At 50.0% G+C, this 57,058-nt stretch carries 57 protein-coding genes (1 of these 57 only partly in view); 29 read left to right on the forward strand and 28 right to left on the reverse strand.

What is annotated here, in order from left to right; translation table 11 throughout:
* Window positions 1-165: 165 nt before the first annotated feature.
* The 7 genes from ACLPHM_RS05250 to ACLPHM_RS05280 all read right to left on the reverse strand — a co-directional run bounded on the left by ACLPHM_RS05250 (window position 166) and on the right by ACLPHM_RS05280 (window position 6,812).
* Window positions 166-1,710 carry a multicopper oxidase family protein gene (locus tag ACLPHM_RS05250; protein ID WP_430220206.1) on the reverse strand — a complete coding sequence of 515 codons (1,545 nt, stop codon included), beginning with the start codon at window positions 1,708-1,710 and terminating at the stop codon, window positions 166-168.
* A gap of 77 nt (window positions 1,711-1,787) precedes the next feature.
* On the reverse strand, window positions 1,788-2,087 hold the full coding sequence (locus tag ACLPHM_RS05255; RefSeq protein WP_430220207.1) for a hypothetical protein: 300 nt from the start codon (window positions 2,085-2,087) through the stop codon (window positions 1,788-1,790).
* A gap of 178 nt (window positions 2,088-2,265) precedes the next feature.
* On the reverse strand, window positions 2,266-2,430 hold the full coding sequence (locus tag ACLPHM_RS05260) for a hypothetical protein (protein ID WP_430220208.1): 165 nt from the start codon (window positions 2,428-2,430) through the stop codon (window positions 2,266-2,268).
* A 479-nt stretch (window positions 2,431-2,909) separates the two neighbouring features.
* Entirely contained in the window at window positions 2,910-3,341 is a 432-nt protein-coding gene (locus ACLPHM_RS05265; RefSeq protein WP_430220209.1) for a TOBE domain-containing protein, read from the reverse strand.
* A 99-nt stretch (window positions 3,342-3,440) separates the two neighbouring features.
* Window positions 3,441-5,717 (reverse strand): FdhF/YdeP family oxidoreductase, encoded by a 2,277-nt coding sequence (locus ACLPHM_RS05270; protein WP_430220210.1) that lies wholly within the window; start codon window positions 5,715-5,717, stop codon window positions 3,441-3,443.
* 236 nt (window positions 5,718-5,953) lie between these two features.
* Window positions 5,954-6,388: an LptA/OstA family protein gene (locus tag ACLPHM_RS05275; RefSeq protein WP_430220211.1), complete on the reverse strand. Its 435-nt coding sequence runs from the start codon at window positions 6,386-6,388 to the stop codon at window positions 5,954-5,956.
* 124 nt (window positions 6,389-6,512) lie between these two features.
* Window positions 6,513-6,812 (reverse strand): I78 family peptidase inhibitor, encoded by a 300-nt coding sequence (locus ACLPHM_RS05280; RefSeq protein ID WP_430220212.1) that lies wholly within the window; start codon window positions 6,810-6,812, stop codon window positions 6,513-6,515.
* Between the two features lie 140 nt (window positions 6,813-6,952).
* Between ACLPHM_RS05280 and ACLPHM_RS05285 the strand changes: the two genes are divergently transcribed.
* Window positions 6,953-7,237: a hypothetical protein gene (locus tag ACLPHM_RS05285; RefSeq protein WP_430220213.1), complete on the forward strand. Its 285-nt coding sequence runs from the start codon at window positions 6,953-6,955 to the stop codon at window positions 7,235-7,237.
* A gap of 51 nt (window positions 7,238-7,288) precedes the next feature.
* Here ACLPHM_RS05285 and ACLPHM_RS05290 read toward each other — a convergent pair whose 3' ends face one another.
* From ACLPHM_RS05290 to ACLPHM_RS05305, 4 genes are all read right to left on the reverse strand, one after another.
* A complete protein-coding gene (locus ACLPHM_RS05290) occupies window positions 7,289-7,708 on the reverse strand; it encodes a DUF1090 domain-containing protein (protein WP_430220214.1) in 420 nt (139 codons plus the stop codon).
* Window positions 7,709-7,811: 103 nt separating this feature from the next.
* Complete coding sequence (locus tag ACLPHM_RS05295; RefSeq protein ID WP_430220215.1) at window positions 7,812-8,747, reverse strand: DNA/RNA non-specific endonuclease; 936 nt, start codon at window positions 8,745-8,747, stop codon at window positions 7,812-7,814.
* Between the two features lie 47 nt (window positions 8,748-8,794).
* Complete coding sequence (locus tag ACLPHM_RS05300; protein ID WP_430220216.1) at window positions 8,795-9,118, reverse strand: tetratricopeptide repeat protein; 324 nt, start codon at window positions 9,116-9,118, stop codon at window positions 8,795-8,797.
* Window positions 9,119-9,250: 132 nt separating this feature from the next.
* Entirely contained in the window at window positions 9,251-9,904 is a 654-nt protein-coding gene (locus tag ACLPHM_RS05305; protein ID WP_430220217.1) for a pyridoxine/pyridoxamine 5'-phosphate oxidase, read from the reverse strand.
* A 175-nt stretch (window positions 9,905-10,079) separates the two neighbouring features.
* Between ACLPHM_RS05305 and ACLPHM_RS05310 the strand changes: the two genes are divergently transcribed.
* The 3 genes from ACLPHM_RS05310 (at window position 10,080) to ACLPHM_RS05320 (ending at window position 13,558) form a co-directional block, all read left to right on the forward strand.
* Window positions 10,080-10,619, forward strand: a complete 540-nt coding sequence (locus ACLPHM_RS05310; RefSeq protein ID WP_430220218.1) for a phosphatase PAP2 family protein — start codon at window positions 10,080-10,082, stop codon at window positions 10,617-10,619.
* Window positions 10,620-10,685: 66 nt separating this feature from the next.
* Window positions 10,686-11,633: a 50S ribosomal protein L3 N(5)-glutamine methyltransferase gene (prmB, locus tag ACLPHM_RS05315; protein ID WP_430220219.1), complete on the forward strand. Its 948-nt coding sequence runs from the start codon at window positions 10,686-10,688 to the stop codon at window positions 11,631-11,633.
* Entirely contained in the window at window positions 11,630-13,558 is a 1,929-nt protein-coding gene (locus ACLPHM_RS05320; RefSeq protein WP_430220220.1) for an ABC-F family ATP-binding cassette domain-containing protein, read from the forward strand. Before prmB ends, ACLPHM_RS05320 begins: the two co-directional genes overlap by 4 nt.
* A gap of 196 nt (window positions 13,559-13,754) precedes the next feature.
* Here ACLPHM_RS05320 and ACLPHM_RS05325 read toward each other — a convergent pair whose 3' ends face one another.
* The 4 genes from ACLPHM_RS05325 to purN all read right to left on the reverse strand — a co-directional run bounded on the left by ACLPHM_RS05325 (window position 13,755) and on the right by purN (window position 19,336).
* A complete protein-coding gene (locus ACLPHM_RS05325) occupies window positions 13,755-16,049 on the reverse strand; it encodes a UvrD-helicase domain-containing protein (protein WP_430220221.1) in 2,295 nt (764 codons plus the stop codon).
* Window positions 16,046-17,266, reverse strand: a complete 1,221-nt coding sequence (locus tag ACLPHM_RS05330) for a DesA family fatty acid desaturase (protein ID WP_430220222.1) — start codon at window positions 17,264-17,266, stop codon at window positions 16,046-16,048. The genes ACLPHM_RS05325 and ACLPHM_RS05330 overlap by 4 nt, the downstream gene beginning before the upstream one ends.
* A 98-nt stretch (window positions 17,267-17,364) precedes the next feature.
* Window positions 17,365-18,660, reverse strand: a complete 1,296-nt coding sequence (locus ACLPHM_RS05335; protein WP_430220223.1) for an RsmB/NOP family class I SAM-dependent RNA methyltransferase — start codon at window positions 18,658-18,660, stop codon at window positions 17,365-17,367.
* A gap of 28 nt (window positions 18,661-18,688) precedes the next feature.
* A complete protein-coding gene (gene purN / locus ACLPHM_RS05340; RefSeq protein WP_430220224.1) occupies window positions 18,689-19,336 on the reverse strand; it encodes a phosphoribosylglycinamide formyltransferase in 648 nt (215 codons plus the stop codon).
* A 41-nt stretch (window positions 19,337-19,377) separates the two neighbouring features.
* Between purN and ACLPHM_RS05345 the strand changes: the two genes are divergently transcribed.
* Genes ACLPHM_RS05345 through dut form a run of 5 tightly spaced genes read left to right on the forward strand, consistent with a single transcriptional unit; the run spans window position 19,378 to window position 25,383 of the window.
* Window positions 19,378-20,343 carry a bifunctional riboflavin kinase/FAD synthetase gene (locus ACLPHM_RS05345; protein WP_430220225.1) on the forward strand — a complete coding sequence of 322 codons (966 nt, stop codon included), beginning with the start codon at window positions 19,378-19,380 and terminating at the stop codon, window positions 20,341-20,343.
* Complete coding sequence (ileS, locus tag ACLPHM_RS05350; RefSeq protein WP_430220226.1) at window positions 20,333-23,176, forward strand: isoleucine--tRNA ligase; 2,844 nt, start codon at window positions 20,333-20,335, stop codon at window positions 23,174-23,176. The genes ACLPHM_RS05345 and ileS overlap by 11 nt, the downstream gene beginning before the upstream one ends.
* Complete coding sequence (gene lspA, locus ACLPHM_RS05355; protein WP_430220227.1) at window positions 23,169-23,708, forward strand: signal peptidase II; 540 nt, start codon at window positions 23,169-23,171, stop codon at window positions 23,706-23,708. The genes ileS and lspA overlap by 8 nt, the downstream gene beginning before the upstream one ends.
* 19 nt (window positions 23,709-23,727) lie before the next feature.
* Window positions 23,728-24,924 carry a bifunctional phosphopantothenoylcysteine decarboxylase/phosphopantothenate--cysteine ligase CoaBC gene (gene coaBC, locus ACLPHM_RS05360; protein WP_430220228.1) on the forward strand — a complete coding sequence of 399 codons (1,197 nt, stop codon included), beginning with the start codon at window positions 23,728-23,730 and terminating at the stop codon, window positions 24,922-24,924.
* 9 nt (window positions 24,925-24,933) lie between these two features.
* Window positions 24,934-25,383, forward strand: a complete 450-nt coding sequence (dut, locus tag ACLPHM_RS05365; RefSeq protein WP_430220229.1) for a dUTP diphosphatase — start codon at window positions 24,934-24,936, stop codon at window positions 25,381-25,383.
* Here dut and ACLPHM_RS05370 read toward each other — a convergent pair whose 3' ends face one another.
* The 5 genes from ACLPHM_RS05370 to clpS all read right to left on the reverse strand — a co-directional run bounded on the left by ACLPHM_RS05370 (window position 25,384) and on the right by clpS (window position 31,702).
* Complete coding sequence (locus ACLPHM_RS05370) at window positions 25,384-26,004, reverse strand: PqiC family protein (RefSeq protein WP_430220230.1); 621 nt, start codon at window positions 26,002-26,004, stop codon at window positions 25,384-25,386. It lies immediately after the preceding gene.
* The gene (locus ACLPHM_RS05375) at window positions 26,004-27,674 is read right to left on the reverse strand and encodes a PqiB family protein (RefSeq protein ID WP_430220231.1); all 1,671 of its coding nucleotides are present in this window, start codon (window positions 27,672-27,674) and stop codon (window positions 26,004-26,006) included. The genes ACLPHM_RS05370 and ACLPHM_RS05375 overlap by 1 nt, the downstream gene beginning before the upstream one ends.
* A 2-nt stretch (window positions 27,675-27,676) precedes the next feature.
* The gene (locus ACLPHM_RS05380; RefSeq protein WP_430220232.1) at window positions 27,677-28,942 is read right to left on the reverse strand and encodes a paraquat-inducible protein A; all 1,266 of its coding nucleotides are present in this window, start codon (window positions 28,940-28,942) and stop codon (window positions 27,677-27,679) included.
* A gap of 12 nt (window positions 28,943-28,954) precedes the next feature.
* On the reverse strand, window positions 28,955-31,258 hold the full coding sequence (clpA, locus tag ACLPHM_RS05385; protein WP_430220233.1) for an ATP-dependent Clp protease ATP-binding subunit ClpA: 2,304 nt from the start codon (window positions 31,256-31,258) through the stop codon (window positions 28,955-28,957).
* 120 nt (window positions 31,259-31,378) lie between these two features.
* Window positions 31,379-31,702: an ATP-dependent Clp protease adapter ClpS gene (gene clpS, locus ACLPHM_RS05390; RefSeq protein ID WP_135862345.1), complete on the reverse strand. Its 324-nt coding sequence runs from the start codon at window positions 31,700-31,702 to the stop codon at window positions 31,379-31,381.
* A 157-nt stretch (window positions 31,703-31,859) separates the two neighbouring features.
* On the opposite strand from clpS, the gene ACLPHM_RS05395 reads away from it, so the two are divergent.
* On the forward strand, window positions 31,860-32,102 hold the full coding sequence (locus ACLPHM_RS05395) for a cold-shock protein (protein ID WP_430220234.1): 243 nt from the start codon (window positions 31,860-31,862) through the stop codon (window positions 32,100-32,102).
* 30 nt (window positions 32,103-32,132) lie between these two features.
* A complete protein-coding gene (locus ACLPHM_RS05400; RefSeq protein WP_430220235.1) occupies window positions 32,133-32,597 on the forward strand; it encodes a DUF192 domain-containing protein in 465 nt (154 codons plus the stop codon).
* Between the two features lie 109 nt (window positions 32,598-32,706).
* On the opposite strand, the gene sodB is transcribed toward ACLPHM_RS05400, so the two are convergent.
* Together sodB and xseA are read right to left on the reverse strand one after the other, a co-directional pair.
* Window positions 32,707-33,288, reverse strand: a complete 582-nt coding sequence (gene sodB, locus ACLPHM_RS05405; RefSeq protein WP_135865501.1) for a superoxide dismutase [Fe] — start codon at window positions 33,286-33,288, stop codon at window positions 32,707-32,709.
* Window positions 33,289-33,347: 59 nt separating this feature from the next.
* Window positions 33,348-34,670 carry an exodeoxyribonuclease VII large subunit gene (gene xseA, locus ACLPHM_RS05410; protein WP_430220236.1) on the reverse strand — a complete coding sequence of 441 codons (1,323 nt, stop codon included), beginning with the start codon at window positions 34,668-34,670 and terminating at the stop codon, window positions 33,348-33,350.
* A 401-nt stretch (window positions 34,671-35,071) separates the two neighbouring features.
* Here xseA and ACLPHM_RS05415 point away from each other — a divergent pair, with 401 nt between their 5' ends.
* The 9 genes from ACLPHM_RS05415 to rpsT all read left to right on the forward strand — a co-directional run bounded on the left by ACLPHM_RS05415 (window position 35,072) and on the right by rpsT (window position 41,581).
* Window positions 35,072-35,677: a MotA/TolQ/ExbB proton channel family protein gene (locus ACLPHM_RS05415; RefSeq protein WP_430220237.1), complete on the forward strand. Its 606-nt coding sequence runs from the start codon at window positions 35,072-35,074 to the stop codon at window positions 35,675-35,677.
* Window positions 35,674-36,081 (forward strand): ExbD/TolR family protein, encoded by a 408-nt coding sequence (locus tag ACLPHM_RS05420; protein WP_430220238.1) that lies wholly within the window; start codon window positions 35,674-35,676, stop codon window positions 36,079-36,081. Before ACLPHM_RS05415 ends, ACLPHM_RS05420 begins: the two co-directional genes overlap by 4 nt.
* Window positions 36,078-37,121 (forward strand): tetraacyldisaccharide 4'-kinase, encoded by a 1,044-nt coding sequence (lpxK, locus tag ACLPHM_RS05425; protein ID WP_430220239.1) that lies wholly within the window; start codon window positions 36,078-36,080, stop codon window positions 37,119-37,121. The genes ACLPHM_RS05420 and lpxK overlap by 4 nt, the downstream gene beginning before the upstream one ends.
* Before the next feature lie 70 nt (window positions 37,122-37,191).
* A complete protein-coding gene (locus ACLPHM_RS05430) occupies window positions 37,192-37,374 on the forward strand; it encodes a Trm112 family protein (protein ID WP_430220240.1) in 183 nt (60 codons plus the stop codon).
* The gene (gene kdsB / locus ACLPHM_RS05435; RefSeq protein ID WP_430220241.1) at window positions 37,371-38,135 is read left to right on the forward strand and encodes a 3-deoxy-manno-octulosonate cytidylyltransferase; all 765 of its coding nucleotides are present in this window, start codon (window positions 37,371-37,373) and stop codon (window positions 38,133-38,135) included. The genes ACLPHM_RS05430 and kdsB overlap by 4 nt, the downstream gene beginning before the upstream one ends.
* Window positions 38,136-38,222: 87 nt before the next feature.
* Window positions 38,223-38,879, forward strand: coding sequence for an adenylate kinase (gene adk / locus ACLPHM_RS05440; RefSeq protein ID WP_430220242.1), 657 nt, complete (start codon window positions 38,223-38,225; stop codon window positions 38,877-38,879).
* Between the two features lie 71 nt (window positions 38,880-38,950).
* On the forward strand, window positions 38,951-39,709 hold the full coding sequence (locus ACLPHM_RS05445; protein ID WP_430220243.1) for a 3-hydroxyacyl-CoA dehydrogenase: 759 nt from the start codon (window positions 38,951-38,953) through the stop codon (window positions 39,707-39,709).
* Window positions 39,709-41,262, forward strand: a complete 1,554-nt coding sequence (murJ, locus tag ACLPHM_RS05450; protein ID WP_430220244.1) for a murein biosynthesis integral membrane protein MurJ — start codon at window positions 39,709-39,711, stop codon at window positions 41,260-41,262. Before ACLPHM_RS05445 ends, murJ begins: the two co-directional genes overlap by 1 nt.
* 52 nt (window positions 41,263-41,314) lie before the next feature.
* Window positions 41,315-41,581 carry a 30S ribosomal protein S20 gene (gene rpsT / locus ACLPHM_RS05455; protein ID WP_166407616.1) on the forward strand — a complete coding sequence of 89 codons (267 nt, stop codon included), beginning with the start codon at window positions 41,315-41,317 and terminating at the stop codon, window positions 41,579-41,581.
* 169 nt (window positions 41,582-41,750) lie between these two features.
* On the opposite strand, the gene ACLPHM_RS05460 is transcribed toward rpsT, so the two are convergent.
* A complete protein-coding gene (locus ACLPHM_RS05460; RefSeq protein WP_430220245.1) occupies window positions 41,751-42,041 on the reverse strand; it encodes a DUF3579 domain-containing protein in 291 nt (96 codons plus the stop codon).
* Between the two features lie 196 nt (window positions 42,042-42,237).
* On the opposite strand from ACLPHM_RS05460, the gene argF reads away from it, so the two are divergent.
* Window positions 42,238-43,179, forward strand: a complete 942-nt coding sequence (argF, locus tag ACLPHM_RS05465; RefSeq protein WP_430220246.1) for an ornithine carbamoyltransferase — start codon at window positions 42,238-42,240, stop codon at window positions 43,177-43,179.
* Window positions 43,180-43,275: 96 nt separating this feature from the next.
* On the opposite strand, the gene argG is transcribed toward argF, so the two are convergent.
* Window positions 43,276-44,607, reverse strand: a complete 1,332-nt coding sequence (gene argG / locus ACLPHM_RS05470; RefSeq protein WP_430220247.1) for an argininosuccinate synthase — start codon at window positions 44,605-44,607, stop codon at window positions 43,276-43,278.
* Between the two features lie 150 nt (window positions 44,608-44,757).
* Between argG and ACLPHM_RS05475 the strand changes: the two genes are divergently transcribed.
* Entirely contained in the window at window positions 44,758-45,255 is a 498-nt protein-coding gene (locus ACLPHM_RS05475) for a hypothetical protein (protein WP_430220248.1), read from the forward strand.
* 4 nt (window positions 45,256-45,259) lie between these two features.
* Here ACLPHM_RS05475 and ACLPHM_RS05480 read toward each other — a convergent pair whose 3' ends face one another.
* Together ACLPHM_RS05480 and hemN are read right to left on the reverse strand one after the other, a co-directional pair.
* On the reverse strand, window positions 45,260-46,426 hold the full coding sequence (locus tag ACLPHM_RS05480; protein WP_430220249.1) for an NAD(P)H-dependent flavin oxidoreductase: 1,167 nt from the start codon (window positions 46,424-46,426) through the stop codon (window positions 45,260-45,262).
* A gap of 24 nt (window positions 46,427-46,450) precedes the next feature.
* Complete coding sequence (gene hemN / locus ACLPHM_RS05485) at window positions 46,451-47,881, reverse strand: oxygen-independent coproporphyrinogen III oxidase (protein WP_430220250.1); 1,431 nt, start codon at window positions 47,879-47,881, stop codon at window positions 46,451-46,453.
* A gap of 205 nt (window positions 47,882-48,086) precedes the next feature.
* Between hemN and ACLPHM_RS05490 the strand changes: the two genes are divergently transcribed.
* The 7 genes from ACLPHM_RS05490 to ACLPHM_RS05520 are packed head-to-tail and all read left to right on the forward strand — an operon-like array spanning window position 48,087 to window position 55,828.
* Window positions 48,087-51,038: a monovalent cation/H+ antiporter subunit A gene (locus ACLPHM_RS05490; protein WP_430220251.1), complete on the forward strand. Its 2,952-nt coding sequence runs from the start codon at window positions 48,087-48,089 to the stop codon at window positions 51,036-51,038.
* Window positions 51,038-51,385 (forward strand): Na+/H+ antiporter subunit C, encoded by a 348-nt coding sequence (locus ACLPHM_RS05495; protein ID WP_430220252.1) that lies wholly within the window; start codon window positions 51,038-51,040, stop codon window positions 51,383-51,385. Before ACLPHM_RS05490 ends, ACLPHM_RS05495 begins: the two co-directional genes overlap by 1 nt.
* Complete coding sequence (locus ACLPHM_RS05500) at window positions 51,385-53,016, forward strand: monovalent cation/H+ antiporter subunit D (RefSeq protein ID WP_430220253.1); 1,632 nt, start codon at window positions 51,385-51,387, stop codon at window positions 53,014-53,016. The genes ACLPHM_RS05495 and ACLPHM_RS05500 overlap by 1 nt, the downstream gene beginning before the upstream one ends.
* Window positions 53,013-53,501, forward strand: a complete 489-nt coding sequence (locus ACLPHM_RS05505; RefSeq protein ID WP_430220254.1) for a Na+/H+ antiporter subunit E — start codon at window positions 53,013-53,015, stop codon at window positions 53,499-53,501. The genes ACLPHM_RS05500 and ACLPHM_RS05505 overlap by 4 nt, the downstream gene beginning before the upstream one ends.
* On the forward strand, window positions 53,498-53,779 hold the full coding sequence (locus ACLPHM_RS05510; protein WP_135866849.1) for a K+/H+ antiporter subunit F: 282 nt from the start codon (window positions 53,498-53,500) through the stop codon (window positions 53,777-53,779). The genes ACLPHM_RS05505 and ACLPHM_RS05510 overlap by 4 nt, the downstream gene beginning before the upstream one ends.
* Window positions 53,776-54,177 (forward strand): monovalent cation/H(+) antiporter subunit G, encoded by a 402-nt coding sequence (gene mnhG, locus ACLPHM_RS05515; protein WP_430220255.1) that lies wholly within the window; start codon window positions 53,776-53,778, stop codon window positions 54,175-54,177. The genes ACLPHM_RS05510 and mnhG overlap by 4 nt, the downstream gene beginning before the upstream one ends.
* A 58-nt stretch (window positions 54,178-54,235) precedes the next feature.
* The gene (locus tag ACLPHM_RS05520) at window positions 54,236-55,828 is read left to right on the forward strand and encodes a TerC family protein (protein ID WP_430220256.1); all 1,593 of its coding nucleotides are present in this window, start codon (window positions 54,236-54,238) and stop codon (window positions 55,826-55,828) included.
* Here ACLPHM_RS05520 and ACLPHM_RS05525 read toward each other — a convergent pair.
* Together ACLPHM_RS05525 and ACLPHM_RS05530 are read right to left on the reverse strand one after the other, a co-directional pair.
* On the reverse strand, window positions 55,813-56,934 hold the full coding sequence (locus ACLPHM_RS05525) for a sensor histidine kinase (protein WP_430220257.1): 1,122 nt from the start codon (window positions 56,932-56,934) through the stop codon (window positions 55,813-55,815). The two genes, ACLPHM_RS05520 and ACLPHM_RS05525, sit on opposite strands and share 16 nt — an antisense overlap.
* 23 nt (window positions 56,935-56,957) lie before the next feature.
* Window positions 56,958-57,058: the 3' portion of a response regulator gene (locus ACLPHM_RS05530; RefSeq protein WP_430220258.1), read on the reverse strand. The gene runs 571 nt beyond the window's last position; the window shows 101 of its 672 coding nt (coding positions 572-672); the start codon falls outside the window, past its right edge — the gene reads right to left on this strand; it ends in the stop codon at window positions 56,958-56,960.

The following is a 57,058-nucleotide window of genomic DNA, read 5'->3' on the forward strand; positions in this document are numbered from 1 at the left end:
TAAATCAGACTTATCCCTGCTAAGTGAAAAATATTTTAGTAACTATCGTTTTTTCAAAATCTAAGACAACTCCTAATAGCAATAATGAAATAGAAACCATATGTAAATACATCAGAACAAAAAAGCACGCCCTAAGGCGTGCTTCACTACGAGATATTCTCTGCTTTATTCAACCCATAAATTGGCCATCATGCCTAAATCCTCATGCTCTAAAATATGGCAATGGAACATACGTAAACCCGGCATACGTTGTTTCACCAAAAACACTACCGTTTCGTACGGACGCAGATTCACTGTGTCTCGCCAGGCATTAAATGGCTCAACCTGCTTCATCCCATTACGTTCTCGCGCAGTCACTAAGAACTGTGTGCCATGCAAATGAAAAGGGTGATCCATATGAGAGTTATTGAAAATACGCCACTCTTCCACATCCCCCACACGGCTACGTAGATCAATACGATCCATCTCAAAGCTTTTACCGTTTATGAGAAACATGTTGTGCATCATCGATGTAGACATGCCCTGCCCCATATCATGTGGCATATCGTGCTCACTAAACTCCACATGCTTAGTCGCCACAGCAGGCCCTAACTCCTCAAAGGTTCTGAGCACATCCGGCAAGGTTACAGGCCTCTCCTTCTTCACGTAGATGTGTGCCAACGCCATATCGCTGGGATCATCACGCACCATCATCTTAGATCTGTCGTAGTAGCGATTTATCAACTCGGCCTGCAGATCAGCCGGTGCCAACAGCAGCACTTCAACACGTTCAGCTGGCGCTAAAAACAGGGTCTCTACGGGTGGTTGAGCACGCTCTAACAAACCGCCATCAGTACCCAACAACTGCCATTGACACCCAGGTATAGCGAGCTGCAAATAACGCGCCGCACAGCTGTTCCAAATGCGTATGCGCGTTTGTGTGCTGACCGTAATCGCAGGGTCTCGCTGACCATTAATCAGTACAAACTGCCCTTCCCGGCCATCCATCCAATCCATCATGGTGTTGGGTGGAATGCCTGCCTGTTGATCCAAGCGCAGATCGGAAATCATCCAATGTTGTTCAGGTAAGTCTTTTAATGGATCATTTTTGGCTTTGACCACAAACGTGCCAGCCAAACCTCGGGCAACCTGCATAGCAGTTTTGCCGTGCGGATGCGGATGATACCAATACGTACCCGCACTACCCTCTGGCAATTGAAATCGATAAATGCGTTGCGAGCCAGGTGCTACACCATCTTGAGGGTTACCATCCTGATCCGAAGGTACAGGCAGCCCATGCCAGTGGATCGTAGATTCCTCAGGCAAACTATTTATGAAGGTAATTTCTACCTCATCGCCTTCATACACTTCTATCTGCGGCCCAGGCTGTTGACCGTTATACAACCAAAACTCGGTAGGTTTACGTGCGGCCACCGTAAGCGTGGTGGGGGCGGCCTCTATCGTGGCTTTAAACACACCAGCTTGCTTAGTCTGATTCACAAGCTTAGGCAAGACCTCAAGCGGCAACCCTGATGGCATACGGTCTATAGGCAATAAAGTACTCCCTGCACCGTGCATCCCTCCATCACCCATGGCGGGCATGGCATGTTCCGCCCCCATCCTATGATGCTGCCCCATCATGCCCTGATGGTTCATCATTTGAGCGCGTGCAACAGGGTGCGCCAACACAGTGCTAGCAGCGACTGCTTTCAAAACATGTCTGCGTTTCATCTACAACTCCTAGAGTCACCGCGGCCTTCATGCCACGATGAAAAATACATAGATTTAATTCTGGGAAAAGACAAACGCTATCGCGGAGGCGGTAGATCAGGACAATAGAAAGCGGACACCGCAACTGCACCAAGCATAGAGAATTGCTCGTGGCTTAAGTTCAGTGGGAGGAAAGAGACTGAAGACACAGCCCCTCTGTGTAGATTGCACATCATGCTGGTGCAGGCTTGCACTTCGCATAAGGCAGCATGCTCATCTGGCGAGCAATCTGAACAGGGCACGTTGGGGCTTTGATGTGAGGCGTGCGACAACGCCAATGCAGGCTCAGCAGACAACGCCGCCGCTGTTGGCACACCCACCGCCGAAAACGCCAACATAATTCCCAGCAACAAGCATATGCAACGCCTCCACAGAGGCATCCTGATAGTAGCTTGAGCAGATCGATGGGAAATACGCACAACACCCTTTGGTAGCAATACGTTAAGAGATGAGTATAACGCGCGCCAGAGCCACTAACAAAACAGGCGCCACAAAGGGCGCCTGTTCTACTGTGGATTAACGAGTATGGTCGTTAATCAATAAACCAAACATGGGTTGGTGATGGGTAACACGCACAGCTTGTGTAGAGGTAGTGCGACGTTTTTTCAGTCCCAAAGAGAGTGCGCTCACTTTACGTAGAGCAGAGGGACGAAATGTATTGAAAGAGATTTTTTTAATCATGATTCTTCTCCTTTGTACCCACTCAAACAACGGGTACATATAAAGCTTTGGGCAACAAAAAACCCTTAGCGTTTCGCTAAAAATATAAGCGTGAGCAGGAAAAGAGTCAGGCCAGAGTTAATGCGCAGTCTGGTCTGCAATACAGTCGCAGTTAGCGCATGCCATCACTAGCCTGACCCAGTCCTATTCGAGGACCTGATTGTTCAGGCATGACGTGCTCCTGATGGATAGCATGTATGAGGACAAATACAACACCAAAACACGAGGTGTGCTTGACATTATATCAAAACAGACAAATAAATCAACCCCAAAAGCTCATTCACTAAGAACAAGCCATTGATTTATCATTGCTTTACATTGTTTGGTGCAAAATTTGGCGTGACAAAAACACTAGCGTCACGCCATGCACTCATGAAGTGCAGCATCATTCTGCACACGCGTCCTGACCTATAAACAGGCCAGTACGATCTTCTTAATGCTTAGGCTTTTTTAGCTGCCACAATCACGCTGGATGCTTTGAAAATAGCCGTCACAGCCGAACCCACTGCAATACCTAACTCATCTACGCTGGTGTTCGTAATTACCGCACTCAGTGTGACACCCTGCCCTGCATCCATTTGCACTTCAGAATTTACCGCGCCCTTATGCAATGCTGTCACCGAGCCCTTGCACTGATTACGTGCTGAAAACAGCAAATCATCCACATTTGTCGCCAACGCAATAGAAGACGCTTTAATCAGAGCAACCACCTTAGCACCTACCTTCAGACCCAAACTTTGAGTGCTGTTATCGGTAATGATGGCCACTACGCTGAGCGAAGGAGACACAGCAATGACTATTTCGTCATTCACCGCGCCCGTATGAATCTCTTTAACGGTGCCAGACAGTTTATTGCGGGTACTGATATTCATATAAGCTCCTGATTAAGACCAATTTTCATCATACTCCGCTTGGCACAAGTCGCACAGAAGGTGTGTCACCACTGGATGACACACCTTTGAGTCTAGTCATTAAGCCGACTTCACCAAGCGTATGGGCACGCCTTTTGAGGCAGGTGTGTTGCTTTGTGGATCATGGTCATACAACGGCACCAAGGGATTGGTTTCGGGGTAATACGCCGCACAACTGCCATCAGGAAATGGATACGCCACAATCTGGAAGTTACTCACGCGGCGCTCTACCCCATCGTTGGAGTTAGTCACCAGATCCACCCTATCACCAGACTTGAAACCTAGTCGCGCAATCTCAGTCTCATTGATGAACAGCACATCTCGCGCATTATGTATGCCTCTATAGCGATCAGAGTGAGAATACAGTGTTGTGTTGTACTGATCATGACTGCGCACGGTAGATAGCCATAGCACGTCGGGATCAGACTGCTGCGTATCCTCGCACACCCCTTCACTGATCAAAAAATTCGCTTTACCTGTGCTGGTAGACCACACACGCTCACGCGCGGCGGAAGGTAAATGAAAGCCACCTGGCTGTTGAATACGCTGGTTATAGGCTTGGAACAATGCAGGGAAAACCGCCTCAATATCATCACGTATGCGTGAGTAATCAGCGATCAGATAGTTCCATTTCACCTTAGACTGCGGCCCTAAGGTGGCGCTGGCCATACCTGCAACAATAGCTGGCTCACTGCGCAAATGCTCTGAGGCAGGTTCAAATGAACCTTTGGTGGCGTGCACCATAGACATGGAATCTTCCACGGTCATCGCTTGCAAGCCTGTTTCCTGCTCATCACGTTCAGTGCGCCCCAAACAGGGCAAAATCAATGCGTCTTTACCGTGAATTAAGTGACTACGGTTTAATTTAGTAGAAATATGTACGGTGAGATTCAACTTGCGCATGGCTTCCTGTGTCTGATCCCAATCGGGAATCGCCACAGAGAAGTTTCCACCCAAACCTATGAAGACCCGGCTTTCACCGCGTACCATCGCCTCTAACGCTGACACAACGTTATGACCCGGTTCCCGTGGTGGTTCAAAACCGTAATGCGCTTGCAGCCTATCCAGAAAATCTTTTGCTGGGATTTCTGTAATCCCTACCGTACGATCGCCCTGCACATTAGAGTGCCCACGTACTGGACAGATACCCGCCCCCTCTTTACCTACGTTGCCACGCAGCAAAGCCAGGTTCGCCACCTGACGCACATTATGCGTACCGTGGCGATGCTGAGTAATGCCCATGCCATAGACTAAAATTGCACTATCGGCCTTGGCATAGGCATCAGCAGCCACTTGCAAATCGGCTTGCGACAGACCCGACACTCGCTCTATATCTGCCCAGTCAGTACCCTCTACATCGGCAGCCATCTCTGCAAAACCGCTGGTATGACCATTAATAAATGTCCAATCCAATACCGCTGGTTGGTTATTTGCTTTGGCCTGTTTATCCATCGCCAACAAGCATTTAATGATGCCTTTGATCGCCGCCACATCCCCCCCTACTTTGACCTGGAACAGTCTTGAGGAAATAGGCGTAGAGCTAAAGGTTGCCATCTCTACTGGATCTTGTGGGGCTTGAAAACGCTCTAGTGCTCGTTCCCTAAAAGGGTTAAAGGACATGATGGTCGCGCCTCGTCTGGCCGCATTACGCAGCGATGTCATCATGCGCGGGCTATTCGTGCCGGGGTTTTGGCCAAAGATAAAAATACATTCTGTTTTATCAAAGTCCTCAAGCAGCACCGTCCCTTTCCCTACACCAATAGATTGTGGCAACCCTACGCTAGTAGGTTCGTGGCACATATTGGAGCAATCAGGAAAGTTATTCGTACCGTACTCACGCGCAAATAACTGGAACAGATACGCCGCTTCGTTGGATGCTCGGCCCGAGGTATAGAACTCCACCTGATTAGGATCATTCAACGCCTGCAAATGCGAAGCCACCAATGCAAAAGCCTCGTCCCAACTGACCGCCTTATAACGATCACTTTGCACATCATATTGCATGGGGTGCGTCAAACGCCCCACCATTTCTAAATCGTAATCGTCCCACGTAGCCAGCTCTGTCACTGTGTGCTGCGCAAAGAACTCCGGCGTACAGCGCTTTTTGGTGGACTCCCACGCAATGGCTTTACCGCCGTTCTCACAGTACTCAAACTTGGATGTCTGCTTGGGGTCCGCCCAACCACAGCCCGGGCAGTCAAAGCCATCATGCTGGTTCATCTTGGATAAGATTCGCATACCTTCAGCAGGAATATCCTGCTTCAGCAATGCTGATTCCATAGCTTTAAGCGCATCCCAGCCGCCCGCTGGGTGCTCATAGGGCTTGTACGTGTCCATAACTACTCCGCGTTATATTGAAAATTCAAATAGTGGAAGCTAGTGCTTGCTGTATATGTTTTTATGCATTGATAACTTAGTACCACTCAATGCTTATCATTATGACTTTCTAACACTGAATGAATTTCTATTGCCCCCTTCACCTACCTTTATTATTTATCTATTTGTAAACAAAAAATAAGGCGTAGCAATTTGCTACGCCTTACTTAATCTTAGCTATTTGTTTTATAAGCTATTTATGTATCACATTCACTATTGTCAACTTGTGTCAGCTCTGCATAATAGCCAGATTCGACTTTAGTATTTAGGCATACTTTTTTATCAGGATTCCACCAATATGTTTCACCTTGCGATGAGTTCATTGGTAAGAAACCCTCTTTATAAAGTTTAATTTCACCATCCATTGCTGTTTTGCCCTTCAATATAGAGGCATCGAACAGATCGGATTTGTTAGGTACTTTAATCTGTGCTTCATCCGTTTTAATTTCGGAGTCGCCTTGGGTAATGACTACATTCCCTTTCGCGTGCAATAGCGTAGGCTCCAAGACCTCTATACTGTCAGCCCTTACCTCTAAATCGCCCACGCTGTAACGCTGTGCCTCTGCCTGCGCTCCTACAGAAAAACTAGCCACACACCCGGCCACGACAAGCATTTTATTCACCCACTTCATACAATCTCCTTGCTGCTGTAACACCCAGAATACCATTTACCTTTACTACTACAACAGCAAAAATGGGCTTTTCTTCGTAACGATATTCAACCTACGCGCTTCGTAGGCCTTGTATACGCCAACCTTAACCGCAAGATAGACGCGTTACAAACCCCTCGTCATTTACATACACATTTAAGCGCATAGGATTGAAGTCCATCGTCACTGCCGAATAGGGATAAATCACACGTGTATAAGGTGGCAATACATCCAGATTTAAGCTTTGCGCTGGCGTACCTACTAAATATTGAAATGTAGGCGCACCACACTCTTCACTTTGAAGTTGTGCTTCTTGCTCTGGCGTTAATGGCACGGTTTTACACGCTGCCAACATCAGCAATGGCATAGCAATGGCAATCACTTTCACTGTTTTTACAATACGCATCTCTGCTCCTTGCCCAATACTTTATATAAAGTGGTAATGCCTGCATTTTACACACCAACGCTACTACTACAGCATTATTTCAACCTGCTAAAATGCCTTATTTCTATCAGCAGGCCCTGCCCTGATTTTTCGGAACACTCATGAGTCAAACCACTCCTACCCAAGACCATCAAACTCTGCTTGGCATTGCGCTCGCTGACCAAGCTCTGCTCTCTGCACATCTGGCCATGTTTGCCGCCAAAACTGGACAAGCACAAGAAACACTGAATTTGCTGTACGCCATTGCAGATGAAATCTCTGATCGCTACTCTCTACCCGATACCGCCAGAAAAACAATGAAATCCCGTATCAAAGAGACTACTGAGCTAGCACGAGCCGTACTGGGTAAACAGGATGGCTCCACCCCCAAGAAAACCACACACTAAGAAAAAAGGCCTGCAACCACACGGTTACAGGCCTTTTTAAACACGTCTAGCTTAACGGCTACGTTGACGCCCCTCTGCATGAGGCAGGGATTGCAAATCTTCCATTTCTGCTTGTAAGTCGGCGAGTTTTTGACGCTTACGCTCTAGTTTGCGCTGCAGTCGCTCTACTTTATCTACACGACCCTCAGCTTGCTTTTCCTGGATTTCCTCAAGAATCTCATCGATATCTTCTTGTTGATCATCAATGTCTTCCTGAAGATCACGCAACAAGTACGCATCAGAGCAATGTGTTTGCACATTGGCTATGGCCCGCTCTAAACCCCGTTGACGATGCACATTTCCATGTTGCTTAGCGTAGTTAAGCTGCGTTTCCAGCGACTGTAGCTTACGCTCACAGCCATAGTTCTGCGCCGAAGCGGAATAAGCCACGCTGGATAGCACGACAATCATCGCCAATTGTAGTTTCTTCATTACTGATATTCTCCCTCAATAAGGTATTCCCTTATCATGCCACATCCTGCAGAAAGTGACTTGAGCGAGATTAAACGAGTGTTACCAAAGCTGATCATACTCACTACTGGGAAGGTAACACCTGAGGCAACAAGTGCAATCCCGTGCGTTGTACAAACTCGGCATAACTGATGGGTGGGCCCACTTTAGTTTCCGGTTTATTCTCGTGCCAATGCACCCATGAACGCCCGGTGGTGGCATCGTAAACCACCTTATACAGATGCGTAGGCACAACCACGCGCCCCTCACCCACAACGTTTTGTTGATTGGCGTAATAAGGCCCCGTAAATACGTAGACATCACCTTGGGCTCTACTTACATATTTGCGTGTATCATTTTCGATGCGGCTCCATGCCCCTGCATTATGACGCTGATCCTGAGGCACCATATTGGCCAGCGAAAAGCTTTGCGCCATCGCATCGGCATCGTGCATATCGCCTGCTGGAGCCATATGACCACGTGAATACCCCGAGCGCCTGTAATCATCGAGCTTGGCCCGTTCCACTCGAGGTAAACGCCCCTCTTCATAGAACCTATCCGTACGAGCTTGCCCTTTGGCTCGGCTGATCATCTGCCTGTTCAAACGCTGCGCAACGAATATCGGGGTTTTAGTTTGCCCGTTATGTAATATCGCAAATGCGCTAAAGCACAGTTCTCGCAATTGCTCACCACTGGGCACAATGGGGCGCGGCCCTGGAAACATCTGGGTGCATTGAGAAAAAGACGTCTGTACGTGTTGCGAGACATTGGGAGTCTCTGGCGTGTATTCAGCCACCTCCACCGGCTGGAGCAGGGTCTGCAACTCAGCCCACTTTTGCACCAACTCATCTTTAAGGTATCTGCCATCAGCATGCCACAGCACACTACTGACACTAAATACAGCGATCGCCGTTAGGCTTACCGTGCGCCAAAACTTACTCAGCCCACCCTGACTTGCGCCCTGCGATGCGCGACGCTTAGGTGCGGCGCGCGATACTCCTGATTTTTTCCGTTCTGCCATACTACCTGCTACTACTTTGCTACCGTGGCCCTACTCAGACCATATCCCTACTCTGTCTTACGCAGCTTATCTACACGACGTAAAAAAACCTGCATGATTTTTTCGGCTTGCTTATCGCCTTTGGTTTGCGCCACCGACATGCCTTGTTCCCATGTCTGACGAGCCAGCTCTGTATCGCCAGAGTCCAAATAAGCTTGCCCTAGGATTTGCCACGCAGCCGAATAATGCGGATCTTGTGCCACACACTGCTGTAAGTGTGTGATCGCTAGGGCTGTATTCTGCTGGTCCAAATACGCCTTGCCCAAACCAAAGCGCAATAACGGCGTATCCATTACTTTTTCCAGCATTGCTTCCAATGCATCTACATTCATAACCAGCCCTTTTCCTCGTACCTTACTGCGTAGTTATCCCCATGCCCTGTGCATAACGCTGGGGGAAACCCTTGAATGCATTGCGCCAACACAGCAGCTATGCGGCTCTTCACTTGCCCGAGCAGTTTCTGCTCACGGCCACAAACGTTCTTTGATCCAACCGGTGTTCGTAGATTCTGTACGTCTATAACGCAAACGCACATGATTACGCTCAGTGTCGCCCTGCCAGAACTCCACCTCGTGCGCCTCTACCCTATACACCACCCAATCGGGATTAGCCAACGTAGGATCGTGCTCCACTCGCTGTCGCTGCTGAGCGAGACCATTGATGAGCTCCTGCTCATTCAACAGCACATCACTTTGCCGCCCCAATAAAGCTCCTGCCCTAGAGCCCACAGGACGCTCCTGAAAATCGCTTTGGCATACCTGCGCTGACGCAGCAATCACCTCACCTCGTATGCGAACCTGACGCCCTAAGGGCTGCCAATAAAAGGTCAATGCCGCCTTATGAGTAGCTTCCACCTGCTTAGATTTTGGGCTGCGTCGCGTGGTGGCAAAGTACCAACCTTGCTCATCCAGATTTTTAAGAATCAAGACTCGCGCATCGGGCATGCCCTGCTCATCTACTGTGGAAAGTGTCATCGCATGCGCCTCTGCAATACCGGCATCAATAGCCGCCTGCAACCACTCTTGAAATAACGGTAACGGCTGCTCAGGTGCGGCAGCGATCACAAAGGATTGAAAAGGCCCTGCCAGCGATTTTAGTCCGCGCAATACCTGCTGCATTCCGATCCCTCGTTCAGTCTAGGCTCATGGACAACATTGTCCACCGTTATAGATTGTAACGAGATCATCGCAAAACAGGGGCAACGTAACATCTCGCAACATCCATTCAGCGCCGAATTGCCTCATGCGTATAATTTAGAATTATTGCAGTTGCGTTACAAAAAGGTTGTTTGTTGTGGAAGCGTTTAATCAAAAACTATTTTTATGGATCAATGCCAGTGCTGATGCCCCGTTATGGCTTATAGACAGTGCTCGTTTTTTAGCTGAGTGGCCCTTAATCATCGCCGCGCTGTTAGCGCTACTCACGCTGCCCATGCATCCAAAACACGCTCCCCTCATTATGTTACGCGTAGGTTGCACGCTGGTTTTAGCCCTTACTGTTGCCTATCTTTTCCGCTACAACATGGAGCACGCACGCCCCTTTGTGATGGGCTTAGGGCGGACGCTAACTGAACATGCCGCTACCTCATCCTTTCCCAGCATTCACATGACCCTAGTGTTGGCTACGGGATTCCCACTGTTTTTTATGGCCATTACACGCGCTACAGGTGCCATGATTCTTTTCATGTCGGCATTGGTGGCATGGGCCCGCATTTACTTAGGCGTGCACTTCCCCTTTGATATGTTGGGGGCGCTGGTGGTCTCGCTATTATCTGCACTGATTGTGCAACGCCTGCCACTAGAAAAGCTGATACCAGCACGTTTTTCTTCCTGATCTACAGCCTAGAGCCAGTACAATAGGGCATTGTCAGTTTTTGCCTCACCCTCGTCGTAGGGTGCCATGGCTTGCCCTATTCTAGGATCGATAGTGTCACATTCCTCTTTCACAGAACACTGCCATAACGCGGTAGACGAACTGCGTACGCTGCGCGATGTATTGCGCTGGTCTGTTAGCCAGTTCAATGCCCACCAGCTCAGCTTCGGCCACGGTAGCGATAACGCATGGGATGAAGCCGTGTATTTGGTGCTGTTCAGCTTGAACCTGCCCCCTGATACGCTAGAACCTTTTCTAGACTGCCGTCTTACCAAGCAAGAGCGTCAACGCTGCATAGACATGATTGCACGCCGTTGCTCTGATCGTTTGCCTGCTGCTTATCTAACAGGTGAAGCATGGTTGCAAGGCTATAAGTTCAAAGTCGATCAGCGCTGCATCGTGCCTCGCTCGCCTATTTCCGAACTACTGATGCAGCAACTCTCCCCGTGGATAGAAGAGCCAGAAGACGTCAGTAGCGTACTGGATCTCTGCACCGGTAGTGGCTGCTTGGCTATCATCGCTGCCAACATGTTTGAGAACGCCTTGGTGGATGCTGTAGACCTATCACCGGATGCATTGGCTATCGCTCAAGAAAACGTACACGACTACGAGCTAGAAGACCGCCTGCAGCTCTTTCAAGGTGACTTATACGAGGCCTTGCCTCCTAGCCGTTATCAATTGATTATCAGTAACCCTCCCTACGTGAATGAAGGCTCTATGCAGGCCTTGCCAGAAGAATATCTGCACGAGCCCCGACTGGCGCTCGCTGGTGGTGACGATGGCATGGTGCTCGTGCGCCGCATTATTGAGGGTGCAGCAGAACGCCTCACCGACAACGGTATTTTGGTACTAGAAATTGGTAATGAGTACGCTAATTTCGTCGAAGCCTTCCCTCATTTAGACCCCGTATGGCTCAGTACTGAAAACGCAGAAGACCAAATTCTGCTACTGACCAAGGAGCAGTTGGAAGCGTGATCAGAGCCTCTAATCTTTCCTTACGCCGCGGCATTAAAGTCCTACTAGATCAAGCAGAGTTCACCATACACCCCGGCGAGCGTGTTGGTGTTGTGGGTCGTAATGGCGCCGGAAAATCCACATTATTTGCGCTGCTCAAAGGCGAGTTAGATGCCGATAGCGGTCAACTAGACATGCCCGAAAGCTGGCGTATGGCCAGCGTAGAGCAAGAGATCAACGATAGGGATCGCCCTGCTCGCGAATTCGTCATTGATGGCGACACGCACTTGCGTGAGCTGCAACGACAACGTGCTGACTGTAAAGAATCTGAGGGTGAGCGCATTGCCGAGCTAGAAGCCCAGCTCATCGAGGCAGACGCCTGGTCCGCGCCTTCCAGAGCCGAACAACTGCTGGCAGGCTTGGGCTTTAAGCCCGATCAGTGGATGCGCCCAGTCGGCGAATTCTCGGGCGGTTGGCAAATGCGCCTAGCATTAGCCCGTGCCCTAATGGCCCCCTCTGACTTGCTGCTGCTGGATGAGCCCACCAACCACTTGGACTTGGACGCCATGCTCTGGCTTGAGCGTTGGCTAGGCTCTTACCCCGGCACCGTGCTGATTATTTCTCACGATACGGAGTTCTTGGATGCCGTTGCACGCATCATTTTGCACTTTGACCACCAAAAGCTAGAGCGCTATCGTGGCACCTATCAAGACTTTCTGATGCAGCGTGCTGAAAAAGCACGCCAACTTAGCATTGCTCATGAACGCCAAGGACGCGAAACAGCTAAGCTGCAAGCGTTTATTGACCGTTTCAAAGCCAAGGCCAGCAAAGCCAAACAAGCCCAAAGCCGTGTGAAAGCGTTGGCACGTATGCAATCGCTGGCGCCATTAAAAACTGATAGCACGCTAGACATACACCTGCCAGAACCGCAATCCATGCCAGACCCGTTACTGCGACTGGTGGATGCCAACCTAGGTTATGCAGCCGAACTAGCTGATGAGCCTCCACGCATCATCTTGAAGCAAATCAAGCTAGACGTACGTGGTGGTGCACGCATTGGTATTTTGGGTGTGAACGGCGCAGGTAAATCCACCCTGATCAAAACCCTCGCACAAGAGCTTAACCCCTTGTCTGGCGAATTGATCTGCTCCAGCCGTTTGGAAGTAGGCTACTTTGCTCAGCATCAGTTGGACATGATTGATGCTAACGCCTCCCCTATTCTGCATCTGCAACGCATTGCGCCCGAAGTGCGCGAGCAAGAGCTGCGTAACTATCTAGGCCGTTTTGGCTTTAGTGGCAACATGGCAATGGACACCACTGCTGGATTTTCCGGTGGTGAAAAAGCCCGTTTAGCCTTGGCCCTCATCGTTTGGCGCAAACCCAACTTGCTGCTACTGGATGAACCTACCAACCACTTGGACGTAGAAACACGCGAAGCACTGAGCCAAGCCCTAGCCGAGTACGAAGGTAGTGTCATTATCGTGTCGCACGATAGGCAACTGCTACGCAGCACGGTAGACGACTTCTGGATTGTGGCTGATGGCCAAGTTCAAGAGTTCGATGGTGACTTAGAAGACTACCGCGAATGGCTACAGAAACGTCAGAGCTCATCCTCAAGCGCTGCCAATGGGGAAGACGATGGTTCAGACACCCCTGCAGTAGATAGGCGTCAACAGCGTAAAAACGATGCACAGGAGCGTCAGCGCTTGGCTGTTCTGCGCAAACCGTTAGAAAAGCAGGTGCAAAAAATCGAGGCCAGCATGGAAAAACTGGCGGCACGCATAGAAGAACTGGATGCACTCATTGCTGACCCAGACTTCTACACAGATGCGTACAAGGCACAACGCCCCGCTCTGCTTGCTGAACATGGTGAGTGCAGCCAAAAGCACGCCAGCCTTGAAGAAGAATGGCTAGAACTGCAAGAGCAGATTGAAGCACTAGTCTAAAGCGCTGTAAACCTAGCCACACCCAACACAATCGGGGAGACAGAGAGGAAACTTTTGTGATTTGGTGTCTCAAATCACAAAAAGCTCTCCTTCCCCCAACACGTGCGATGAATACAGCCTTTCTACGGCGCATAAAAAAGCTTCACATAGACATCCCCATGTGAAGCTTTTTCCAAAACCACTCTAGCAGCAACAATCAGCCTGCAATAATCTCAATCTTGGCTATACCCAACGCCAATGTCTTCATCCCCGCATCTCGGAACTGAATTTGAGCCTGTGCCTCATTACCACTGCCGCTTAAGTTCAAAATCGTGCCATCACCAAACTTCTGATGGCGCACACCTTGCCCCACTCGGAAATGCTTATCGCCCACCACCACACCACCACTGGCGCTGAAATTGGGGGTGTTCATACGCATGCTACTACCTTGCTGACCCTGCCAGCTGGAGCCGCGTCTAAACGCACCACCGCCCCAGCTTGTACCAGAAGACGATACGCTTTCTTGTACGCGTACCTGAGGAGTCAACCATTTCATGTGCTGCTCAGGCACTTCATCCAAGAAGCGCGAACGCATGGCGTAGCGTGTTTGGCCATGTAGCATACGGCTTTGCGCAAGCGTAATGTACAAACGCTTGCGTGCACGCGTAATAGCCACGTACATAAGACGCCGCTCTTCCTCTAGACCGCCTGGCTCGCCAATGCTGTTGTCGTGCGGGAATAGACCTTCTTCTAAGCCTGTCACAAACACAGCATCAAACTCCAAACCTTTGGCGGCGTGCGTGGTCATCAGTTGAATAGCATCTTCGCCGGTCTGCGCTTGGTTATCACCTGCCTCCAACGAAGCATGCGTCAAGAAAGCCCCTAGTGCCGACATAGGCGCTAGTGCTGGCAAGCCGCTTTCAGTTTCAGGTACTGAACCTGGCACAGCTTCCGGAATACGACCTGCTGGCGTACCCGCAAAGTTTTCTTCCTGCTCAAACACCGTTGCCGCGTTGACCAACTCTTGCAAGTTTTCCAGACGCTCGGCACCTTCTCTGTCAGCCTGATAATGCGTTAACAAGCCACTTTCGTGTACCACTAGCTCAATCAGCTCAGGTAGCGAAACCACTTGCGCTTCACTAGCCAAACGATGAATCAGCTCTACAAAGGCCTGCAAATTGCTAGCCGCTCTACCACTCATGTACGGTACAGCCTGATACAGGCTAATGCCATACTGTCTCGCGTGATCGCCCAGCGTTTCTAATGACCTAGCCCCAATACCCCGCGTAGGAAAGTTCACTACACGTAGCCATGAGGTGTCATCAAAGGGGTTATGTATGAGACGCAGGTATGCCAATACGTGTTTAATTTCTTGACGCTCAAAAAAGCGTTGGCCGCCATACACTTTGTACGGAATCCCAGAACTAAACAGATGATGCTCAAGCACACGCGATTGCGCATTACTGCGATACAGAATCGCAATTTGATCTCTGGCCCAACCATCACGTATTAAGGCGCGAATTTCATCCACTACCCATTGCGCTTCCAAGGTATCAGAGGCTTGCTCGGACACTCGAATCTGTTCGCCTTCGCCAGAATCCGTCCAGAGGTTTTTACCCAAGCGATTCTTATTCTGAGAAATCAGGGCATTTGCCGCATCCAGAATATGGGCACTAGATCGGTAGTTTTGCTCAAGACGTATCACATTGCCGTTTGCATACTGGCGCTCGAAGTCGGCCATATTGCCTACATTCGCACCACGGAATGCATAGATAGACTGATCGTCATCACCCACAGCAAAAATGGCCGCGCCATCGCCCGCCAACAATTGCAGCCACTTGTACTGCAAACGGTTAGTATCTTGAAACTCGTCCACCAAGATATGACGGAAACGTCGCTGGTAATGCTTACGTACAGGCTCATTGCGTTGCAGCAGCTCATAGGCGCGCAACAACAATTCAGCGAAGTCTACTACGCCTTCACGTTCACATTGCTCTTGGTATTGTCTATACAAGTCCACCAGCATTTTCTGGTGTGGATCAAACTCATCCAAATCATCTGGCCTAAAGCCATCTTCTTTGCTGGAGTTGATAAAGCGCTGCACATCACGAGGTGGATACTTCTCATCATCCACATTACTCGCTTTAATCAGGCGCTTGATCGCAGACAGTTGGTCTGCGCTATCTAGAATTTGAAAGCTTTGGGGCAACCCAGCGTCGCGGTGATGCGCGCGCAGTAAACGATTGCACAAGCCGTGAAAGGTACCTACCCACATGCCTCGCGTATCGATGGGCATTTGCGCTTGCAAACGCGTCAACATCTCACGAGCAGCTTTATTGGTAAAGGTTACCGCCATTAAAGCAAAAGGGCTTAGTTGTTGCGTTTGCATCAACCAAGCCATTCGGGTAGTCAGGACTCGCGTTTTTCCGCTGCCTGCTCCCGCCAACACTAAGGTATGGACGGGAGCTTGTGTGACTGCCTGTTGCTGCTGAGGGTTCAGTCCATGCATCATGCCGCGTAGCGACGCAGACGTTGCGCAAATTGTTCCAAACTCTCAATACCGCTTTGCTGTGCACGCTGGCACCAGCCGCGCAAATCAGCCAACAACTGTTCACTGGATGCGGTAGAGCTTTCCCATATACGGGACAGTTCCATTTGCATACGCACCACGGTAGACAGGCGTGTATCTTCTTCCAACACAGTTTGCAACTGCGCGCGCTGTTCTGGATCCAGCACTTCGTCACCACGACCAATCCAGTCGCCGCAACGCTTCAACAAGCCCCATTTGCAGTTAGGATCGGCTGCATTCAGGGAAGGTTTCAAACGCGCCAACTCTTCTTTGGCCGTATTGCTGATGATCTCAGCATAACGCGCCAAAATTTCGTAGCGGTGTGTGATCACGCCCTGCAATGTAGACAAGCTGATGCTGTCTGCCAATGCCTTGCTTTCTGGTTCCAGCTTCAGCTTAGGCGCTACTTTTTTCACCTGCGCCAGTTTGAAGAACTTCAGCACACTGATGTAGCACCAGCCCAAGTCAAACTCGTACCACTTGCTGGAGAACTTCGCAGAAGTACCGTAAGCATGGTGGTTGTTGTGCAGCTCTTCGCCACCAATGATGATCCCGATTGGGAACACGTTGGTGCTGGTATCAGGGCTAGCAAAGTTTCGGTAGCCCACAGCGTGGCCTAAACCGTTTACAACACCAGCTGCCCAGAATGGAATCCATGCCATCTGTACTGCCCACACTGCTAAGCCTTCTAGGCCAAACAGCATGATATCCAGAACCAGCATGATCAAAATACCAAGCAGGTTATGTTTGGAGTACACATTGCGCTCCATCCAGTCATCCGGCGTGCCGTGACCGAAGCGTTTCAATGTTTCTTCGTTTGTTGCTTCCAAGCGATACAATTCTGCACCACGGAAGAACACCATACCCAAACCAAATACTACGGGCGAGTGAGGATCACCTTCACGTTCGCAACGTGCGTGGTGTTTACGGTGAATAGCCACCCACTCTTTGGTGACCATACCGGTAGTCATCCAAAGCCAAAAACGGAAAAAGTGCATCACAGCTGGATGCAGATCCAAGCCACGATGGGCCTGACTACGGTGAAGGAATACTGTCACCGAAACAATAGTAATGTGCGTAAGCACCAGGGTAATCAGTACAACCTGCCACCAAGACAGTTGCAAGAACCCACCAGCTAGAAAATTCAGAAAATTTTGCATAGACCTTTTATAGATGATCCATGATGATAAAGACACGAAAAGTGTAGCTCACTTGGGGTTTAGAGGACAGCAATATTTCAACTGCAATGTCAACCCCATCAAGAAGCGCCAGCCGTTCTCACGAGAACTGCTGCAAAAAAACCGTCCGTCCCATGCAGATCTGGACGCAGGCTTAAATAATCACCCTGCATGAGTAAATTAGGTATACGAGCTTTAAGCACCTCATTTACTGGCACCACTTGAAAGTCTGGACATGCCTGCAGGAAGGCCTGGATCTGTTGCTCATTTTCCTGCGGCAGCACACTACACGTAGCATAAACAAGTCTACCACCTGGAGCCACGCACTTTGCTGCTCTTTGCAAGATCACTTGCTGTAGCTCAACATATTGCGTGATTTCTTCTGCCCGTAGACGCCATTTTAGATCAGGGTTGCGGCGTAAAGTTCCCAAACCGCTACACGGCGCATCAACTAAAACACGCTGAGCTTTGCCGTAAAAACGCTGCAAACGCGCATCATCGTTTTCAGGAATCGCAAAACTGTTCACATTATCGATACCGCAACGGGCAAACCTAGGCTTGGCGCGTTCTAAACGTGCCGCCGAAACATCCATGGCATACAACTTTCCGGTGCCGCGCATCAGCGCGCCCAGCAGCAGGCTTTTGCCCCCTGCCCCTGCACAAAAATCGATAATAATTTCATTACGTCGAGGCGCTACCAAGGCTGCCAGAATCTGACTGCCCTCGTCTTGCACCTCTAGCTCTCCTTTATCGAACTCAGGCCAATGACGCAAAGTAGGCCTTCCTTCTAAACGAATCCCCCACGGTGAGTAACTCATGGCTTCAGGCTTAAAGGCTGCGCGCTCACCTTGCTGCAGGGTTTTCAGCATTTTCTTGCGATCTGCACGCAGCGGATTCACACGTATATCAATACTGGCCTCACTATTCAGCGCTGCCGCCAAAGCCTCTGGATTGTCTTGTTTTTGCAGTTCTTCAGCCAACCAATCAGGCAAACTAAAACGCTGCGCAAAAGGCAAATTCTCTTTATTCGCAGCACAAGCCTGCTGCAACCACTGCTGCTCTTCTGCCTCTAGCTCTTGACTGACTGCCTCCAACCCGTGCAATTCCGCCAGCGCCAACAGTGCCATCCTACGGCCCTGTTGTTCGCCAGAATCGGCTGTCAGTTGTTCAAACAAACGCCACTGACGCAACAAAGCGAACACGGCATCACTGAGCTCTGCTCGGTCGCGACCACCTAAAGCTGGCTGACCTTTCATCCATTGCGCCAGCACAGCATCGGCAGGTTGCTGCCAGTCTTTCAACAACGGCATAACTTCCTGCAATTGCTGGACACGCTGCGGAACACGGATAAAACGAGAAGGAGAAACCTGAGACATAGCCACCTAAGAGCAAATTACAACAAATTTAGATAAATGCACGGGAGGACACGCCTGCGACCTGCACTTCTTTACCATCCACACATTGTACGCGGCCTTCCACCAACCAACGCACCACCTCGGTGTAGACCTTATGCTCTACCGGGAGCAAGCGTTCTGCCAGCGTTTGCGCATCATCACCTGTGCATACCGGCACAATCCCCTGCGCAATGGTTGGGCCACTGTCTAACTCTGGCGTCACAAAATGCACGGTACATCCATGCCATTGCACACCCGCTTCCAATGCTTGCTGATGCGTATGCAAACCGGGGAATAGTGGTAGCAAGGAGGGATGTACATTAATCAGACGGCCTAGATAATGGCGCACAAAACCGGGGGTCAACACGCGCATAAACCCAGCCAACAACACATAATCTGGCGCGTAAGCATCTATGGTTTCTTGCAGAACCGCATCAAACTGCTCTCGGCTTTGGTATTCTGTATGGTTAATATAGTGGGTTACGATGCCTTTTTGCTCTGCCCACTGCACACCTTCTGAGTTTGCTCTGTGCGTGATCACGGCACAAACCTCTGCAGGCCAACCGTTGTGACGTATTGCGTCTACAATAGCCTGCATATTTGAACCGCGACCTGAGATTAAAATAACCAGCCTGCGCGCTGTAGCACTCTCTGTCAAAACCTTTCCTTTACTCAATCTGGCTTAACCTTCATCAAACCGTGAAATCCGCTTTATCCATTTATCGCACACTGCCACGCTTTGACTCATCACGGCCCAGCGCCGTCACCATTGGCAACTTTGATGGTGTACACCTAGGTCATCAAGCCATACTGGAAAAGGTACGCAGCGAAGCCTGTACTCGTGAACTTACTCCTACCGCCATCACGTTCACCCCGCACCCTAGAGCCTATTTTGCTCAGCGAGGAAACAGGCCAGAGCTAGCACCTACCCAAATCAGCAGTCTGCGTGACAAACTATCGTTGCTCGCATGCCACGGAATGGCGCAAATTGTACTGGCAAAATTCAATCATGCGTTCGCTGATATGCGCGCCGAGCAGTTTATACAACAACTTCTGGTCGATGGTCTGAACACGCGTTGGCTCTTGGTAGGTAAAGATTTCCGCTTTGGCCATCAACGCCAAGGTAACGTAGAACTGCTCATGGACTACGGGAAACGCTTGGGCTTCGAAGTACAAACCATAGAAGACATTGCCGACGCACAAGGCCATCGCATTTCCAGTAGCGAACTGCGTTCTTTACTGGCCGTAGGCAATATGACCCGTAGCGCAGAGCTGTTGGGACAACCGTATCAACTTAGCGGCCATGTGATCCATGGCCAAAAGTTGGGACGAACCCTGAATTTCCCCACCCTAAATATTGCTGTACCTGAACACTGTGCTGCACGTTCAGGTATATATATTGTACGTGTACATGGCCTTGGCCCTCAGCCCTTAGCGGGCGTGGCCAGCCTAGGCGTACGCCCTACCGTCACCGATACCGGAGCATTGTTGCTGGAAGTGCATTTACTCGACATCAACATCGACGCTTACGGTAAACTGGTGAAGGTTGATTTCCTAAACTTTGTACGGGAAGAAGAAAAATTCCCTGATCTCCAAACTTTGACTGCTGCCATCGAAAACGATGCGCAACAGGCTCGCGAGTATTTTGTTGTCAATGGACTATAAAAACACCTTAAACCTGCCCAACACCCCCTTTCCAATGCGGGGAGACCTCCCTAAACGTGAACCCGGCTGGATTGCCGACTGGGAGGAGAAAAAAGTCTATGAGGCCATTCGCGCCGCCAGCAAAGGACGTCCGAAATTCGTGTTGCACGACGGCCCTCCTTACGCCAATGGCTCTTTGCACTTAGGCCACGCTGCCAACAAAATTCTTAAAGATATTATTGTTAAAAGCCACAACATGGCTGGCTTTGATGCGCAATACGTACCTGGCTGGGATTGCCACGGTATGCCTATCGAAGTGCAAATTGAAAAGCTGTATGGCAAAAACCTGCCAGTAGCTGAAACCCAAGCCAAAGCTCGCGCTTATGCGCTTGAGCAAATCGACCACCAACGCAAAGACTTCAAACGCCTGGGCGTACTGGGCGAATGGGATAACCCCTACCTGACCATGAACTACAGTAACGAAGCCGATGAGCTGCGTGTGCTGTCTAGAATCATGCAAAAAGGCTTTGTATTCCGTGGTTTGAAACCGGTGAACTGGTGTTTTGACTGTCAATCCGCATTGGCCGAAGCCGAAGTGGAATACGCCAACCGCACAGACCCTTCTATTTACGTCGCATTCCGCTTTGACCAGCCTGAATTGGTCGCCAAAGCCTTCAAACACGCTACGGCAGTAGACGGTGCTGTTGTCATTTGGACCACCACACCGTGGACTATCCCCTCTAACCAAGCTCTGAATATTCATCCAGAAGAAGAATATGCATTGGTAGAACTGGACGAAGCACGCAGCACAGGTAAATACCTGCTGATCGCATCCGACTTGGTAGAAAGCTGCCTAGAAGACTGGAAGCTGAGCGGTAAGATCGTAGCTCGCGCTATAGGTAGCGATTTAGAGGGCTTGGAGTTCCGTCATCCTCTGTACGACGTAGACCCTGGTTACGCACGCTTGTCGCCTGCGTACTGTGCTGAATACGTAACACTGGATTCCGGTACTGGCGTGGTGCACTCCGCACCTGCTTACGGTATTGATGACTTCCAAATCTGCAAAAAACACGGTTTAGACGATAAAGACATCATCAGCCCAGTCATGGGGAATGGCGTGTATGCCAGCACCCTGCCTTTGTTTGGCGGCATGATGATCTGGGATGCTAATCCTAAAATCGTTGAAGCACTGCAAGAAGCGGGTTCTTTGCTGAAATTCGAAAAGAACACGCACAGCTACATGCACTGCTGGCGTCACAAAACACCCATTATCTACCGTGCTACCAGCCAATGGTTTGCTGGCATGGACAAAGCCAACAGTACCGGCCGCACCCTGCGCGAAATGGCACTAGAAGCCGTAGATGCTACAAAATTCTATCCCTCTTGGGGACATGCACGTTTGCATGCCATGATCGCCAATCGCCCTGACTGGACACTATCCAGACAGCGCCAGTGGGGCGTGCCTATGGCTTTCTTTGTACACAAAGAAACAGGTGAACTGCACCCACGTACGCCTGAGTTGATGGAAGAAATCGCCAAACTAATCGAGGTCAAAGGTATCGAGGCCTGGCAAGAACTGGATATCAACACCTTCTTGGGTGAAGATGCGCAGTTCTACGAGAAAAACCGTGACACGCTGGACGTGTGGTTTGACTCTGGCTCTACCCATGCCACCGTGTTGGGTGGTGATCATGATGGCCAAATCAAAGGTTCGCACTCTGACCAATTAAACTGGCCTGCCGACCTCTATTTGGAAGGCTCTGATCAGCACCGTGGTTGGTTCCACTCATCCCTGCTAACTGGCTGCATGCTCTATGGCCGTGCGCCGTACAAAGCCTTGCTGACACACGGCTTCGTGGTTGATGGTGAAGGCCGTAAGATGAGTAAATCTATCGGTAACATCATTCTGCCGCAAACCGTGGCCGATAAGATGGGCGCTGAAATTCTGCGTTTATGGACAGCATCTACCGACTACTCGGGTGAGCTCTCTATTTCCGATGAAATTCTGAAACGCGTGGTAGAAGGCTACCGTCGTATTCGTAATACCTTGAAGTTCTTGTTAGGTAACGTTGCTGATTTCGATATCACTAAAGACGGTGTAGACCTAGACAAGATGCTGGAAATCGACCGCTATGCGCTGGACATGACGGCTAGCATGCAGGCCGAAGTAGAAGCACATTACAAGGTATATGAATTCCACCCTATCGTGTCTCGCTTGCAGATTTTCTGCTCCGAAGACTTGGGCGCATTCTATCTGGATATTCTGAAAGACCGTTTATACACTGCTGCCCCAACTAGCTTGGCTCGCCGCTCTGCACAAACGGCCATTTGGCATATCACCCATGCCTTACTGAAACTGATGGCACCGATTCTGTCTTTCACAGCCGAAGAAGCTTGGAAAGACTTGCACTGCGACGAAGCAACGCCCCCACTGACTATCTTTACAGAGTTGTTCCATGCCTTCCCTGAGATGGCTGACAACGATGCACTGAGTCAAAAATGGTTGCGTCTGCGCGCTATTCGTTCGGATGTAATGAAACACATCGAAGACGTACGTAGCGCAGGCAAGATTGGCTCATCCTTGGCCGCCGAGCTAGACATCTACGCTGACGCCACCGACCACCCCATCTTGGCAAGCCTAGGCGACGACCTACGCTTTGTGATGATGGTCTCCCGCGCCACGCTGCACCAAGCCGATGCACTGCGCATTGAGGTGTCCGCCAGCGAAGAAGAGAAGTGTGAGCGTTGCTGGCACCACCGTGAAGACGTAGGTAGCCACACCGATCACCCAACTCTGTGCGGTCGTTGTGTAGAAAACCTATTTGGTGACGGCGAACCTAGATACTATGCCTGAGCCAGTAGTCAATAACCTCAGCACCCCCAGCAAGCCGGCCGATCGCCGGCTGTTCTGGGGGTGGCTCTTGCTTGCGCTGGTCATCATCCTGCTTGACCAGCAAAGCAAAAGCTATTTCAACCAGAATCTGCTGTACGCAGAGCGCTGGAACGTATTCCCATTTTTTGACTTCACCCTACTCTATAACCCCGGAGCAGCCTTTAGCTTCTTGGCCGGCGGTTCAGGTTGGCAAAAATGGTTCTTTTTAGGCATTGCAGCTGTTGCCTGCTCCCTCATTCTGTACTGGCTACGTCGCAACCCCGGTCAACGGATGTTCTGCGCGTCGTTAAGCCTCATCCTAGGCGGAGCCTTGGGCAACGTAATCGATAGACTGCTACACGGCCATGTCGTCGATTTCTTATTGTTTCATTGGAAAGGCTGGTATTTTCCGGCATTCAACATTGCTGACGTCGCCATTACGTGCGGTGCTATTCTATTGTTGATTGACGAGTTTCTTCGCGTTCGCAAGCAGCGTCAATCCCAAGACGATTAATCTTTCAGGACATGTGACCATGCGCGAGCTAACCCAGAAAAACCTGGTTTTTGGCCTCACTGGAGGCGTTGCCTGCTACAAAATTGCCGAACTGGTACGCCGCACCAAAGACCTAGGCGCAAGCGTTGATGTAGTCATGACCGCTGCTGCCGAGCAGTTCATTACCCCCGTCACCATGCAAGCCTTGTCCGGGCGCCCAGTTTTTAGCAATATTTGGGACTCCCGCCCCAATGACAACATGGCGCACATACAGCTTAGCCGTCAGGCTGATGCTATTTTAATTGCGCCTGCCAGCACTGACTTTATCGCTAAGTTGGCGCATGGTTTTGCTGACGACTTACTGAGCACGCTTTGTGTTGCTAGGGGCAATTGCCCGTTACTGGTTGCCCCCGCCATGAACCGCGAAATGTGGGCTCACCCTGCTACGCAGCGCAATATTCAGCAGCTACGCGAAGACGGTGTCATCATTTTAGGCCCTGGACATGGCGATCAAGCCTGCGGGGAGTTTGGTGATGGCCGTATGCTAGAACCTGATCAACTGCTTAGCGAAATTCGTGCTTTCTTTCAGCCCAAGCTGCTCAAAGGCAAAAAAGTACTGATTACAGCAGGCCCCACCAGCGAAGCCATTGATCCGGTACGTGTGATCACCAACCGCTCGTCTGGAAAAATGGGCTACGCCCTTGCCCAAGCTGCTAGAGAAGCTGGTGCAGACGTAGAACTGATCTCAGGCCCTGTCAATCTGGCAGCCCCCTATGCGGTTCAACGTATCAGTGTAGAAAGCGCGCGCGACATGCACACAGCCGTCATGCAGCGCGCTTCCCACAGCGATGTATTCATTGCCGTGGCGGCTGTTGCGGATTGGTATGTCAGCAATGCCAGCGATCAGAAACTGAAGAAGAACCAAACCCAAGATAGTCCGCAATTAGCGTTCGCCCCCAACCCTGACATTCTGGCCGAGGTGGCGGCCCTTGCTGACCGGCCTTTCTGCGTAGGCTTTGCTGCCGAAACCGAGCAGCTACTTAGCTTTGCCGAAGCTAAACGTCGTCGCAAAAACATCCCTTTGCTCGTTGGCAACTTAGCGCAACGAGCCATGCATGCTGACGACACCGAACTGGTTATTTTTGATGAACAAGGTCATGACGCGTGGCCTGCTACGGATAAGCTTACCGCTGCCCGCAAGCTGATACAGCGCATCGCCCTTCACCTGGAACACTAATTCTTAACTATGCAAACAGTTAATATCAAAATTCTTGACGAGCGCCTGCGCGCTGAGCTGCCCACCTATGCCACACCAGGCTCTGCAGGCCTAGATCTACGCGCTTGTCTAGATCAACCCCTAGAGCTGGCCCCAGGCGCTTGCGAGTTGATTCCTACCGGCATGGCAATGCACCTTGCCAACCCCAACTACGCCGCCATGATATTGCCGCGCTCTGGCTTGGGCCACAAACATGGTGTAGTGCTGGGTAATTTGGTGGGTTTGATTGATTCAGACTACCAAGGACCATTAATGGTTTCAGTATGGAACCGTGGCCAAACCACATTCACCATCAACCCTATGGAGCGTATTGCTCAAATGGTGGTAGTACCTGTGGTTCAGCTGGATCTGAATATTGTTGAAGACTTTGAAGACAGTTCACGCGGCGCTGGCGGTTTTGGCAGCACGGGCCGCGCCTAATTAGTTCATACACTGCAGGCTTTGGATATTCCCTCCGGCCTGCGGCGCACTCCCCTGCAGCATCTGCTGCATCATCACTTGGCTAAATTGCTGCACCAACTCTTGGTGAGCGTAAGCTAACCCTTCTACACCAGGCCCTGCAGGCTGCTGCAAACTAATGCGGCATAGGCTTGTCGTACCCTGAAAATGTACTGGGCTTAACCGCCACGAATACTCTTGGCGCACAGACTCCCCATATTTGGACTCAAAGCGCTGCACATCCACATCAATGCGCCAATAAGGGATTGTGTCCTCTTGGCGGCTTAGCTCTGCACTAGGCACCCCTAAGCTTTGCGTTAGATTCACGCGCAGCGCCTGCTGCAGCTCTTCACTCAGCGCCGCCGCCCATTGGTAGTCATTGAGCAATTGCACCTCTTGCCCGTCCCCTAAATCCAGCACAATCTGCTTTCGATCGAGCTGAGCAGGCACTTTTACCGTTTGTACAAACACTGCTTTATTGGCCATCGTCTGTGGTGCAGCCGTTTGCTCCACCTGCACCAAACTAAAGAAACGCGGTGTTGGTACAGAAGAGCAAGCTGCCAAGAGCAAGCACGATGCCATTAAGCCAAGTTTTGTTTTCATTAGCGGGACTCCGGTAACTTATCTGCTGCTCTGCCGCGCCATAACGATGAAGGCTGACTTTGCAGCTCCTCTACCAATCCATTCACGGATCGCAGGGTACGATTCATTTCTAACATCAGTTGCTCTACCCCTCCTGTTACAGGAGAGTTCTCGGACAGCAATGTATTGGCACGCTCTAGCGCTTGCTGTGCGGCTCGTAACGTATCAGCAGCCACAGGCACCAAACCATTTTCCAAGCGCTTAGTGAGGCCAGTTAACTGACGCAAACTTGCATTCAAGGACTTCACAGTCTCATCCAGCGGCAAGGCCTCGATCTTGTTCACAATAGATAGTATCTGCTGCTGCAACCTATCAAAGTCACCTTTGATCACAGGGATTTCCAATGGCGTGCTGTGCTCGTTGAACTCTACGGTGTCTACGCCAGGGAAGAAATCCAACGCAATAAACTGTTGTCCTGTCAGCAGATTTGCCGTCTGCATTTGAGCGCGCAAACCATTTTTTACTAATGTAGAAATAAAGTCGCGCACAGGCTCATCATCACCAGCCAGGTTCTTTTTAATATGCTCATAAACAGAACCCAAACGCATTGGATAAATATCTCCACGTACCACGGTGTAAAAACGGCGTCTGTCAGCATCCAGATCCATTTCAATGCTGGTGACGCGACCTAGCTCCATGCCTTGGAAATCAATGGATGCACCAACTTTCAAGCCACGTACACTTTGATAGAAATGGAACTCTAATTCAAACGGCTCACCATCTGGCCTTGCCTGTGCTTGTGCCTCACCTGAGAACAAGACAAACTCGTCACCCGACTGAGCTCTAGGTGCGTTTTCTTCATCGCCCATACTAAAAGCCACGCCCCCAGAAAGCATGGAGATCAACGATGCCGTATTGACTGCAAAGCCATCCGCATTAAACGACATATTGATGCCGCTAACGTTCCAGAACCTTGATGCTTGCGTCACAAACCTATCATTAGGTGCATTGATGAACACCTGAATGTTCACCCCTCTGCCTTGATCATCTAGGCTGTAGCCTAGCACTTGCCCCACGTTGATTTCGCGGAAATAGACGGGCGAACCGATCTCGAGCGAGCCCAACTCTGGCGCTAATAAGCTAAACCGCGCACCTGGGCTACTGCTACTAATTTCAGGTGGAACTTCCACCCCCACAAAAGAAGTGACAGGATCTGCTTTGGTATCTAATTTAGAAGGCGCATCTACACTAATAAAAGCGCCTGACAGGATTGTTCCTAAGCCTGAAACACCACTAATACCTAGACGTGGTCGCACCACCCAGAACTTGGACTCTGCTTGGGTAATATAGTCTGCGCCTTCTTTATGTAGCTGTATGTGTACCAGCACCTGTTTACGATCAGGGGCCACGCTCACACCCGTCACATTACCTATCACCACATCTTTGTAGCGCAACTCAGTTTGGCCAGCCTGAATGCCTTCTGCCGCAATAAAGCTTACGGTAATAACTGGGCCAGTATTCATCCAGTGGCGTACCAATACGGAGGCACCCACCACCAACGCCACAATAGGCACTAGCCATATCCAAGAGAATCGTCTTTTCTCACGCTGAACGCGCGTAGGCTCACGCACCGGCCTTGCTGTAGGCGTCTCCTGCTGCGCAGCAGCGGTGTCATGGTCATCTGTTTGCATAGTTACTCTACCTTCAGATCGCTATTTTCCCGTACAGCCTGCATAGATCGCTGCTGCGCCGTACGAGCATCCCAGCCTACTCTAGGGTCAAAACTTAATGCTGATAGCATGGTCAACACCACTACCAAGCCAAAACTCAAGGCAGCAGAACCAGGGATAATCTGTGACAGTCCGGGGAAATTACCCATCGCCCCCAACAACAGGACCACAAACACATCCAACATAGACCACTGACCAATAAACTCTACCAACTCATAAATACGAGTGCGTTGACGCTGTACTACACGCCCTTTCCAACGGTGCGCACCACATAGCAACACCACTAACGCCACAAACTTCGTAAAAGGCACCACGATACTGGCGGTGAAAACGATCAATGCCAGATCAGCAGAGTCACTTTCCCAAAGTTCAATCACACCGCCTAAAATTGTGTGTGACGAAGACCCCAGAGGCGTAGTGAGTACCATAATGGGCAGAATATTTGCCGGTACATACAACAGCATCGCCGTCAGCAAAAACGCCCACGCCCGATTTTGCATATCAGGCTTACGTTTATGCAACGTTGCATTGCAGCGCAAACATGGCGCCCCTTCATCTGGCGTTTGCACTAAACCACACGCACTGCAACCAATGAAATCCCCAGAATTCACTGGTGCACTCGCCATTACCATGCCTTTTTCAGCTGCCATATCCCACAGCTTTTGCACGTTTAATCGCGAGGCCGAAGTATACACCAGCATCAGCGCTGCATACGCCCACAAGCCGTAAGCAGGTGCTACCTGCGCTAATCCCGCAAACTTCACTAGCGCCACAATCATGGCCAAAAACACTACGGGTACTAATGACCAATGCTGCAATACACCCAAGACCCTCAAGCCCAGCGAGAAATCCAAAGGTAAGCGCCCACTACGTATCACCAACAGCGCCCACAGTCGGTACAGCAGCATTAATAAGGGGAATACCACACCCAGCAAGCCCCCCATAACAGCAAGAGAGTAATGTCCTTGCTGCCAACTTAGGGCTATAGCTTCGGGGAAATTGGGGCTGATACGATGCCCCTGTAAAGTGATATGCACTACCGGCGCCAAATTAGCCGATAGAAATAAGATGATCGCGCCTAGCACCAACGCCAGCCAACCTGACACAGTCAGAGACGAGGCTTTATCCAGCACAGAAGCGCATTGCCCGCACACTGCGGACTCACCTGCTTGCAAGTCCACGTCTGTGTGCAGCGCATCGCATTGTGGGCATGCATGCAGGTGATTCATGCTCATTAAAGATTAGTCAATTAACTCGGCTTCGGTATCAGAGGGCTGGGCCTGTTCTGATCTAGGCTTTTCTGTGTCGCCAAACTTCAGCACCACATTGCCGGTATCATCCAGATCCACTTCAACCTGCCCACCATCACTCAAGCGACCAAACAGTAGCTCATCTGCCAAGGCTCTGCGTATGGTGTCTTGAATCAGGCGTTGCATAGGTCTAGCACCCATTGCTGGATCAAAACCATTAGCAGCCAGATGTTCACGCAATGCGTCACTAAAGACCACATCCACGCGACGCTCGTTTAACTGATGCTCAAGCTGCAGCAAGAATTTATCCACGACTTTTAGGATAACGTCACGAGACAGCGGCTTGAAGTTAACAATCGCATCCAGCCTATTACGGAACTCTGGCGTAAACAAACGCTTGATATCCGCCATTTCGTCACCGGCTGACTGGCTCTTCGTAAACCCTATACTGGATTTACTGAGCATTTCTGCGCCAGCGTTGGTCGTCATCACCAAAATCACATTACGGAAGTCAGCCTTGCGGCCATTGTTATCCGTTAATGTGCCGTGATCCATGACCTGCAGCAAAATATTGAAGATATCAGGATGAGCTTTCTCGATCTCATCCAGCAGCAATACACAATGCGGCTGTTTGGTTACGGCTTCGGTTAGCAAACCACCCTGTTCAAAACCCACATAGCCCGGTGGAGCGCCTATCAGGCGTGATACCGCGTGACGCTCCATGTATTCGGACATATCAAAGCGCAGCAGCTCTATACCCAACACAAAGGCCAGTTGACGAGCCACCTCGGTCTTGCCCACCCCTGTAGGGCCAGAGAACAAAAACGAACCAATAGGTTTGTCTGGTCGTCCCAAACCCGAACGTGACATTTTGATGGCACTGGACAAGGCTTCAATCGCCGCACTTTGCCCAAAGACCATGGATTTCAAATCACGCTCAAGTGTAGCCAGCTTGTGTTTGTCATCCGTAGACACATTTTGAGGCGGTATACGCGCAATTTGTGCCACAGTTGCCTGTATGTCCTGCTTGCCTATGGTTTTTTTCTGACGCGACTTTGGTAGCAGTCGTTGTGCTGCCCCGGCCTCATCAATCACGTCAATAGCCTTATCGGGTAAGAATCTATCGGTGATATGCCGCGCCGACAATTCCGCCGCTGCCGCAATAGCTGCATTGGTGTAACGAACACCGTGGTGCGCTTCGAAGTGACCTTTTAAGCCACGCAAAATTTGCACAGTTTCTGAAACCGTTGGCTCTACCACATCGATTTTCTGAAAGCGTCGCGATAGTGCGTGATCTTTTTCAAAAATCCCACGGTATTCAGTATAGGTTGTAGCCCCCATACATTTAAGCTTGCCTGACGACAAGGCAGGTTTTAACAAGTTGGAAGCATCTAATGTGCCGCCGGATGCCGAACCCGCACCAATTAAAGTATGAATTTCATCAATGAACAAAATACCTTGTTTTTGTTCACTCAAATCTTTTAGCACCGCTTTTAAACGCTGTTCAAAATCGCCACGATATTTAGTACCCGCTAACAGGGCACCCATATCCAACGAATACACAATCGCCTCTTCAAGCAAATCAGGCACTGAGCCCTGCACGATGCGTAATGCTAAGCCTTCGGCTATGGCGGTTTTACCTACACCGGCCTCGCCCACCAGCAATGGGTTGTTCTTACGGCGGCGACACAACACCTGAATGACGCGCTCTACTTCTTTCTCGCGCCCAATAAGTGGATCTATGCGCCCCAAACCTGCCTCGGCATTGAGGTTGGTCGTGTACAAATCCAAAGGGGATTTTTGCGCGTCTGACGTGCTGCGCTGCGCACCCGCATCAGTAGGACCGCCCGTTTTATTGGCGGCTTGTGCTGTAGGCTCAGTTGCGGCACCCGACTTCGCAATACCATGCGACAAGTAGTTCACCACATCTAAGCGGCTAATACCTTGCTGCTGCAAGTAATACACGGCGTGGGAGTCTTTCTCGCCATACATCGCCACCAGTACATTCGCACCAGTGACTTCCGTCTTGGTTTGACCGCTGGACGAGACGTGCATGATGGCACGTTGGATGACTCGCTGAAAGCCTAGTGTAGGCTGCGTATCCACATCGCCTTCGCCTGGGTGTATAGGCGTATTTTCGGCAATAAATTTTTTCAGATTTTGCCGTAATGTCTCTAGGTTGGCGGCACATGCACGCAGAACTTCAACTGCTGCGGCATTATCCAATAATGCCAATAACAGGTGTTCTACCGTGATGAATTCATGGCGTGCCGCACGGGCCTCGACAAAAGCCATATGTAAACTAACTTCAAGTTCTTCGGAGATCACGCTTCCTCCTGCACGGCAAAAATTAACACTGCATCAGACCTTATTCTATGACCAAACCAGCCTAAAGATAAACATCCATGATGTGCATCAAAGATCCGACACTGGTTCCATAATACATTGAAGTGGATGCTCATGTGCAACCGCTAGCTGTCTAACCATCTCCACGCGAGTGGCAGCAATATCTCGCGTATAGACCCCACAGATGCCACGCCCCTCATGGTGAACTTTCAGCATGATGCTTTCAGCTTCTGAATTGGTTTTATGGAAAACTCTGCGCAACACAGCCACAACAAAATCCATGGGCGTGTAATCATCATTCAACAATACAACCTGATACTTGTGAGGTGGTGCTAAATCAGTATGTTCTCTTTCTAGCACCGTTTCTTTCTGATTTTCTAAATGCGTAACCATAAAGCTAGGTAATTTCCATAATTGATTATTTATTAATTTTTAATCTACTATGCAACTATTCCAAGATTTGAATTAATATATCAATTTCTTGATTAGGTTCTCTGCCCGAATTATCGGGTATGTAGTATGTAATTTACTTGTTTGAGAGGCATTAGCAATGTCTGATTTAACCACATCAACTCCTTCTGAAGCACCCAAACTATCTGGTACCGTAAAATGGTTCAACGATGCTAAGGGCTTCGGTTTTATTACCCCCGATAACGGCGGTGAAGACCTTTTTGCACACTTTTCATCGATCCAGATGAATGGCTTCAAAACCTTGAAAGAAGGTCAGAAGGTCCTTTTTGACATTGCGCAAGGCCCCAAAGGGCAGCAAGCGCTGAACATCACAGCAGCATAATGCTTCATAAACAATAATACATTTACTATTATGCAACATGACTACTCAGGGCGAAATCGCCCTGTTTTTTATTTCCTATTTCTTGTTATTTGTTTATTACTAACTTACTCAGGCATATCTTTTGCCAAACAAACAAATACAACTCAAGAAATTACAATTAATAACAAAACTATTAATGTAGAAATAGCGGATACACCTGAATCCAGCGCACTAGGATTAATGTATAGAGAAAGCCTAGATCCGGACAGCGGAATGCTATTTGTTTTTGACCAGGCGTCTTACCATTGCTTTTGGATGAAAAACACATTAATCCCACTCAGCATTGCTTTCATTTCCTCTGAAGGCATTATTACTGATATTCTGGATATGGCTCCGCTAGACTTAACGTCACGCTGCCCTACACAGCCTGCACTGTACGGGCTTGAAATGAATCAAGGCTGGTTCGCACAGCAGCAGATCAACGTGGGCGATAGCGTCACAGGTATAGCTCGCTAACACAGTCTGTCGCACAACTATTGTATAACCTGCTAGCCGCACTCAAACAAAAAGGCCCTGATCACACTACGATCAGGGCCTTTCTTGTTGGGCAAATGCTATGAAAGCATTACGCAGCCAAGTTTTTTGCTGCGAAATCCCAGTTCACCAAGTTCCAGAAGTTTTCCAGGTACTTAGGACGAGCATTGCGGTAATCGATGTAGTAAGCGTGTTCCCATACGTCACAGGTCAGCAGCGCTACATCTGTAGTGGTCAAGGTAGTACCAGCGTTGCTAGTGTTTACGATATCCAGGCTACCGTCAGCTTTTTTCACCAACCATGTCCAGCCAGAACCGAAGTTACCAGCAGCAGATTTGGAGAATGCATCTTTGAACGCCTCTACGCTACCCCATTTTGCATTGATAGCATCAGCCAATGCGCCAGTAGGAGCACCGCCACCGTTGGGGGACAGGCTGTTCCAGTAGAAAGTGTGGTTCCATACCTGAGCTGCGTTGTTAAATACGCCACCGGAGGATTTTTTCACCACTTCTTCCAAAGAAGCGTTCTCAAACTCAGTGCCAGCAACCAGGTTGTTCAGGTTAGTCACGTATGTTTGGTGGTGCTTGCCATAGTGATACTCCAGCGTTTCTTTGGAGATGTGTGGCTCCAGAGCGGACATATCGTATGGAAGAGATGGAAGAGTAAAAGCCATGATCTATTCCCTATTGATGTTATATAGAAACAAGGGTGAGTATTCACCCGATTAGAAGCTCAAAACAGAACTCGAGTTTGTTTCACCTCGGCCTGTAAACTGCCTTGAGCCAGCTGAATATCAAGCTGTTCTTTATTGCTCAAGTCTAGCGCATTTTTTACAATTTGCCCTGCTTCATTGCGAACGATAGCATAGCCGCGCTCTAAAACATGCATTGGGCTTAATGCTTGCAGGGTTTGTTGTAAGGCCGTGACTCGCTGCTGATGACGCTTTAACTCAGCAGGTACATGCTGTACCAAACGACTCTCTAAGGTCGTTAATAAACGCTGTTGCCACTCTACTTTTGGCGTAGCTTGTTGCAGCTGGTTCACCAACTTAGTCACCCGCCACCGATCAGCCTCTAGCTGCGTTTGCACGCGCTGTTTTAACCTGTGCTGCAATGCCTCTAAACGCTGCTGCTGCTGACGCAGTTTTTGTTCTGGCGAAACTAAACCGGCCCGCGTGCGATCCAATCGCAACCACGCCCGTTCTATTATGCGCCCCTGCCTATGCTGCAAAGCATTAAGTAGACCTTGCAATTGCTGCATACACTGTACGTGGCTATGCCCCGCAAGTTCAGCCGCCGCCGTAGGCGTAGGCGCGCGTAGGTCAGCCACAAAATCAGCAATGGTGAAATCTGTTTCGTGCCCCACCCCACTAATAACAGGTAGAGGAGCAGCCGCGATCAATCTGGCTAAGGCCTCATCATTAAAGCACCACAAATCTTCTAGGCTACCGCCACCCCGCACCAACAACAGCGTATCCACTTCGTTACGCTGTATGGCCGTTTCCAAGGCGTTACATAAACTCGCTGCCGCCGCCTCACCTTGTACCAACGCCGGATAAATAATCACTTCAACGTGTGGCAAACGGCGCTCTACCGCTGTGAGCACGTCGCGCAACGCAGCGGCCCCCAACGACGTAATGACACCCAACCTGCGCGGCATAGTAGGAATAGGTTTTTTACGTTCAGGATCAAATAACCCTTCATCCTGCAACTTCTGTTTACGCTGCAGAAATGCTTCGTGCAAATTCCCCACACCTGCTCTACGCATGGTCTCCACTTGCAGTTGGAAATCCCCACGTGGCTCATAGAGACTCGCTGCCGCTAAAAGCTCTACTTTTTCGCCCACTACTGGCGTAAAAGACACCATAGAGGCCCGACCTCTGAACATCACCGCTTTGATAGCTGCCTGATCATCTTTAATGGTGAAGTACCAGTGGCCAGAAGCAGCACGCGTGAAATTAGAGATCTCCCCTTTCACCCATACGCGCGAGAAATACTCGCCCAGCACGTTGCTCACCTGACGAGCCAATGCGCCTACCGTAATCACGGATTCCATACCATATCCTTTTCTTTAGAGCTTGACAGATGCATTTTTTTCCACATTTAGCTGCTATCGCATTATTTGCTTATATTGCATCCATATGACTCATCATTTGCAGAACCCGCCGCAATTATCACGAATAACTTATTGATATAAAACAAAAAAAGCAAACTTCAAAAAAATGGGACTTTTTTGACCACTGAACTTCCAAGCCTTACTAGAGCGGCCTTTAGCCACTCTTATGCACATAATTATCCACAGATTTTGTGGATAGACACGCTAAGCCACTGAACTCTCATCACTTCTTCACAAACCACAGCAACCCACACCAAAACTCCCCCACCCCTATAGCCTCCCATTATAATAAAAAGTGTTTTGAGCTTCACCGCCCACCACCGCTATGCAGGGAAACTAACGTGTCTTCTATTCTGGCTGCTGCTGGCTGGCCTATTTGGCTGCTGATCGCCACCTCTATCATCGGTCTAGCACTGATCTTCGAACGTAGCCTAGCTTTACGTCGTCGTTACTACCTGTCTGAGCGCTCTATACAGCGTGCGTTTGATTTGGCAGCTCAACCCATCGTGGCACAACATCAACTCAGTGAGCTTCAACAAGATAGCGGCTTTGGCATGTTAAGTGCGCAAATCCTGAGTCTGCAAAATCAACCAGCACACATCCGACAAGAAGCCGCTGAACAAGTAGGCCGAGATTTAGCTTTTAGGCTTCACCGTTACTTAGGTGCTTTAGCAACTGTTGCCGTAATCGCCCCCTTGCTTGGGTTGTTTGGTACGGTCATTGGCATGATTGAGCTCTTTGGTGCTTATCAACCTCAGGGGAGCGACCCATCGCAGCTTGCTCACGGCATTTCTATTGCGTTATACAACACAGGTTTTGGTATTTTGATTGCTATTGTGGCATTGATTGCGCATCGCTTTTTTAGCGCTCGCGCAGATTTTATTTTGCACCGCCTCGAATATGAAGCCAGCCACCTTAACCGCCTGATTGAGTCGCGACAATCATGAACTTCAAGCGCCGTTTTACCCCCTCAGCCTCTCCTATAGACATCAATCTCATCCCCTTGATTGATGTGCTGCTGGTGGTGCTGATTTTCTTAACGGCCACCACGACCTTCACACAAATACAAAAACTAGACCTAAGCTTGCCGCAAGTTAGCACTGCCACTGAACTCGAAAGCAGCAACATCTTAGCCATTAGCCAAGACGGTCTCTACGCCTTAAACGGCCTAAGTATTGACGGGCATACCGCCCAAGCCTTGGAATTAGCACTGCACGACCTGCCTATACATCAACCCTTGTTGATTTACGCAGACAGCGCCACGCCACATGCTGCGGTAGTACGCGTTCTGGAAGCGGCTCAGCGCTTACAACTAGGCAAAGTGAGCTTTGCCACACAGCCATCGCCATGAGCCTTCATAACTTCCTCGTTAAACGTATACATAAAGCGTGGCAACACAAAGGGCTACTTAGCGCCCTGCTACTACCGTTGTCGTGCATTACTAAACGCTTCGTAGAACGTAAACGACGCTATTACCAAGAGCATCCCGAAGAAATCTATACCAGCCACACCCCTGTGATTGTTGTAGGCAATTTAATCGTAGGTGGCGCAGGCAAAACCCCTGTGACCTTGGCTTTAATTGACGCTCTACGAAACCATGGCTACCACCCAGGTGTCATCAGCAGAGGCTACGGCGTACGCATAGAGAAAGACGCCCACACTTCCGCTCACAGCATTGAGGCTACTTACTTAGGTGACGAACCCTCGTTAATTGCACGGGAAACAGGCGCCCCCGTAGCTGCACACCCCAAACGCGCTCAAGCACTACAAGCCCTAAACAGGCAGTTCCCAGACGTCAATGTTGTGATCGCCGATGATGGCCTACAACATTTACAGTTAGGGCGACAGGCTCAAATTATCGTGCAAGATGAACGCGGCCTAGGGAATGGTCGCCTACTGCCAGCAGGCCCTCTACGTGACCTCCCCTCTCAACTGCAACATGCCGATCTCATTGTGACACAACAAACCGGCACTGACGTCAGCACATCGCCTGAGTACATACAGGGTGTACCGCACGTCACTATGCAGTTGTGGCCTAGCGCATTTCGTCATTTAGAAACCGGCCAATGTATTACCCCGGATGAAGCGCTCGCCTTATTTGACGGTAAGACAGTAAGTGCCGTAGCGGCTATAGGACAACCACAGCGATTTTTTGCCATGCTGCGAAAATTTGGGGTTAACCCTCGGTCCCCATTGTCTTTACCAGACCACTACGACTATAGTTACAGCCCTTTTGGGAAAATTGACGCAGATTTCATACTAATCACCCCAAAAGATGCCGTAAAATGTAAAAAGTTTGCTGATAAACGCATCTGGATCACCGAAGTTTCTGCACTTTTTTCCAGAGCTGACTGGTACGCCCCCCTGTTAGAAATGCTGCAACGGCATTAATATGCTCATTGCCAGCATTACTGCTGGGTTACTGTTTGATTACTTGTTTTGCTGTATAGCCGGAGCCCATATGGAACGCCGCCTCTTCGATATTCTGGTCTGCCCGCAATGTAAGGCCCAATTGCGGTTTCAACCTGAGGATCAGGAATTGATCTGCGATGCCGATCAATTGGCTTTTCCTGTACGTGACGGCATCCCCGTCATGCTGATCAACGAAGCACGCTCTCTGGATACCCAGACTGATAACGCATGAGCTTTATCGCCGTTATCCCCGCTAGACTAGCTTCTACGCGACTTCCCAACAAAGCACTGCTAGATATAGGCGGCAAAGCTATGGTGGTACGCACCGCCGAGCAAGCGCTTAAATCTGGCGCTAGCCGTGTTATTGTCGCCACCGACGCTGAAGAAATTGCACAGGTCACGCGTTCTGCGGGACTTGAAACCGTACTCACCAGCCCAGACCACCCCACCGGCACCGATCGCCTGTCAGAGGTTGTGCGCACACTGAACGTAGCGCCTGAGCAAATTGTGGTGAATGTACAGGGCGACGAGCCGCTTATTAATCCGTCCTTGATTGATCAGGTTGCACAAACCTTGGCACAAAACACCAGTGCCAGCATCGCCACGCTAGGCGTGCCAATCACCGAGGCTGACACCTTATTCAACGCCAACACCGTCAAAATCGTGGTGGATCACACTGATCACGCCTTGTATTTTTCACGCGCACCCATTCCTTGGGCTCGTGAGGCATTAGCCGATGGCGTACAACGTTTAGCTCCTGGGCTACCCGCCCTGCAGCACATAGGTCTTTACGCATACCGCACCAGTTTTCTACAAGTATTTCCCACCCTGCCCCGCGGCAGTCTGGAGCAAATCGAATTACTGGAGCAATTGCGTGCACTTGAGCATGGCTATCGCATTGTTGTTAGTCGCTCCGCTCACCCCCCAGCTCCCGGCATCGATACCGCCGAGGATCTGGCAAAAGTACGGGATATCGTGAGGAACAGCCTATAGGCCTTCCGTTAGCGCATATTATTTAGTTTATTGCTGCAGTTATGCAGCTACCCACAATCAAAAAATCACTTTCCTCAGGAGGAACGTATGCGACTGATACTGCTCGGTCCACCCGGTGCCGGGAAAGGCACCCAGGCCACTTTCATCACTCAGGAATTCTCTATTCCTCAGATTTCCACGGGCGACATGCTTCGTGCAGCCGTTAAAGCCCAGACGCCATTAGGTCTAGAAGCTAAAGCGGTGATGGATGCCGGCAAACTAGTATCGGACGACATCATTATTGGTCTAGTACAAGACCGTCTCACTCAGAATGACTGTGCCAGCGGTTACCTGTTTGACGGCTTCCCACGTACGATCCCCCAAGCTGATGCGTTGAAAAATGCCGGAGTATCATTGGACTACGTCATTGAAATTGATGTACCAAGCGAAGATATTATTGAGCGCATCAGTGGACGTCGCGTACACCCCGCAAGCGGACGCTCTTACCACGTGCGATTCAATCCTCCGAAAACTGAAGGTGTGGACGACATTACCGGCGAAGCACTGATTCAACGCGACGACGATTGCGAAGAAACAGTACGTCACCGTTTGGATGTATACGCCAATCAAACACGTCCCTTGGTTGATTATTACTCTAGCTGGGCCAACTCAGGTGACGACAAAGCGCCTAAATACCGTAAAATCTCCGGAGTAGGCACAGTAGAGGAAATCAAGGCACGTATTCTGGCAGCGCTAAACAGCTAAACCAGAGAACGTTACATTCATAAATCCGGCACTGGCAAAGCCGGATTTTTTTGTAATTAACGGAGACTTTCATGCAGGTAGAAAATCATACTTTTGTTGTAACGGGCGGTGCATCGGGTCTGGGAGCAGGCACGGTCAAAAAGCTTTGCGCGCAAGGCGCCCGAGTAGTGATTGCAGACGTACAAGATGAGGCTGGCGAAGCACTAGCCAAAGAACTAAATCAACACTTTGTGCATTGTGATGTCACCAGCCCTGAGGATGCACAACGCGTAATTGATAAAGCGGTAGAGTTGGGCAACTTTTACGGTTTGGTCAACTGCGCGGGTATCGCTCCAGCATCGCGCACAGTAGGACGCGAAGGCGCACACGATTTGGCTCTGTTCCAAAAAGTGATTGGCATTAACCTGATCGGTACATTCAACATGAACCGTCTGGCCGCTCAAGCCATGAGCAACAATGAGCCACTATCAACGAAAGAGCGCGGTGTGCTGATCAACACAGCCTCTGTAGCTGCTTACGAAGGCCAAATCGGCCAAGCTGCTTACGCAGCCTCTAAAGGCGGTGTAGTGGGCATGACATTACCTATTGCACGCGACTTGGCAAAACTGGGCATTCGCTGCGTCACCATTGCTCCTGGTATTTTTGGCACACCGATGATGTTTGGCTTCCCACAAGAAGTGCAAGACTCCTTGGCTGCTAGCGTACCTTTCCCATCCAGATTAGGTACACCAGAAGACTACGCAAAACTGGCGCTCAGCATTATTGATAACGACATGATCAACGGCGAAACCATTCGCTTGGATGGCGCTATCCGCATGGCACCGCGCTAATGGGTTTACTTAAGTCAGCAGCAACGGTCAGCAGCTTTACGCTGCTGTCCCGCATTACCGGCCTCGCACGCGACATTCTTATCGCTCGCTCATTCGGGGCCGGGCCACTCACCGACGCTTTCTGGGTGGCTTTCCGTATTCCCAACCTGTTACGTAGGCTCTTTGCCGAAGGCGCGTTCTCGCAAGCGTTTGTTCCTATTTTAGGTAACGCTCGCAAAAACAGCAGCCACGACGAAGTTCGTACGTTACTGGATCAAGTTGCACTGTTACTTACTGCTATTTTGATGCTGGTCAGCCTAATAGGGATTCTGGCCGCACCATGGGTAGTCAGTCTGATGGCCAGCGGCTTGCGTGCCGCCGAGCGCCAACCTGAGTTTAATGCCGCCATCTGGATGACGCGCATGATGTTCCCTTACATCTTGTGCATGTCGTTGGTTGCTTTTGCTTCAGGTGTACTCAACACCTGGAGCCGCTTTGCCGTACCCGCTTTTACGCCCATATTGCTGAACCTCAGCATGATTGGTGCCAGCTTACTGTTAGCCCCCTACTTCGCCACACCCATTTATGCGCTAGCAGTAGGGGTGATGATAGGCGGTGTGCTGCAATTACTGGTGCAATGGCTTGCCCTACACCGTTTAGGCCTATTACCCCGTTTCAGCCTAAATATCGGTGCAGCCTGGCAGAACAGCACTGTGCAGCACATTATGAAGCAGATGATCCCTGCAATTGTGGGGGTTTCAGTTGCACAAATATCACTACTCATCAACACGAACATTGCCACGTGGCTAACCCCCGGTAGCGTGACATGGCTGTCTTTTGCTGACCGCTTAATGGAGTTCCCCACCGCATTGCTCGGTGTGGCATTAGGTACTGTCTTACTGCCAAAACTTTCTGCTGCCTACGCTGGTGACTCCACACAACAGTACCAACAGTTGCTGGATTGGGGCTTGAAGCTCATTATCTTGTTTGGCCTACCCTGTGCCCTAGCCTTGGCGTTAATTGCCGACGCCCTAGTCGCCAGCCTGTTCCACTACGGTGAGTTTAACAGTTACGACGTAGCCCAAACCCGCACTGCCGTAGCGGCGTATTCCGTTGGTTTATTGGGCCTGCTTGCCGTTAAAATCCTGGCACCCGCATTCTATGCGCGCCAAGACATACGTACACCGGTTAGAATAGCCATAGTGGTACTGATACTGACGCAATTACTGAACCTAGTCTTGGTGCCTTTATTTGCTCATGCAGGCCTTGCCCTTTCTATTGGTATAGGCGCAAGCATCAATGCGCTGGTGCTACTGACCTTGCTTTACAAACGCGGACTATACAAACCCGGCCCAGGCTGGGGACTGTTTATAGTACGCGTACTTCCCGCGTTGGCATTATTAGGCTTTGTGTTGTGGGCAGGCTCCCACTACATAAGCTGGACTGAACTAAATGCCCAACCCGCAATACGCTTGCTGTATCTGTTAGGGTTGATGCTGGCATGCGCCGTTAGCTATTTTGTACCCCTGCTACTGTGCGGATTCCGGCTCAGGCACTTTACAAGGCCCAATTAAGGCTTTAGAATATTAGTCTTTGCCAATTAAACTTACTAATCAATTTATATATATGGCTAATTCCGCACAAGCTCGCAAACGTGCCCGCCAAGCAGTGGCACGTAACAAACACAACTCCAGCATCCGCTCCATGCTGCGCACATCTATCAAACGTGTGCGTCAAGCTGTAGAAGCTGGCGATCAGACAGCTGCTAACGAAGTGCTGCGCAAAGCATCCAGCGTGATCGATCGCGTTGCTGACAAAAACATCATTCACAAAAACAAGGCCGCTCGTCATAAAAGCCGCCTGGCTGCTGCCGTTAAGGCAATGGCTGCCTAATGATTGAAAGTTGGGTTTAATTGGCAGCGACCTGGTCGTAAAAAAGGGTGCTTAAGCACCCTTTTTTTATTGCCAAATTCTTTATAAACCCAACTTCTTTCTTTCCGTACTGTATAAAACTCTAGCGCCACTTTCTACTAAAAATAAAGGGCCACTTATTTCAGTCGGATTAATCCGTTGGCATGCCGGATGTTTTCAAATTATTGTCTTGCGCAAAGCCCACTACAAATTTCCACGCTAGCGGCTCTAGCTCTCTAAGACGCGCATCCACCACCACACAACGCACCCCATCGATTAAACGAGGCACCACGTAAGGGGAATAGGTTAAGTGTCCGCCAGCGGCACCCGCTGGTCTGAACTGTGACATCACACCGGCCAAACGCTCTGCCCAATCGCTGGGTCTAAAACGCTGACCTTCATTCGTTGTTCCGTGAATAGTAAGCTGGAGTTGCCCTGTCATGCTAATTCAAAATGCCCAATAGCCTTTAGCTTCATCATAAAAAATTTTCGTCATCGGCATTGTATCGCATTGCATGCAACACTACACCTTTATGCACACAATTTCATAAGCCATGGTTTTATACCTGTCACACACAGCAAATTTTGCTCAATAGTCGCTGACAGGGTAATATGTTTTCTTTTGCCTAGGGTTTTTTATGAGTACCACGGTTCAAGCAGCGCCGATACGGCATTTCCTACAGTTTAGTGATCTGAACAAAGAAGAAATCCTTTATCTTCTGCACCGAGCTCGCGTCATCAAAGACCACTTCAAAAACTACCAGCCCCATCACACACTGCATGACCGCACTCTGGCCATGGTGTTTGAGAAAGCCAGTACACGCACTCGTGTTTCTTTCGAAGCCGGCATGTACCAGCTAGGCGGCGAAGTCATCAACCTGACCGCCAACGACTCGCAATTAGGCCGCTCTGAGCCCATTGAAGACACCGCACGCGTGATTTCACGCATGGTCGATATCGTGATGATCCGTACCTTCGAACAAAGCCGCCTAGAGCGTTTTGCCGAGTTCTCCCGCGTACCCGTGATCAACGGCTTGACCAACGAATTCCACCCCTGCCAGATTCTGGCCGACATCTTCACCTACATCGAACACCGTGGCAGCATTCAAGGCAAGACCGTGGCATGGGTAGGCGATGGCAACAACATGGCTTACACCTGGCTGCAGGCCGCTGAGTTGCTAGGCTTCAAACTGCATATTTCAGCCCCACAAGGCTACACCCTAGACCAAAACCTTATCGGCACACCTGACCCCGCTGTATTCCAAGAGTTTGCCGACCCCATGGAAGCCTGCAAAGGCGCAGACCTCGTCACCACTGACGTGTGGACTAGCATGGGCTTTGAGGCTGAAAACGAAGAGCGCCGCAAAGCGTTTGCCGACTGGTGCGTAGACAGTGAAATGATGGCTGAAGCCAATGCAGACGCCCTGTTCATGCACTGTTTGCCTGCCCACCGTGGCGAAGAGGTTAGCGCTGACGTGATCGATGGTGCCCAAAGCGTAGTATGGGATGAGGCTGAAAACCGCATGCACGTACAAAAAGCGCTGATGGAGTTCTTGTTGCTAGGCCAACTCGACGACTAAGCGCCAATTCAGTACACAAAAAAGCCACCCAATGGGTGGCTTTTTTGTTGCGTAAGCTATTTAGAAGAGCAACCACAGGCTACCCTTCTATCAGACTTAATCTTTCAACTTAGGCATTTCAGCGCCAGAGCTGGAAGTCAGCAAGCCTGCATCAGCGTACGTGAACAGTTTGCCGCGTGTATCGACAATGTCCATATTACGCATCGTCAGCTGACCAATACGATCACGTGGAGAGAAGGTACCATCACCCTCTTTTTCCATCGTCAAACGCTCTGGTTTGTAAGTCAGATTAGGCGACTCTGTATTCAAAATAGAGTAGTCATTACCACGACGCAGTTCCAGTGTCACTTCGCCTGTTACAGCCTTAGCAATCCAGCGCTGTGCGGATTCACGCAGCATGATTGCCTGAGGATCAAACCAACGGCCTTGGTACAGCAAACGACCCAAGCGCAAGCCGTTAATACGGTATTGCTCGATAGTATCTTCATTATGAATACCAGACACCAAGCGCTCGTAGGCAATGTGCAGCAATGCCATACCTGGAGCTTCGTAAATACCGCGGCTTTTTGCTTCGATAATACGATTCTCGATCTGATCGCTCATACCCAAGCCATGACGTCCACCGATGCGGTTAGCTTCCAACATCAGCTCAACAGGGTTAGCAAACTCTTTGCCGTTCAGTGCTACAGGTTGGCCTTCTTCAAAGCGCACTGTGACTTCTTCAGCTTTCACTTCAACGTCATCACGCCAGAATGCAACGCCCATAATAGGTTTCACAATCTTGATGCCGCTGTTCAGGAACTCTAAGTCTTTGGCTTCGTGTGTAGCGCCCAGCATGTTGGAGTCGGTGGAGTAAGCTTTTTCAGCAGACATTTTGTAGTCAAAGCCATGCTCTTGCATGTACTGAGACATTTCAGATCTACCACCCAGCTCGTCGATGAACTGTTGATCCAACCAAGGTTTGTAAATACGCAATTGTGGGTTGGTCAGCAAACCATAACGGTAGAAACGCTCAATGTCGTTACCTTTATAAGTACTGCCGTCACCCCAGATATTGACGTCGTCTTCTTTCATTGCCGCTACCAACATGGTGCCTGTCACAGCGCGACCAATAGGAGTAGTGTTGAAGTAAGTAACGCCAGCAGTGGAAACGTGGAACGCACCACTTTGTAATGCCGCAATCCCTTCGGCAACCAATTGCATACGACAATCCACCAAGCGAGCATCCTTGGCGCCGTAACTCATGGCAGCACGTGGAATAGCATCGTAGTCCGACTCATCAGGCTGACCCAGATTCGCGGTGTAAGCATAAGGGATCGCGCCTTTGTTGCGCATCCACAATAAAGCCGCGCTGGTGTCCAGACCACCAGAGAAGGCAATACCTACTTTTTGACCTACTGGAAGATTTTCAATAATAGTCGTTGTCATATGAAAGGACCGGTACGCTAAATAAACAATCTTCCATTATATCCCCCTAGCACACATACGGGGGCTTCTGCTTGCCGGAAGATGCGAAAACAGGCGATACACGGCATAATGTGCACTTGTCACAACTTTCACTGTTATTTTGATCACCCAATGAGCACCCTGTCGGCCTCCTGTACCCTGCAATCTTTTACTCTGCCACAATTGCGTGCAGCCACCCAAGCGGGCGGCGTCACCAATGTCATTGTGAAAGGGCAAGGTGACGCATTCTTTATCCAGATCCAAATGCGCTCTGCCCAGACTGCTATTCTGATCACCAGCAAAAGCCGCCAGCCGCGACAATTCCGCAATCCTGTGCAGGCATTTGCTGTATTACGTGAAATCGGTATTATGACGGGGCAATTTGATGTCGCGCATTACTCCCCAGAGCAAAAGCAGACACCGTCGCGCGTGCTGCGCAAAGTAACGGAAGCCCCTAAGCCTGTATCCCAGCCTTGGGAAAGCTTTTTACAAAAAATGGCCAGCAGCCCTCAGGCCACGTTTGATGGCCCTAATTTCAAACTGGACTCCACCCAAGCCCAACAACTCTACGAGCGCGGAAGCCCCATAGAGGCTACTACTGCCCCACACGAGACAGTAATAGCCAAATAGCGACTTAGGCGTGCGCTGGTACGTCTACGCGCACCGCTTGCAACAAATACTCCATCAGGTCACGCACGGAACGAATTTGATCGCCAAATGGCAGCTTTTCCGAGCTACGGAAGAACAGACCACGATCCACATCGCCTTCTAGTGCGTAGGCCAAACGTCTATCAATGCAAAACTGGCCACTGCGTGCAACCCCGTCACGCAGACCACAATGCGCCAAACAATCAAAGCCCTCGGAGCATGCACGCTCTTGCGCAACCGCTTGCAGCTTGGACTCTTTATGTAAATAAGAGTCTAGCCACGGTGTACGCACAGCGCGTGCCGGCAAACCTGCCACACTCATAAACGTCACGATATCTTCAGGTTTAGCTTGCGCCAACACCTGCTTGAAACGAAGGTCAGCATCACCCTCTTGCGTTACTGCAAACGCTGTACCCAACTGAATCGCATCAGCGCCTTGGCCCAACAAGGTTTTAACCTGATCTGGATTGTTAATACCACCGGCCACGATCAGCGAGATATTTTCTTTCTCTAAATCCAGTTTTTTGAACACCTCACGCGTTTCTTCCAACACGCGCGGGAAGGCGTACATGGGATCATTCATCTGCTCGATATCCGCCAAGCCCAAATGGCCTGCCGCAAACTTCGGGTTCTCGATCACAATAGCGTCTGGTAGGCGATTTTTGCGCATCCACTTACGCAGCACCAACTGAATACCGCGAGCATCGGACAAGATAGGGATCAACGCCACATTAGGGTGGTCAGCGGTAAGCTCTGGTAAATCCAGCGGTAAACCTGCCCCCACCACCACGGCATCAGCGCCGCTTTCGCACGCTTGTTTCACATACGCCGCGTACTGCGACACAGCACGCATGATATTGACTGCCACGGCACCACACTCTTTGGCCAGTGCCTTGGCTTTACGAATCTCTCTGTCCAGAGCCTCTAAGTTCACCCTATCAATCAGGCTACTGTCTTTGCTCTTGTGTGTACGTTCCATCAAATCGGGATGATGGCGGCGCAAATCCACGCTAGAGATAGTCCCCATACCTCCTAGCGCAGCCACGCTACCAGCCAAACGGTGTGCCGACACACCTACCCCCATCCCGCCCTGAACCACAGGCAATAATGCCTTACCCTTTAACCGTAACCGCTCAACAATGGTTTCTAACACAGGGAGTCCTTTAACTTTTAACAATCAAATAAGCCGCGAGTAAGTCGCGGTAGTACGTTTATGCAGGTGGGCATCAAACACCATACTGATACCTCGCACAAACAAACGCCCCGTGTCAGTCACACGCAGCATACGCTCATCTACCGTGATCAGCCCAGCCTCTTCAAACTGGCTCAAACGCTGTAACTCATCACCAAAATACACATCAAAATCTATGCCGTGACGCTGCGAAACTAGCGCTTTGTCTACAGGCATACTGCACATCAACTGCATAATCACTTCAGCGCGCAATTCGTCATCAGCCGTCATCTGAATGCCGCGACTGACTGGCAAACGATTTTCGTCCAAACAGGCGTAGTACGCTTTTAAGGATCTATCGTTTTGCACATGCGTACCCTGCACCTTTCCTATAGCCGATACGCCAAAAGCCACTAAATCGCTGTCTGCACGCGTGGTATAACCCTGAAAATTTCGATGCAAACTCTGGTCTACACGCGCACGACTCAACTCGTCATCCGGTAAAGCGAAGTGATCCAAACCTATATAGTCATAGCCTGCATCCAACAAGCGCTGCGTGGCCATCAGGAAGATTTGCAAGCGTGTTTCCGCATCCGGCAAATCTTGCTCATTAATCAACCGCTGCGCTTTAAAACGTTGCGGCAAGTGTGCGTAGTTGTACAAGGCAATACGATCAGGACGCAGTGCAATCAACTGATCTAAGGTTGCGCTAAAACTCTGCACGCTTTGTTTAGGTAGGCCGTAAATCAAATCTGTATTAATGGACTGAAAGCCCACTGCCCTACTGGTTTCTATCGCTTTAGCCACCATGTCATAGGGCTGAATGCGGTGTATAGCTTCTTGCACCGCCACATCAAAATCCTGCACCCCAAAACTGGTGCGGTTAAAACCTAAACTCGCCAAATGCGCCAGCATCTGATCATCAATCGTGCGGGGATCAATCTCTACGCTGATTTCAGCGTCATCGGTAAAGTCGAAATGCTTCCTGACCTCTTGCATCAACAACGACATTTGGTCGTTGGACAAAAAGGTAGGTGAGCCGCCACCTAGGTGCAACTGACCCGTTTTACGGTCGTCACCCAAATGAGGGACCACCATCGCCATCTCTTTAAACAAGTACTGCAAATACTCTGCTGAACGTGATTTATCTTGCGTGATGATTTTGTTGCACGCACAGAAATAGCACAGCGATGTACAGAAGGGCAGATGAAAATACAGTGATAACGGCATTTGCTGCTTGCTGTTCGCACGCGCCGCTAGTGCGTCGAGATAATCTTGTTGCGCGAACTCTTCCAAGAATCGGTCGGCTGTAGGGTACGAGGTGTAGCGTGGGCCTGAGCTATTAAAACGTCGGATCAACGCCTCTGGAACTTGAAATGAAGCAGTTGCCTCGTTGATGGCACGCTGTTGTTGGGGTTGTGCCAATGCAATATCCATGAAACTCTCCAGAAACCTACAAAATACTTTGCAACCATCAACTATTCTGACGGCAATAGGACAATTCCTCATTGACCTTTATCAAGCACGTTCAGGGCAATTTCATTTTTTTTAGCAGATTATGTGTGGAAATTACCAGTAATATCGTATTATTAGAACATCGCCCTTTCCTCTGTTTTAAACATCTCGTCTTCCCCGGAGCCCGATGTCTTTGCTTGTCATCCTAGCCCTCCCCTTCGTTGGTGGGCTGATCTCATCGTTATTGTCTGCTGACTCCCGAAAACTTCAGGCTCCGCTTGCCGGGATGGTCGCCTTAACCTGTGCGCTTTTTACGCTAGTCAACTTCCCGGCCATATCCCGTAATGAGGTATTACTGTTTTCCTCTGACTGGATTCCGGCCTACAACATCTATTTCAACTTGCGCATGGATGGCCTAGCCTGGCTATTCAGTATCATCATCACGGGGATGGGTGCATTAATTGCACTCTACGCACACTACTACCTTTCCGCCCAAGAGCCTGTACGCCGGTTCTTTGCATTTTTGCAAATATTCATGGGAGCGATGCTAGGGGTAGTGCTGTCTGGAAACGTGATTCAGCTGGTCGTATTCTGGGAACTGACTAGCTTGTCGTCCTTCATGTTAATTGCCTACTGGTACCACCGCCGAGATGCGCGTCGTGGTGCCCGTATGTCTCTGATCATTACGGGTGGTGGTGGTCTCTGTTTGCTGGCTGGCGTGCTAATGATGGGACAAGTGGCCGGCACCTATGATCTGGGTGAGATTCTCATCTCAGGTGATCGCATACGTCAAAGTGCGTGGTATCCCGTACTTTTGTTAATGGTCGCCGCAGGAGCACTGAGCAAAAGTGCTCAGTTTCCTTTCCATATTTGGTTACCTAGAGCCATGGCCGCGCCGACTCCGGTATCGGCCTACCTGCACTCTGCCACCATGGTGAAAGCTGGTGTTTTCTTACTGGCACGCTTCTGGCCGGTATTAGCTGGCACCACCGAATGGGCCATATTAATTGGTGGATCAGGGCTTATTACATTGTTGCTGGGCGCCTATTTGGCAACCTTCCAGCGCGATATGAAAGGTGTCTTAGCCTACTCCACCATCAGCCACCTAGGCCTGATTACCTTATTACTAGGCATGAACAGTGCGATGGCACTGATTGCTGCCATCTTCCACATTATTAACCACGCTACCTTCAAAGCCTCCTTATTTATGGCGACTGGTATTGTGGACCACGAAACGGGTACGCGTAACCTCAATAGGCTATCCGGTTTACGTTACGCCATGCCTATTACCGCCTTACTAGCAAGCGTGGCGGCAGCGGCGATGGCGGGTGTGCCGTTGCTCAATGGCTTTCTCTCTAAAGAAATGTTCTTTGCTGAGGCCGTAGAGACTGCTAATGGCAGCTCTTGGGATTACGTCATCCCTCTGATTGCGGTGATTGCCAGTGCGTTTAGTGTGGCCTACTCCTTGCGTTTCATCATGCAAGTATTCTTTGGCCCTCCTGCCAAAAACCTACCTCGTGAGCCACACGAGCCCCCTATACAAATGCTAATCCCCAGCATCATCTTAGTGCTGATCTGCTTGGCTGTAGGGATGATTCCAGGTTACACCGTTGCCCCCTTCTTGGATGTAGCAGCGCACTCCATCCTAAACCTAAAAATGCCAGACTTCAGTCTGCGCATATGGCATGGCTTCAACCTCCCGTTAGTGATGAGTATTATTGCCATGCTAGGTGGGGTGATATTGGTGTTTTTGCTGGACAACTACCGACAAGGACGCTCAGACCGTGCGCCTATTTTGTACCGCGTAGATGGCCAACGTATTTTTGAAGCCTTCTTGGGCTGGACAGAAACGGCTGCCGATTTCATCATCGACAAAACCTACTCACCTAGGCTACAGCGCCAAGTCCTACTCATCCTAATATCCACCTTGGTGGTTACTGCTTTGCCACTATTGCGTGGTACTTGGTTTATTCCACAACAATCCACGGTAATGGATCCCCTCTTTGCGGTGATGTGGATAGCTGGCGCTGCCTGCGCCATTGGCGCAGCCTACCAAGCCAAGTTCCATAGACCAGCAGCCCTGCTACTGTCTGGTGCTGCGGGCTTAATCACCAGCTTGACCTATGCTTGGCTATCAGCGCCAGACTTGGCCTTGACACAATTAGCAGTAGAAGTAGTCACTGTCGTATTAATTCTGCTTGGGTTGCGCTGGTTACCTAAACGCCTGCCTACCGATGAAGACGATATATCCCCGCTATCGCGCTTTAAAGCCTTGCGTCGCCGTAGCCGAGACTTAACCATTGCCGTACTGTCGGGTGCCGGTCTATCGGTGCTGGCATACACTATTATGACCAGACCTCCCGTTGAGGATGGCGTATCCCCCTTCTTAGTCCAGCAAGCCTTGCCATTAGGCGGTGGTGCTAACGTGGTGAACGTGATTTTGGTGGACTTCCGTGGTTTTGACACCTTTGGTGAGATCACAGTACTGGGCATTGTGGCGCTTAGCGTCTACGCTTTGCTACGCCGCTTCCGACCACCTATTGAAACCATTATGACGCCACTGGAAATTCGTCATAAATATGGTCAGCTCATACAAAAAGCGGAAGTGTTGTCCCCCCTAGAGTCAGCCACTTTCGAAGAGCCTGATCCTAACCAAAACGTACCTTATGGCGTGACAAAAGTCCCTGCCATGTTGATGCGAATTCTGCTGCCTATTGCCGCACTGATTTCCATTTACTTCCTGCTGCGAGGCCATAACCTACCCGGCGGTGGTTTTGTGGGCGGCTTAATCATGGCAACAGCCATTTTGATACAGTACATGGTGAACGGTATTGTATGGGTGGAGTCACGCCCCTTGCTGCACCCACAAATGTGGATTTCACTGGGTATGTTGTTTGCCGGTTTTGCTGCCATGATCGTATGGTGGTTCAACCGTCCATTCCTCGCTGCGCTGGAATGGCATGTAAACCTACCGTGGGTAGGTGAAGTTCACGCCACTAGTGCTCTGCTCTTTGATATAGGGGTATACATGCTGGTGGTAGGCTCTGCTATTTTGATGTTGCTGGCGCTGGCTCACCAGTCCCTGCGTTTTTACCGCAAACTGCCCGCCCCCCAAGACTCACTCAGTACCAAAGAATAATGGAAATCGTTCTCTCTTTAGCTATAGGTATTTTGGCAGGCTCAGGCGTCTGGTTACTGCTGCGACCCCGTACATTCCAGGTCATTATGGGTCTATCCTTATTGTCCTACGCCGTGAACCTGTTCATCTTTTCCATGGGGCGTATCACCCTTAATGCCCCCGCAGTCATCAACGCCGAACTAGGTGCTGACCCCAGCAACTACGCAGACCCTCTGCCTCAAGCCTTAGTGCTGACAGCCATTGTGATCGGCTTTGCGACCACCGCTCTTTTTCTAGTAGTACTACTGGCCAACCGTGGGCTAAGCGGCACTGACCACGTAGACGGCCGTGAGGAAAATGAGCTGTGATGCTGTTGAAACACCTGCCTATTTTTCCCATTATCATTCCACTGATTGCAGCAGGTTTAATGCTGCTGCGTCAGGATAAGTTCCGCCGTTACAAAATAGTACTTAGCGTCATTTCGTTTACCCTGCAATTGCTGGTCGCCGTTCTGCTGTTGAATATGGCTGACGGCACCATCGAAACCCTATGGCCTGACGGTGTAGGCGTCTACTTGCTGGGCGACTGGCCTGCTCCTTTTGGCATTGTGGTGGTAGTTGATAGGCTATCCGCCCTCATGCTGCTACTCACTGCAGTACTGGGTGCTACTACATGGGTCTATGCCACCGCGCGCTGGGATAGATCGGGTGTACATTTCCACCCTTTATTCCAGCTATTGCTGATGGGCTTAAACGGTGCTTTCCTGACAGGCGACCTGTTTAATCTGTTTGTATTCTTTGAAGTATTGCTCGCTGCCTCGTACGGTTTGATGCTGCACGGCTCGGGCAAAGCCCGTGTCAATGCTGGCTTGCACTACATTGCTGTCAACCTGATTGCTTCGTTCTTACTGCTAATTGCCTTAGCGTTGATTTATGGCGTAACAGGAACGTTGAACATGGCACATTTAGCGGTGATAGCAGGCCACCTCTCTGGCCCTGACCGCTTGCTGTTTGAAAGTGCTGCCGCCGTACTGGGTATAGCCTTCTTAATTAAAGCCGCCGCTTGGCCTCTGAACTACTGGTTGATTGATGGGTACGCTAACAGCAGCCCACCAGTTGCGGGCGTGTTCTCTATCATGACCAAAGTGGGGATTTATGCCTTGCTACGCATAGGTACGTTGCTAGAACCTACCGGTGCGCCCGCTGCCTTTGGTGGGGCATGGATGTTCCCAGCTGGTATTGCCACCTTAATCTTTGGTGCAGTGGGCACACTGGCTGCGCACAATACGCAACGTATGGCTGGTTATTGCGTTATCTTATCGTCAGGTACGCTATTAGCTGCCCTAGGTATGCCCGGAGTCATCCTGACTGGACCTGCTCTGTACTACATGATTAGTTCAGTATTGGGCTTAGGTGCTTTTTTCATGCTGCTGGAAATGATCAACCGCGCTCAAAGCTTCGGTTCAGACTTTCTAGCCGCTAGTGCGGAAGCTTTTGCGCTAACCGATAACGACGACGAAGATGATAGCAGCGATGTAGTCGGTAGAGCCATTCCTGCCGCACTAGTCTTTTTAGGTATGAGCTTTATTGCGTGTGCGCTGATTATTATCGGGCTGCCACCACTGTCAGGTTTTGTGGCGAAGTTTTCATTAATTCTGGCGGCACTGCAAGCATCAAGCTATACACCAGACCCGCTGAACGCGTGGATTTTCACCGCTACGCTGTTGTTAGCAGGCTTTATCGGCATCATCGCATTATCGCGTACCGGCATTCGCCTGTTCTGGAGCCACAACAACATTAGTGTGCCGCATTTGCGTCCATCCGAAGCCTTACCTGTTACGGTGCTAATTACTATCTGCGTGTGGTTAAGTATTCAAGCCGGCCCCATTACCAGTTACCTGGAAGATACCGCCCGCTACTTAGACCGTCCCAGTGCCTATATTAATGCCGTACTCATGAAAAACTCCGACCGTCCCGTACACACAGGAGAAACACCATGAGGAAAAAATTTAGTTTCCTGATTTTTCCTGTATTTCTCTGCGTATTTTGGCTACTGTTAAATAGCTCTTTATCGCCTGGCAACATTGCATTGGGCATACTTTTAGCTGTTTTACTCTCTGTTGCTGCCATTCCTTTTCGACCTGTACGCGCCACACTCAGCCATCCTTTCATCGCTTTGCGCCTGATGTGGCATGTATTTGTGGACATCGTGAATTCCAATATAGACGTGGGCAAGATAGTGCTTAAAGGAGATAAATCTGGTGCCACCCCAGGCTTCTTAGATATTCCCCTTACCATTACCGACCCACATGGGCTAAGCGCCCTCGCCTGCATCGTGACCTATACTCCGGGTACAGTGTGGTCTGGTTTCAACGAGGAAAAAAACATCCTGACACTGCATGTGTTGGATCTCAAAGACGAACAGCAGTGGTTAGATACCATACAAAAACGCTATCAACAGCCGCTTATAGAGATTTTTGAATGAACAGCATCATTTATTGGTCTAGCCTTTTTGCATTGGCTTGTTTTGTGATTGGCATGAGCGTTGCAGCCTATAGAATATCCACCGGCCCCACCGCCTGCGACCGCGTGTTGGCGTTGGATACCATGTACGTCAATGGCATGCTGGCTCTCTTAGCTCTAGGCATGCGCTTTGACTCACGCCTGTATTTTGATATTGCGTTGCTCATTGCACTGTTTGGTTTTGTAGGCTCTGCGGCAATGGCTAAGTTCTTGTTACGCGGTGAGGTGATTGAGCCATGAACGACATCCCACTCTGGATTAGCATCCCTACGGCGCTACTGCTTATACTCAGTGGCATCATTACGCTGGTAGGCTCTTTAGGGCTGATTCGTTTGAATCATTTCTTTAGCCGTATGCATGCCCCTACATTGGGTAACACCTTAGGCGTGTTTTTTATGCTGCTCGCCATGGTGTTGATGTATTCTTACCTGAGCGATCACGTTATTGTTCACCCGCTGCTGATTACGCTGTTGCTGGTAATCACCTCTCCTGTTACTGCTATTTTGCTGATGCGTGCAGCCATCAAGCGCGAACTTAGCCAACGTACGGTTACTTATGCCCCCAACGAGCCCGGTCACATGGATTTACCGCATAAATCTCCTCCTATAGAGGAGCAAAATGCCGAACCCAAGCTCTAATGACATTACTGTCATATAAAGACCCTATTATTCTTTCTTTTTCGCTTCACTCAACATCATGGAATGGCTTGTAGACCCGAACATATGGGCGGGCTTAATTACCCTCGTTGTACTTGAGATAGTACTGGGTATAGACAACCTTATTTTTATCGCCATCCTGGCCGATAAACTGCCTCCGCACCAGCGGGACCGTGCACGTATTATCGGCCTCTCACTGGCTCTGGTGATGCGGCTCATCCTGCTTAGCGTCATCTCGTGGCTGGTCACTCTGAAAACCCCGCTATTTTCCATCGGCCCCTTCGGATTCTCCGGACGCGACCTTATTTTGCTGATGGGCGGTATATTTTTGCTCTTTAAAGCCACCAGCGAATTGCACGAGCGCCTAGAAGGCCCGCCAATGGTGCGTGAGAAAAACAAAGCCTATGCCAGCTTCGGTATAGTTGTGACGCAAATCGTGGTGCTAGATGCCATCTTCTCGCTAGACGCCGTCATTACGGCGGTAGGCATGGTAGACCATCTGCCGGTCATGATGGCTGCGGTCATCATCTCTATAGGCTTGATGATGTGGGCATCCAAGCCCCTGACACGCTTTGTAAACGCCCATCCTACGGTGGTTGTGCTGTGTTTAAGCTTCTTGCTGATGATTGGTCTAGCATTAGCGGCAGAAGGTTTAGGATTAACTATTCCTAAAGGCTATCTGTACGCCGCCATCGGCTTCTCCATTGTTATCGAGTTCTTTAACCAACTCGCTCGTCGTAGCGTATTGCGCCACCAAGCACGCATCCCTATGCGTGATCGTACTGCAGATGCGGTAATGCGCTTACTCAGCAACAAACCTACCGACAACGAAAACGAAGGCGCTGCAGACAGCAACGATGTGCATGATTTTGTTGATTCAGCGTTCAAGGCTGAGGAACGAAAAATGGTCAGCGGCGTGCTGAATCTGAGTCAACGCCCTATACGTTCGCTGATGACACCCAGAAACGAAATTACGTGGGTGAATACCGAAGACTCTGCCGAGAACATACGCCAGTTGCTACGTGATACACCACACAGCTTCTTGCCCGTCTGTAATGGCCAGCTCGATCACATCATTGGTGTAGCCAAAAGCAAAGATTTACTGGCCGACCTAAAAGACAACGATGTTGTCACTCAGTGGTCAGAATTGCGTGCACCTATTATTGCGCATGAGCACACAGACCCTCTGATGGTCATTCAAATGCTGAAGCAGTCCAAAGGACAGTTTGTTTTGGTAGCCGATGAGTACGGCACAATTGAAGGCTTGCTCACCCCTATAGACATTCTGGAAGCCATTGCGGGCGAGTTCCCTGATGAGGACGAGCAACCAGCCATACGCAAAGTGGATGACAATGAGTGGCTGGTAGAAGGCAGTACCGACTTGTTCCATTTGGCACAAGAGCTAAACCTACCTAACCACTTAAGCATTGCTCGCAACTTCAACTCGGTTGCCAGCTTTATGTTGGAAAGCTTGGATGCACTGCCTAAGGTAGGCGATGTGATTGAAAGCGAAGGCCTACGTTTTGAGATTGTGGAAATGGTAGACCGACGTGTAGGTGAGGTACGTGTGAGCCGTATAGACACCGATGATCACACCACCGATGGTGACGAGTCTGCTCAGTCTGCAGACTGAAAACGCTGACGTCGTAAACGTGTACCAATACGGGGGCCCGGAAAGATCACCATGATCTGGGTTCCCGGAAAATGCGGTCTGCTATTCAGCTTGACCCATGCACCGTGCAACACGGCAATTTCTCTAACAATCGCCAACCCTAAGCCCGCTCCACGGCCCTTATGGGCTTGTGATGGTGCGCGATAAAAAGCCTCGAACACCTGCTGCGCATCTTGCTCTTGAATGCCTACACCATTGTCCTCTACCGCTAACGAGGGTGGATTGGCATTAATGCGTATGGAAAGCTGGTTATTTCCCCCCACACCGTAATTCAGTGCATTGTCTAGTAAGTTAGACAGTAGCTCACCCAATAAAATAGGGTCTGCATCAATCCACACCGGTTGATCTGGAGCGATCAACTGCAACTGCATGCCTTTTTCTCGTGCATTGGCCAACCACTCACCGCCCGTATTTCTAGACCATTCGCATAAATCTAGGCGCTCTAAGCTGTCTCTGGGGCTGGTAGAAGCATCCGCCCTAGCAAGTACCAGTAGTTGCTCACCTAAACGAATCATACGGTCTGAGATGCGTTTAATGCGCTCTGCACGTGTACGTACATCTAATGGTAGATCTTGTGCCAACATTAGCTCAGACTCTAAGCGCAAGCTACTTAGCGGCGTACGAAACTGATGGGCCGCATGACCTATAAAGCGCTTCTGCGCCTGCCATGTATCATCTAATTGCGCGAGTAAGGTATTGACGTGCAATACCAGCGGCAATACCTCTTGTGGCACACCAGATACATTCAACGGGTTAAGCGTCTCGTCTTCATCCCGTTCGGTGATTTGTTCTGCCAAGTCATGAATGGCGGCCAAACCGCTGCGTACGCCTCGCACCAACACCCACGTAAACAACCCTACCAGGATCAGTTGTGTCAGCGCCATCGTCCAAAAAATATCGCGCAGCATCCACTCTTCAATCTGCATTTTCCGCGTGAGCACCCAAGTGACCGCCAAATCCAGAATCACCAACATGACGATGGGTGGCATCAAACGCACCACCAAGTGCCTAGACAAACTATTTTGCTGCCAGAACGCAGGAATGCCTTTTCGTTTATTCGTTATCATGTGCGCTCCACAGCAGGGGCCTACTATTCGCTTTGCAGTTCCAGCGAGTAGCCAAATCCACGCACAGTCTGTATTTGCAAAGGCAAGCCTTCTAAACGTTTGCGTAAACGGTATACGTAGACTT

It is taken from the genome of Paenalcaligenes sp. Me131 (assembly GCF_050487225.1).
In the GTDB taxonomy this organism is placed as follows: Bacteria; Pseudomonadota; Gammaproteobacteria; order Burkholderiales; family Burkholderiaceae_B; genus Paenalcaligenes.

Bases quoted from the DNA above. Each gene is read 5' to 3' on its own strand.
- ACLPHM_RS05250 (WP_430220206.1), bottom strand. From the start codon at position 1,710: ATGAAACGCAGACATGTTTTGAAAGCAGTCGCTGCTAGCACTGTGTTG.
- ACLPHM_RS05255 (WP_430220207.1), bottom strand. From the start codon at position 2,087: ATGTTGGCGTTTTCGGCGGTGGGTGTGCCAACAGCGGCGGCGTTGTCT.
- ACLPHM_RS05260 (WP_430220208.1), bottom strand. From the start codon at position 2,430: ATGATTAAAAAAATCTCTTTCAATACATTTCGTCCCTCTGCTCTACGT.
- ACLPHM_RS05265 (WP_430220209.1), bottom strand. From the start codon at position 3,341: ATGAATATCAGTACCCGCAATAAACTGTCTGGCACCGTTAAAGAGATT.
- ACLPHM_RS05270 (WP_430220210.1), bottom strand. From the start codon at position 5,717: ATGGACACGTACAAGCCCTATGAGCACCCAGCGGGCGGCTGGGATGCG.
- ACLPHM_RS05275 (WP_430220211.1), bottom strand. From the start codon at position 6,388: ATGAAGTGGGTGAATAAAATGCTTGTCGTGGCCGGGTGTGTGGCTAGT.
- ACLPHM_RS05280 (WP_430220212.1), bottom strand. From the start codon at position 6,812: ATGCGTATTGTAAAAACAGTGAAAGTGATTGCCATTGCTATGCCATTG.
- ACLPHM_RS05285 (WP_430220213.1), top strand. From the start codon at position 6,953: ATGAGTCAAACCACTCCTACCCAAGACCATCAAACTCTGCTTGGCATT.
- ACLPHM_RS05290 (WP_430220214.1), bottom strand. From the start codon at position 7,708: ATGAAGAAACTACAATTGGCGATGATTGTCGTGCTATCCAGCGTGGCT.
- ACLPHM_RS05295 (WP_430220215.1), bottom strand. From the start codon at position 8,747: ATGGCAGAACGGAAAAAATCAGGAGTATCGCGCGCCGCACCTAAGCGT.
- ACLPHM_RS05300 (WP_430220216.1), bottom strand. From the start codon at position 9,118: ATGAATGTAGATGCATTGGAAGCAATGCTGGAAAAAGTAATGGATACG.
- ACLPHM_RS05305 (WP_430220217.1), bottom strand. From the start codon at position 9,904: ATGCAGCAGGTATTGCGCGGACTAAAATCGCTGGCAGGGCCTTTTCAA.
- prmB (WP_430220219.1), top strand. From the start codon at position 10,686: ATGGCTTGCCCTATTCTAGGATCGATAGTGTCACATTCCTCTTTCACA.
- ACLPHM_RS05325 (WP_430220221.1), bottom strand. From the start codon at position 16,049: ATGATGCATGGACTGAACCCTCAGCAGCAACAGGCAGTCACACAAGCT.
- ACLPHM_RS05330 (WP_430220222.1), bottom strand. From the start codon at position 17,266: ATGCAAAATTTTCTGAATTTTCTAGCTGGTGGGTTCTTGCAACTGTCT.
- ACLPHM_RS05335 (WP_430220223.1), bottom strand. From the start codon at position 18,660: ATGTCTCAGGTTTCTCCTTCTCGTTTTATCCGTGTTCCGCAGCGTGTC.
- ileS (WP_430220226.1), top strand. From the start codon at position 20,333: ATGGACTATAAAAACACCTTAAACCTGCCCAACACCCCCTTTCCAATG.
- lspA (WP_430220227.1), top strand. From the start codon at position 23,169: ATGCCTGAGCCAGTAGTCAATAACCTCAGCACCCCCAGCAAGCCGGCC.
- coaBC (WP_430220228.1), top strand. From the start codon at position 23,728: ATGCGCGAGCTAACCCAGAAAAACCTGGTTTTTGGCCTCACTGGAGGC.
- dut (WP_430220229.1), top strand. From the start codon at position 24,934: ATGCAAACAGTTAATATCAAAATTCTTGACGAGCGCCTGCGCGCTGAG.
- ACLPHM_RS05370 (WP_430220230.1), bottom strand. From the start codon at position 26,004: ATGAAAACAAAACTTGGCTTAATGGCATCGTGCTTGCTCTTGGCAGCT.
- ACLPHM_RS05375 (WP_430220231.1), bottom strand. From the start codon at position 27,674: ATGCAAACAGATGACCATGACACCGCTGCTGCGCAGCAGGAGACGCCT.
- ACLPHM_RS05380 (WP_430220232.1), bottom strand. From the start codon at position 28,942: ATGAATCACCTGCATGCATGCCCACAATGCGATGCGCTGCACACAGAC.
- clpA (WP_430220233.1), bottom strand. From the start codon at position 31,258: ATGGCTTTTGTCGAGGCCCGTGCGGCACGCCATGAATTCATCACGGTA.
- clpS (WP_135862345.1), bottom strand. From the start codon at position 31,702: ATGGTTACGCATTTAGAAAATCAGAAAGAAACGGTGCTAGAAAGAGAA.
- ACLPHM_RS05395 (WP_430220234.1), top strand. From the start codon at position 31,860: ATGTCTGATTTAACCACATCAACTCCTTCTGAAGCACCCAAACTATCT.
- ACLPHM_RS05400 (WP_430220235.1), top strand. From the start codon at position 32,133: ATGCAACATGACTACTCAGGGCGAAATCGCCCTGTTTTTTATTTCCTA.
- sodB (WP_135865501.1), bottom strand. From the start codon at position 33,288: ATGGCTTTTACTCTTCCATCTCTTCCATACGATATGTCCGCTCTGGAG.
- xseA (WP_430220236.1), bottom strand. From the start codon at position 34,670: ATGGAATCCGTGATTACGGTAGGCGCATTGGCTCGTCAGGTGAGCAAC.
- ACLPHM_RS05420 (WP_430220238.1), top strand. From the start codon at position 35,674: ATGAACTTCAAGCGCCGTTTTACCCCCTCAGCCTCTCCTATAGACATC.
- lpxK (WP_430220239.1), top strand. From the start codon at position 36,078: ATGAGCCTTCATAACTTCCTCGTTAAACGTATACATAAAGCGTGGCAA.
- ACLPHM_RS05430 (WP_430220240.1), top strand. From the start codon at position 37,192: ATGGAACGCCGCCTCTTCGATATTCTGGTCTGCCCGCAATGTAAGGCC.
- kdsB (WP_430220241.1), top strand. From the start codon at position 37,371: ATGAGCTTTATCGCCGTTATCCCCGCTAGACTAGCTTCTACGCGACTT.
- adk (WP_430220242.1), top strand. From the start codon at position 38,223: ATGCGACTGATACTGCTCGGTCCACCCGGTGCCGGGAAAGGCACCCAG.
- ACLPHM_RS05445 (WP_430220243.1), top strand. From the start codon at position 38,951: ATGCAGGTAGAAAATCATACTTTTGTTGTAACGGGCGGTGCATCGGGT.
- murJ (WP_430220244.1), top strand. From the start codon at position 39,709: ATGGGTTTACTTAAGTCAGCAGCAACGGTCAGCAGCTTTACGCTGCTG.
- rpsT (WP_166407616.1), top strand. From the start codon at position 41,315: ATGGCTAATTCCGCACAAGCTCGCAAACGTGCCCGCCAAGCAGTGGCA.
- ACLPHM_RS05460 (WP_430220245.1), bottom strand. From the start codon at position 42,041: ATGACAGGGCAACTCCAGCTTACTATTCACGGAACAACGAATGAAGGT.
- argF (WP_430220246.1), top strand. From the start codon at position 42,238: ATGAGTACCACGGTTCAAGCAGCGCCGATACGGCATTTCCTACAGTTT.
- argG (WP_430220247.1), bottom strand. From the start codon at position 44,607: ATGACAACGACTATTATTGAAAATCTTCCAGTAGGTCAAAAAGTAGGT.
- ACLPHM_RS05475 (WP_430220248.1), top strand. From the start codon at position 44,758: ATGAGCACCCTGTCGGCCTCCTGTACCCTGCAATCTTTTACTCTGCCA.
- hemN (WP_430220250.1), bottom strand. From the start codon at position 47,881: ATGGATATTGCATTGGCACAACCCCAACAACAGCGTGCCATCAACGAG.
- ACLPHM_RS05490 (WP_430220251.1), top strand. From the start codon at position 48,087: ATGTCTTTGCTTGTCATCCTAGCCCTCCCCTTCGTTGGTGGGCTGATC.
- ACLPHM_RS05495 (WP_430220252.1), top strand. From the start codon at position 51,038: ATGGAAATCGTTCTCTCTTTAGCTATAGGTATTTTGGCAGGCTCAGGC.
- ACLPHM_RS05500 (WP_430220253.1), top strand. From the start codon at position 51,385: ATGCTGTTGAAACACCTGCCTATTTTTCCCATTATCATTCCACTGATT.
- ACLPHM_RS05505 (WP_430220254.1), top strand. From the start codon at position 53,013: ATGAGGAAAAAATTTAGTTTCCTGATTTTTCCTGTATTTCTCTGCGTA.
- ACLPHM_RS05510 (WP_135866849.1), top strand. From the start codon at position 53,498: ATGAACAGCATCATTTATTGGTCTAGCCTTTTTGCATTGGCTTGTTTT.
- mnhG (WP_430220255.1), top strand. From the start codon at position 53,776: ATGAACGACATCCCACTCTGGATTAGCATCCCTACGGCGCTACTGCTT.
- ACLPHM_RS05520 (WP_430220256.1), top strand. From the start codon at position 54,236: ATGGAATGGCTTGTAGACCCGAACATATGGGCGGGCTTAATTACCCTC.
- ACLPHM_RS05525 (WP_430220257.1), bottom strand. From the start codon at position 56,934: ATGATAACGAATAAACGAAAAGGCATTCCTGCGTTCTGGCAGCAAAAT.